The organism is Saccharothrix sp. S26 (genome assembly GCF_021390395.1).
Lineage (GTDB): Bacteria > Actinomycetota > Actinomycetes > Mycobacteriales > Pseudonocardiaceae > Actinosynnema.
On sequence record NZ_JAJUWT010000022.1, the window covers coordinates 55,327 to 112,997 of the forward strand.

Annotated in this window: 40 protein-coding genes (2 of these 40 only partly in view); 31 read left to right on the forward strand and 9 right to left on the reverse strand. The window is 70.6% G+C overall.

Annotation, left to right across the window (positions count from 1 at the left end):
- The 3 genes in view from LZG04_RS30845 to LZG04_RS30855 are tightly spaced (at most 33 nt apart) and all read left to right on the forward strand, a layout consistent with a single transcriptional unit that may run on beyond the window.
- Positions 1-536, forward strand: the 3' portion of a protein-coding gene (locus tag LZG04_RS30845) for a LacI family DNA-binding transcriptional regulator (protein ID WP_233823545.1). 454 nt of this gene lie to the left of the window's left edge; only the last 536 of its 990 coding nucleotides appear in the window; its start codon lies off the left edge, out of view; the stop codon is at positions 534-536.
- Complete coding sequence (locus tag LZG04_RS30850; protein WP_233823547.1) at positions 530-2,863, forward strand: glycoside hydrolase family 3 N-terminal domain-containing protein; 2,334 nt, start codon at positions 530-532, stop codon at positions 2,861-2,863. The genes LZG04_RS30845 and LZG04_RS30850 overlap by 7 nt, the downstream gene beginning before the upstream one ends.
- Before the next feature lie 33 nt (positions 2,864-2,896).
- Positions 2,897-5,917 carry a glycosyl hydrolase 115 family protein gene (locus LZG04_RS30855; protein ID WP_233823549.1) on the forward strand — a complete coding sequence of 1,007 codons (3,021 nt, stop codon included), beginning with the start codon at positions 2,897-2,899 and terminating at the stop codon, positions 5,915-5,917.
- Positions 5,918-5,981: 64 nt separating this feature from the next.
- On the opposite strand, the gene LZG04_RS30860 is transcribed toward LZG04_RS30855, so the two are convergent.
- Positions 5,982-6,950, reverse strand: coding sequence for an alpha/beta fold hydrolase (locus LZG04_RS30860; RefSeq protein WP_233823551.1), 969 nt, complete (start codon positions 6,948-6,950; stop codon positions 5,982-5,984).
- Positions 6,951-7,054: 104 nt separating this feature from the next.
- Here LZG04_RS30860 and LZG04_RS30865 point away from each other — a divergent pair, with 104 nt between their 5' ends.
- The 6 genes from LZG04_RS30865 (at position 7,055) to LZG04_RS30890 (ending at position 13,365) form a co-directional block, all read left to right on the forward strand.
- A complete protein-coding gene (locus tag LZG04_RS30865; RefSeq protein ID WP_233823553.1) occupies positions 7,055-8,077 on the forward strand; it encodes a LacI family DNA-binding transcriptional regulator in 1,023 nt (340 codons plus the stop codon).
- Positions 8,078-8,455: 378 nt separating this feature from the next.
- On the forward strand, positions 8,456-10,069 hold the full coding sequence (locus LZG04_RS30870; RefSeq protein ID WP_233823555.1) for a cellulase family glycosylhydrolase: 1,614 nt from the start codon (positions 8,456-8,458) through the stop codon (positions 10,067-10,069).
- A gap of 9 nt (positions 10,070-10,078) precedes the next feature.
- Positions 10,079-11,182, forward strand: a complete 1,104-nt coding sequence (locus tag LZG04_RS30875; RefSeq protein WP_233823557.1) for a cellulose binding domain-containing protein — start codon at positions 10,079-10,081, stop codon at positions 11,180-11,182.
- Between the two features lie 154 nt (positions 11,183-11,336).
- Positions 11,337-11,741, forward strand: a complete 405-nt coding sequence (locus LZG04_RS30880; RefSeq protein WP_233823560.1) for a YciI family protein — start codon at positions 11,337-11,339, stop codon at positions 11,739-11,741.
- Positions 11,738-12,964, forward strand: coding sequence for an RNA polymerase sigma factor (locus tag LZG04_RS30885; protein ID WP_233823562.1), 1,227 nt, complete (start codon positions 11,738-11,740; stop codon positions 12,962-12,964). Before LZG04_RS30880 ends, LZG04_RS30885 begins: the two co-directional genes overlap by 4 nt.
- A complete protein-coding gene (locus LZG04_RS30890; protein WP_233823564.1) occupies positions 12,961-13,365 on the forward strand; it encodes a DUF1992 domain-containing protein in 405 nt (134 codons plus the stop codon). The genes LZG04_RS30885 and LZG04_RS30890 overlap by 4 nt, the downstream gene beginning before the upstream one ends.
- A 21-nt stretch (positions 13,366-13,386) precedes the next feature.
- Here the strand turns inward: LZG04_RS30890 and LZG04_RS30895 are convergent, their stop codons facing one another.
- Positions 13,387-13,935 carry a TetR/AcrR family transcriptional regulator gene (locus LZG04_RS30895; protein WP_233823566.1) on the reverse strand — a complete coding sequence of 183 codons (549 nt, stop codon included), beginning with the start codon at positions 13,933-13,935 and terminating at the stop codon, positions 13,387-13,389.
- A 91-nt stretch (positions 13,936-14,026) separates the two neighbouring features.
- Between LZG04_RS30895 and LZG04_RS30900 the strand changes: the two genes are divergently transcribed.
- The 8 genes from LZG04_RS30900 to LZG04_RS30935 all read left to right on the forward strand — a co-directional run bounded on the left by LZG04_RS30900 (position 14,027) and on the right by LZG04_RS30935 (position 23,557).
- Positions 14,027-14,737 (forward strand): SDR family oxidoreductase, encoded by a 711-nt coding sequence (locus LZG04_RS30900; RefSeq protein WP_233823568.1) that lies wholly within the window; start codon positions 14,027-14,029, stop codon positions 14,735-14,737.
- A 195-nt stretch (positions 14,738-14,932) separates the two neighbouring features.
- Positions 14,933-15,877: a hypothetical protein gene (locus LZG04_RS30905; RefSeq protein WP_233823570.1), complete on the forward strand. Its 945-nt coding sequence runs from the start codon at positions 14,933-14,935 to the stop codon at positions 15,875-15,877.
- 459 nt (positions 15,878-16,336) lie between these two features.
- Positions 16,337-18,328: a pectinesterase family protein gene (locus LZG04_RS30910; protein ID WP_233823573.1), complete on the forward strand. Its 1,992-nt coding sequence runs from the start codon at positions 16,337-16,339 to the stop codon at positions 18,326-18,328.
- Complete coding sequence (locus LZG04_RS30915) at positions 18,325-19,200, forward strand: carbohydrate ABC transporter permease (RefSeq protein WP_233823575.1); 876 nt, start codon at positions 18,325-18,327, stop codon at positions 19,198-19,200. Before LZG04_RS30910 ends, LZG04_RS30915 begins: the two co-directional genes overlap by 4 nt.
- Positions 19,197-20,090: a carbohydrate ABC transporter permease gene (locus LZG04_RS30920; protein ID WP_233823577.1), complete on the forward strand. Its 894-nt coding sequence runs from the start codon at positions 19,197-19,199 to the stop codon at positions 20,088-20,090. Before LZG04_RS30915 ends, LZG04_RS30920 begins: the two co-directional genes overlap by 4 nt.
- Positions 20,091-20,098: 8 nt before the next feature.
- Positions 20,099-21,385 carry a sugar ABC transporter substrate-binding protein gene (locus LZG04_RS30925; protein ID WP_233823579.1) on the forward strand — a complete coding sequence of 429 codons (1,287 nt, stop codon included), beginning with the start codon at positions 20,099-20,101 and terminating at the stop codon, positions 21,383-21,385.
- Positions 21,382-22,533, forward strand: coding sequence for an enolase C-terminal domain-like protein (locus LZG04_RS30930; protein ID WP_233823581.1), 1,152 nt, complete (start codon positions 21,382-21,384; stop codon positions 22,531-22,533). The genes LZG04_RS30925 and LZG04_RS30930 overlap by 4 nt, the downstream gene beginning before the upstream one ends.
- Positions 22,534-22,618: 85 nt before the next feature.
- Positions 22,619-23,557, forward strand: a complete 939-nt coding sequence (locus LZG04_RS30935; RefSeq protein WP_233823583.1) for a polysaccharide lyase family 1 protein — start codon at positions 22,619-22,621, stop codon at positions 23,555-23,557.
- 976 nt (positions 23,558-24,533) lie between these two features.
- Here LZG04_RS30935 and LZG04_RS30940 read toward each other — a convergent pair.
- Positions 24,534-28,364, reverse strand: coding sequence for a discoidin domain-containing protein (locus LZG04_RS30940; RefSeq protein WP_233823585.1), 3,831 nt, complete (start codon positions 28,362-28,364; stop codon positions 24,534-24,536).
- 223 nt (positions 28,365-28,587) lie between these two features.
- On the opposite strand from LZG04_RS30940, the gene LZG04_RS30945 reads away from it, so the two are divergent.
- The gene (locus LZG04_RS30945; protein WP_233823587.1) at positions 28,588-31,098 is read left to right on the forward strand and encodes a tetratricopeptide repeat protein; all 2,511 of its coding nucleotides are present in this window, start codon (positions 28,588-28,590) and stop codon (positions 31,096-31,098) included.
- A 303-nt stretch (positions 31,099-31,401) separates the two neighbouring features.
- Here LZG04_RS30945 and yjfF read toward each other — a convergent pair whose 3' ends face one another.
- The 4 genes from yjfF to LZG04_RS30965 all read right to left on the reverse strand — a co-directional run bounded on the left by yjfF (position 31,402) and on the right by LZG04_RS30965 (position 36,026).
- Entirely contained in the window at positions 31,402-32,355 is a 954-nt protein-coding gene (gene yjfF / locus LZG04_RS30950) for a galactofuranose ABC transporter, permease protein YjfF (protein WP_267938422.1), read from the reverse strand.
- A 68-nt stretch (positions 32,356-32,423) separates the two neighbouring features.
- Complete coding sequence (locus LZG04_RS30955) at positions 32,424-33,350, reverse strand: ABC transporter permease (RefSeq protein ID WP_233823750.1); 927 nt, start codon at positions 33,348-33,350, stop codon at positions 32,424-32,426.
- Positions 33,351-33,394: 44 nt separating this feature from the next.
- Positions 33,395-34,906 (reverse strand): sugar ABC transporter ATP-binding protein, encoded by a 1,512-nt coding sequence (locus tag LZG04_RS30960; RefSeq protein WP_233823752.1) that lies wholly within the window; start codon positions 34,904-34,906, stop codon positions 33,395-33,397.
- A gap of 136 nt (positions 34,907-35,042) precedes the next feature.
- A complete protein-coding gene (locus tag LZG04_RS30965; RefSeq protein WP_233823589.1) occupies positions 35,043-36,026 on the reverse strand; it encodes an ABC transporter substrate-binding protein in 984 nt (327 codons plus the stop codon).
- 482 nt (positions 36,027-36,508) lie between these two features.
- On the opposite strand from LZG04_RS30965, the gene LZG04_RS30970 reads away from it, so the two are divergent.
- From LZG04_RS30970 to LZG04_RS31030, 13 genes are all read left to right on the forward strand, one after another.
- Positions 36,509-38,482, forward strand: a complete 1,974-nt coding sequence (locus LZG04_RS30970; RefSeq protein ID WP_374202927.1) for an immunoglobulin-like domain-containing protein — start codon at positions 36,509-36,511, stop codon at positions 38,480-38,482.
- A gap of 324 nt (positions 38,483-38,806) precedes the next feature.
- Positions 38,807-39,793 (forward strand): LacI family DNA-binding transcriptional regulator, encoded by a 987-nt coding sequence (locus tag LZG04_RS30975; protein ID WP_233823594.1) that lies wholly within the window; start codon positions 38,807-38,809, stop codon positions 39,791-39,793.
- Between the two features lie 390 nt (positions 39,794-40,183).
- Complete coding sequence (araB, locus tag LZG04_RS30980; protein ID WP_233823596.1) at positions 40,184-41,839, forward strand: ribulokinase; 1,656 nt, start codon at positions 40,184-40,186, stop codon at positions 41,837-41,839.
- A 3-nt stretch (positions 41,840-41,842) separates the two neighbouring features.
- The gene (locus LZG04_RS30985; RefSeq protein WP_233823598.1) at positions 41,843-42,496 is read left to right on the forward strand and encodes an L-ribulose-5-phosphate 4-epimerase; all 654 of its coding nucleotides are present in this window, start codon (positions 41,843-41,845) and stop codon (positions 42,494-42,496) included.
- Positions 42,497-42,516: 20 nt separating this feature from the next.
- Positions 42,517-44,025: an L-arabinose isomerase gene (araA, locus tag LZG04_RS30990; RefSeq protein ID WP_233823600.1), complete on the forward strand. Its 1,509-nt coding sequence runs from the start codon at positions 42,517-42,519 to the stop codon at positions 44,023-44,025.
- A 46-nt stretch (positions 44,026-44,071) separates the two neighbouring features.
- On the forward strand, positions 44,072-45,181 hold the full coding sequence (chvE, locus tag LZG04_RS30995) for a multiple monosaccharide ABC transporter substrate-binding protein (RefSeq protein WP_233823602.1): 1,110 nt from the start codon (positions 44,072-44,074) through the stop codon (positions 45,179-45,181).
- Between the two features lie 11 nt (positions 45,182-45,192).
- Positions 45,193-46,719 carry a multiple monosaccharide ABC transporter ATP-binding protein gene (gene mmsA, locus LZG04_RS31000; protein WP_233823604.1) on the forward strand — a complete coding sequence of 509 codons (1,527 nt, stop codon included), beginning with the start codon at positions 45,193-45,195 and terminating at the stop codon, positions 46,717-46,719.
- Entirely contained in the window at positions 46,716-47,939 is a 1,224-nt protein-coding gene (gene mmsB / locus LZG04_RS31005; protein ID WP_233823606.1) for a multiple monosaccharide ABC transporter permease, read from the forward strand. The genes mmsA and mmsB overlap by 4 nt, the downstream gene beginning before the upstream one ends.
- A 51-nt stretch (positions 47,940-47,990) precedes the next feature.
- Positions 47,991-49,193: a C39 family peptidase gene (locus LZG04_RS31010; protein ID WP_233823607.1), complete on the forward strand. Its 1,203-nt coding sequence runs from the start codon at positions 47,991-47,993 to the stop codon at positions 49,191-49,193.
- 184 nt (positions 49,194-49,377) lie between these two features.
- Entirely contained in the window at positions 49,378-50,499 is a 1,122-nt protein-coding gene (locus LZG04_RS31015; protein WP_233823610.1) for a hypothetical protein, read from the forward strand.
- 769 nt (positions 50,500-51,268) lie between these two features.
- Positions 51,269-52,510, forward strand: coding sequence for an ABC transporter substrate-binding protein (locus LZG04_RS31020; protein WP_233823612.1), 1,242 nt, complete (start codon positions 51,269-51,271; stop codon positions 52,508-52,510).
- Positions 52,507-53,439 carry a carbohydrate ABC transporter permease gene (locus tag LZG04_RS31025; RefSeq protein ID WP_233823614.1) on the forward strand — a complete coding sequence of 311 codons (933 nt, stop codon included), beginning with the start codon at positions 52,507-52,509 and terminating at the stop codon, positions 53,437-53,439. The genes LZG04_RS31020 and LZG04_RS31025 overlap by 4 nt, the downstream gene beginning before the upstream one ends.
- Positions 53,436-54,281, forward strand: coding sequence for a carbohydrate ABC transporter permease (locus LZG04_RS31030; RefSeq protein WP_233823616.1), 846 nt, complete (start codon positions 53,436-53,438; stop codon positions 54,279-54,281). Before LZG04_RS31025 ends, LZG04_RS31030 begins: the two co-directional genes overlap by 4 nt.
- A gap of 86 nt (positions 54,282-54,367) precedes the next feature.
- Here the strand turns inward: LZG04_RS31030 and LZG04_RS31035 are convergent, their stop codons facing one another.
- On the reverse strand, positions 54,368-57,058 hold the full coding sequence (locus tag LZG04_RS31035) for a lectin (RefSeq protein WP_233823618.1): 2,691 nt from the start codon (positions 57,056-57,058) through the stop codon (positions 54,368-54,370).
- A 150-nt stretch (positions 57,059-57,208) separates the two neighbouring features.
- A protein-coding gene (locus LZG04_RS31040) for a pentapeptide repeat-containing protein (protein WP_233823620.1) crosses the window boundary here: on the reverse strand, positions 57,209-57,671 show its 3' end. 668 nt of this gene lie beyond the right edge of the window; 463 of the gene's 1,131 nt are visible here — the last part of the coding sequence; its start codon lies off the right edge, out of view; its stop codon occupies positions 57,209-57,211.

Genomic DNA, 57,671 nt, shown 5'->3' on the forward strand with positions numbered 1-57,671 from the left:
GCGCGACCAACTGGGCCGGCGGCCTGGCCGCCACCGAACACCTCCTGCGCCTCGGCCACCGCCGGGTCGGCGTCATCGGCGGACCGGCCGGGATGCTGTGCAGCCGCGCGCGGGTCGACGGCTACCGCGCCGCGCTGGACCGCGCGGGCATCGCGTTCAACCCCGAACTGGTCAAGCACGGCGACTTCAAGCACGAGGGCGGGTTCCGCCGCGCGGCCGAGCTGCTGGCGCTGCCGGACCGGCCGACGGCGATCTTCGCCGGCAACGACGAGCAGGCATTAGGCGTGATCGAGGCGGCCCGCGTCGTGGGCCTGTCCGTGCCGCAGGACCTGAGCGTGGTCGGGTTCGACGACCTGCCGGTCGCGGTGTGGTCCTCGCCCGCCCTCACCACCGTGCGCCAGCCACTGACCGAGATGGGCCGCCACGCGGGCCGCATGCTCGCCGACCTGATCGCGGGTCGCCCCGTGGAGACCGAACGGGTGGAACTGGCCACCGAACTCGTCGTCCGATCGTCAACGAAGGAGCCGCCGTGCTGAACCCCTGGGCCGATCCCGGAAAGCCGACCGGTGAGCGGGTCGCCGCCTTGCTGGCCGAGCTGACCCTGGAGGAGAAGCTGGCCCAGCTGGTGGGCGTGTGGGTCGGTATCTCCGAGGGTGAGGAGGTCGCGCCCGCGCAGCACGAGTTCGCCGAGCCCCTGCCGCCGTGGGACGAGCTGACCAAGCCCGGCCTCGGCCAGCTGACCCGGGTGTTCGGCACGGGACCGGTCGACCCGCTGGTCGGCGCGAAGGTGCTGGCCGAGACGCAGCGCAAGCTGGTCGCCAACACCCGGTTCGGCATCCCGGCCATGGCGCACGAGGAGTGCCTGTCCGGCTTCACCGCCTGGCAGGCCACCGTCTTCCCGACCCCGCTCGCGTGGGGCGCCTCGTTCGACCCGGAGACGGTCGAGCGGATGGCACGCGAGGTGGGTCTGGCGATGCGCGACGTCGGCGTCCACCAGGGATTGGCGCCGGTGCTCGACGTGTCGCGCGACCCGCGGTGGGGACGCACCGAGGAGACCATCGGCGAGGATCCGTACCTCGTCGGTCTCCTCGGTGCCGCCTACACCAAGGGCCTGGAGTCCAGCGGGATCGTGGCCACCCTCAAGCACTTCGCGGGCTACTCGGCCTCGCGCGGCGGGCGCAACCACGCGCCCGTGCACATGGGGCCGCGCGAGTTCGCCGACGTGGTGCTGCCGCCGTTCGAGATGGCGTTGCGCCTGGGTGGCGCGCGGTCGGTGATGAACTCCTACGCCGAGGTCGACGGCGTGCCGCCGGCCTCCGACCCGGCCCTGCTGACCGACCTGCTGCGCGAGCAGTGGGGCTTCACCGGCGTGGTGGTCGCGGACTACTTCGCGGTGTCGTTCCTGGAGACCGCGCACGGCGTCGCCGGCTCGCCGGGTGAGGCCGCCGCGCTGGCGCTGGCCGCCGGCATCGACGTCGAGCTGCCCAGCGTGCGCTGCTACGGCGAGCCGCTGGCCGAGCTGGTGCGCTCCGGCGAGGTCGACGAGGCGCTGGTGGACCGCGCGGTGACCCGCGTGCTGACCCAGAAGTGCGAGCTGGGCCTGCTGGACGAGGGCTGGCAGCCGGAGTCGCCCGCGGTGCTGCGCGGCGAGCCGGTCGACCTCGACCCGCCCGCGCTGCGCGACCTGGCCCGCACGATGGCCGAGCGCTCCGTGGTGCTGCTGGACAACGCCGCCGACGTGCTGCCGCTGCGCGACGCGGGCAAGCTCGCCGTCGTCGGCCCGTGCGCGGACGACCTGCTGGCGCTGATGGGCTGCTACGCGTTCCCGAACCACGTGGGCGTGCAGCACCCCGAAGTGGCGCTCGGCGTCGAGATGGACACGATGCTCGAAGCGGTGCGCAAGGAGTTCCCGGCCGCCGCGGTCACCACCGCCAAGGGCTGCGAGGTCGACGGCGACGACCGGTCGGGCATCGAGGACGCCGTGGCGGTCGCGCGTGAGGCCGACGTGGTCCTGGCCGTGCTGGGCGACCGGGCCGGGCTGTTCGGCCGCGGCACCTCCGGCGAGGGCTGCGACGCCGAGGACCTGACCCTGCCCGGCGTGCAGGGCGAGCTGCTGGAGCGGCTGCTGGCGCTGGGGGTTCCCGTGGTGCTGGTCCTGCTCACCGGACGGCCGTACGCGCTCGGGAAGTACCTGGAGCCCGCCACTGGAGTGAACTCGCGGCCCGCCGCGGTCGTCCAGGCGTTCTTCCCGGGCGAAGAGGGCGCGGGCGCGGTGGCCGGCGTGCTCAGCGGGCGGGTCAACCCGTCCGGCAAGCTGCCCGTGCAGGTGCCGCGCGGCTCCGGCGGCCAGCCGACCACCTACCTGCACCCGCCGCTGGGCGGTCCGGGCGGGGTCAGCTCGGTCGACCCGTCGCCCGCCTACCCGTTCGGGCACGGCCTGTCGTACACGACGTTCGAGCTGTCCGACTTCGCCGCCGGCGCGCAGTTCCCGGCCGACGGCGAGATCGAGGTGTCGTGCCTGGTGCGCAACACCGGCGACCGGTCCGGCGCCGAGGTCGTGCAGCTCTACCTGCACGACCCGGTGGCCAGCGTGACCCGCCCGGTGCGCCAGCTCGTCGGCTTCGCCCGGGTCGAGCTGGAGGCGGGCGCGGCCACCGAGGTCACGTTCCGCCTGCACGCCGACCGCACCTCGTTCACCGGCCGCGACGGCAAGCGGATCGTCGAGACCGGCGACGTCGTGCTCCAGGTGGGCTGCTCGAGCCAGGACATCCGTTGGGAGCACTCGGTGCCGCTCACCGGCGAGCCGCGCGTGGTCGGCCACGACCGCGTGCTGGTGACCCCGGTGACCACCACCGCACGGTGACCCGCTGACCACTCCGTCACGATGAGGTGACCCATGAGGTTGGTGCCCTTGCTGGTGCCGCTGGCACTGCTCGTGCCGGCGGCGCCGGTGGCGGCGACGCCCGCCCCGCACGGCCCGTCCCGGGTCGAGGGGTACGTCGTCGACGACCCGGGACCGGGACGCTTCCCGTTGGCGTCGCGGGGCAAGGCCGCGTCCCTCGTGGTCAGCGATGCCGACCACCCCGGCGTGGTGCGCGTCGTCGGCGACCTGCGCGACGACGTCGAACGCGTCACGGGCGTGCGGCCGGAGATCACCTCCGAGCCGCGCGGCGACGTGGTCATCGTCGGCACGGTGGGCCGCAGCCCGCTGATCGACGGCCTGGTCGAGCGGGGCAGGCTCGACGTGTCGTCCATCGAGGGCAAGTGGGAGACCTCGCTCCAGCAGGTCGTGCACGACCCGATGCCGGGCGTGCGGCGCGCGTTCGTCATCGCGGGCAGCGACCAGCGCGGCACGATCTTCGGCGCGTACGACGTGTCCCGCGAGATCGGCGTGTCGCCCTGGTACTGGTGGGACGACGTCACCCCGGCCCGGCGCACCGAGCTGCACGTGCTGCCGGGCCGGCACGGCCAGGGCACGCCCAAGGTGAAGTACCGCGGGTTCTTCATCAACGACGAGAACCCGGCGCTGGGCACCTGGGCCCCGGCGCACTTCGGCGCGGGGCACGCCCCCGGCCACCCGGCGGGCTTCAACCACCACTTCTACGCCAAGGTCTTCGAGACCTTGTTGCGGCTCAAGGCCAACTACCTGTGGCCCGCGGTGTGGGGCCGGGCGTTCGCCGAGGACGACCCGCTCAACCACGCCACGGCCAAGGCGTACGGCGTCGTCATGGGCACCTCGCACGAAGCGCCGATGATGCGCGGCATCGAGGAGTGGAACCGGCACGCGAAAGCCGGCACGGGCGACCCGTACGGCGGCAACGGCGAGTGGAGCTTCCGGCGCAACCGCGACGCCATCGAGCGGTACTGGTCCGACGGCGTGCGGCGGATGAAGGACGAGGGCTTCGAGGGCGTGGTGACCCTCGGCATGCGCGGCAACGGCGACGTGAGCCTGCCCGACGGCGACGGCATCGAGCTGATGCGGGAGATACTCGCCGCCCAGCGCGAGATCCTGGCCCGGGAGGGCATGGCGGACGTGCCGCAGGTGCAGACCCTCTACAAGGAGGTCCAGCGCTACTGGGACAAAGGGCTGCGCCCACCGGACGACGTCACCGTCGTGTTCGCCGACGACAACTGGGGCAACATGCGCAAGCTGCCCGCCCCGGGGCTGGAGCCGCGCTCGGGCGGGTACGGCCTGTACTACCACTTCGACTACGTCGGCGGCGGGCGCAACTACAAGTGGGTCGACACCAACCTGCTGCCCAACGTGTGGGACCAGCTGCACCAGTCCTACGAGTACGGCGTCGACCGGCTGTGGGTCGTCAACGCGGGCGACATGAAGGGCAACGAGCTGCCGTTGCAGTTCTTCCTCGACTACGCCTGGGACCCGCAGCGCTGGCCGGTGGAGAAGCTGGGGCAGTGGGAGAGGCGTTACGCGGCGCAGAACTTCGGCGCGCGACCGGCCGCCGAGATCGCCTCGGTGCTGCGCGAGTACGGCAGGCTCCAGTCCGACCGCAAGCCGGAGCTGCTCAACCGCAAGGCCACCGGTGAGGGCAAGGCGATCGTCTACGACGACCAGGCGTCGCCGTTCAGCCTCACCGACTACCGCGAGATCGAGCGCGTCACGGAGCAGTGGCAGCGGCTGGCGGAGAGGTCCGAGCGCGTCCGCGCCACACTGCCGCCGTCGTCGCAGGACGCCTACCACCAGCTCGTGCACTACCAGGTGAAGGCGACGGCGAACCTGTACGCGTTGCGGCTGGCGGAGTTCACCAACCTGCTCTACGTGCGGCAGGGGCGTGCGTCGGCCAACGCGCTGGCCGACGTCACCGACGCGCGGTTCGCCGACGACCAGGCGATGTCGGACTACTACAACACCGTGCTGGCGGGCGGGAAGTGGCGCGGCTTCCAGACCCAGCCGAAGATCGGCTACGGCGACGTGGCGCGGTACGGGCCCAACGCGCCGTGGCAGCAGCCCGAGCGCGACAACCAGGCGTTGCCGGACGAGGTGTTCCCGGCCGTCAAGCGCATCGCGCTGCCGCAGGTGGCCGAGCTGGGCGTGGCCGTCGACGGCTCCGACCAGTGGTGGCCCGCCGCCGGGGGATCGCCGGTGCTGCCCGCGTTCAGCCCGCACCAGTCCCAGCCGGCGCAGTACGTCGACGTGTTCAACCGCGGCTCCATCCCGTTCGACTACTGGGCCACGTCGGGCGCGGCGTGGCTGGAGGTCGACCGGCCGCACGGCACCGTGCACGACCAGGTCCGGCTGACCGCGCACGTCGACTGGGCGCGTGCGCCCAGGGGCCGGACCACCGTGCCGATCACGATCACCGGCGCGGGCGTGCTGGTGACCGTGCAGGCCGTGGTGGAGAACGACCTGGTGGACCCGCGCGGTTTCGTGGAGGCCAACGGTTACGTCTCGATCGAGGCCGCCAACGCGACCCGGGTCGTGGACGGCGACGGCGTGCGGTGGCAGCGGGTGCCCGACCTCGGCCGCACCGGCGACGGCGTGGAGCCGTTCCCGGTCACCGCGCCGAGCCGTGAGCCGACCGGGCCGCGGCTGGAGTACGACCTGACCGTGCGGTCCACCGGGCCGGTGACCGTGTGGGCGTACCTGTCACCGCGCAACCCGGTGCTGTCCGGGCCGGGCCTGCGCTACGCCGTGTCGTTCGACGACCAGCCGCCGCAGGTCGTCGACATCACCGCGGCCACCGGCGCGAACGACACCACCATGAACCGCCAGTGGGAGCGCAACACCTCGGACAACGTCAACAAGACCGCCACCGGGCACCACCTCGACGCGGGCGTGCACACGCTCAAGTTCTGGATGGTCGACCCCACCGTGGTGGTCCAGAAGCTGGTCGTGGACACGGGAGGGCTCAGGCCGAGCTACCTGGGGCCTCCGGAGAGCCGCCGAGTCCACTGACCGGGCTGGGGCGTGAGGGGGACTATGGCGGTGGCCCCCCTCACGCCCCGCTTTCCCACCCGCCTCAGAGGTGGGCGCGCAGGTGGCGCAGCTTGCGCTCGTCGTGCACCCGAGGCGTGGTGTGGCCGCTGAACGGGAACACCGCCATCTCCTTCGGCGCGGTGATCTCGTTGTATGCCGCGTAGACCGTGGACGGCGGGCACACCTCGTCCATCAGACCCACGCTGAGCAACGAGGTCGCGGTGATCCGCTTGGCCAGCAACGCGCCGTCCACGTACCGCAGCGTGTCGAGCGCGGCCGGGATCAGGTCGACGTGCTGCGCCAGGAACTTCGCGATCTCCCCGTACGGCTCGGCGTCGGTGATGGTGACGGCGCGCTGGAAGTCGCACAGGAACGGCACGTCGGCGTGGCAGACCTTCACCGCCTCGCCGTTGAGCGCGGCGGCGGCCAGCGCCAGCCCGCCGCCCTGGCTGCCGCCGGACACCGCGAGCCGCGCCTCGTCCACCCCGTCCAGCGAGGCGGCCACCTCGACCGCGCGTGCCGCGTCCACCATGAGCCGCGTGACGTAGTAGGTCTCGGGGCTGGCGATGCCGCGCGTCATCACGCCGGGGTGCTCGGGGCCCGCGAACCCGGAGTCCGGCGTCGCGCCGAGCGTCCACCGCCCGCCTTGGCCGCGGGTGTCCATCACGAACACCGCGTAGCCCACCGACGGCAGCAACGCGTGCTCCGAGGGCAAGCCGCGCCCGCCGCCGTACCCGATGTAGCACACCACGGTCGGCAGGGCCTCGACACCGGAACCGGCCGGGCGGATGTACCAGCCGCGCACCCGGTCGCCGTTGTAGCCGGAGAACTCGACGTCCCAGACGGACAGCGGCCCGTAGGCGTCGGCCGCGTAGGGCGTGAGCACGGGCGGCAACGCGGCGGCCCGTGCCTCCTCCAGCCGGGTCTTCCACCACAGGTCGAGGTTGTCCGGCTCGGCGGTGTCGGTCCGGTACAGCGCCAACTCCCGCTCGGAGAGGTCGAACCAGGGCACGGCGGTCCCCTTTCCCGTTATCCGTTAAGCGCTTAATTACCCTACCGGGCCGGAGCGCCGGTGCGGCGGTCTAAACTCGATGATCACCGACCGAGGAGGCGCGGGTGGTAGGTAAGCGTCCGACCATCTCGGACATCGCCAAGGCCGCCGGCGTGTCCACCGGCGCGGTGTCGTACGCGCTCAACAACCGGCCGGGCGTCTCCGAGCCGACGCGTCGCCGGATCATGGACATCGCCGACCGCCTCGGGTGGGTGCCCAGCAGCGCGGCGCGGTCGTTGAGCGACGGCCGGGCGAACGCGATCGGGCTCGTGGTGGACCGGCCGGCCCGCGTGATCGGCGTCGAGCCGTACTTCATGCAGTTGATCTCCGGCATCCAGGGCGCGTTGGCGGGCGGGCCCACGTCGTTGCTGTTCCAGGTCACGGACAACTCGGCGGCCGAGCTGGCGGCGTACCGGCGGTGGTGGGGCGAGCGGCGGGTGGACGGCGTGCTGCTGGTCGACCTCGTGCAGAACGACCCGCGGGTGGAGCTGGTGCGGGAGCTGCGGCTGCCGGCGGTCGTGCTGGGTGAGCCGGTCGTGCCGGACCTGCCGTGCGTGTGGACCGACGACGAGCTGGCCGTGGCCGAGGTGCTGGAGTACCTGGTGGCGCTCGGGCACCGGCGGATCGTGCGGGTCGCCGGACCGACGAGGTTCGTGCACACCCAGAGCCGGTCCCGCGCGTTCACCGCCGCCGCGGCGCGGCTGGGCCTGCCCGACGCGCGGGTCGTGCACGCCGACTACTCCGACGAGGCCGCCGCCCGCGTGACGCGGAGGGTGCTGACCAGCGGCGTCGCGCCGACCGCCCTGGTGTTCGACAACGACGTCATGGCCGTCTCGGCCCTGGGCGTGGCGCACGAGCTGGGCCTGTCCGTGCCCGACCAGCTGTCGCTGGTCGCGTGGGACGACTCGGCCCTGTGCCGCCTGGTCCGCCCGGCCCTGTCCGCGGTCCGCCGCCCGATCGCCGAACGCGGCGCCGCCGCCGTCCGCCTGCTGCTGGACGTGATCAACGGCGGCCCACCCGACCAGGTCAAGACCTCGGACCCGGAACTGGTCCCCCGCTCCACCACCACCCACCCCCCAACCACCTAACCCCGCGAGAGTCCTACGTCCAGAACGCGTGAGTCCTACGTTCAGGACCCGCGAATTCAACACTCACGCCCCTGCCTTGACCGCCGGCGGCGGAGCTGGCCGTGCGCGAGCGTTGAATTCGGGGGTCGCGAACGTAGGACTCTCGCGGCGTGAACGTTGGACTCTCGGGGTTGGGTGGGGGAGACTGGCGCCAGTCGGCTGGGAGCGGTCCCAGGGGCGGTGGTCCGGTGTGCCGTGGCGGGGTGGCGCGTGGAGTTCGGCGGCAAGTCGGCCGTTGACACTTAAGCGGTTAATTGCTTTGGTGTTGGGGCCTGCCGCGGGCAGGTGCGCTGCCCTGCGCTCGCTACGTCAATGTCGACAACAACGCGAGGTACATCCATGCGCAAGCGATTCGCCTCGGTCGGCGCAGCCGTCGCCGCCTTGGTCCTGTCACTGCTGACGGTGGTGCCGGCGCACGCCGCGGCCGGGTTCACCGTCAGCAACGGGCGTCTGCTCGACGCCAACGGCAACGACTTCGTGATGCGTGGCGTGAACCACGCGCACACCTGGTACGCCGACCGCACCACCCAGGCGCTCAAGGACATCAAGGCCACCGGCGCCAACACGGTCCGCGTGGTGCTCAGCTCCGGTGACCGGTGGACCCTCAACACCGCCGCCGACGTCACCAACGTGATCGACCAGTGCAAGGCCAACAAGCTGATCTGCGTGTTGGAGGTGCACGACACCACCGGCTACCAGGAGCAGAGCGGCGCGATCAGCCTGGCCCGCGCGGTGGAGTACTGGAAGAGCGTCCAGAGCGCCCTGGCGGGCCAGGAGAAGTACGTCATCCTCAACATCGGCAACGAGCCGTGGGGCAACACCGGCTACACCGGCTGGACCCAGGCCACCAAGGACGCCATCACCTCGCTGCGCGCGGCCGGCTTCCAGCACACGATCATGGTGGACGCGCCGAACTGGGGCCAGGACTGGGCCTTCACCATGCGTGACAACGCCGCCTCGGTGTTCGCCGCCGACCCGCAGCGCAACACGGTGTTCTCCATCCACATGTACGGCGTGTTCGACACTGCCGCGGAGATCAACGACTACCTGAACCGGTTCGTCACGGCGAAGCTGCCGATCGTGGTCGGCGAGTTCGGCCACGACCACTCCGACGGCAACCCCGACGAGGACACGATCTTCGCCACCACGCAGTCGCTCAAGCTCGGCTACCTGGCGTGGTCGTGGTCGGGCAACGGTGGCGGTGTGGAGTACCTCGACATGGTCACCGGCTTCAACGCCGCCCAGCTCACGAGCTGGGGTCAGCGCGCGGTCAACGGCGCGAACGGCATCAAGGCGACCTCCCGCGAGGCCAGCGTGTACGGCGGCGGCCCGGTCGACCCGACCCCGCCGTCCGCGCCCGGCACCCCGACCGCGTCCGGTGTCACGTCCGGCAGCGTCACGCTGTCCTGGGCCGCGTCCACCGACAACGTGGGCGTGACCGGCTACGACGTGGTGCGGGTCAGCGGCACCACCGAGACCCCGGCGGCGAGCTCGGCCACGACGTCGGCGACCGTCACCGGCCTGTCGGCCAACACCGCCTACACCTTCGCGGTCTACGCGCGGGACGCGGCGGGCAACCGCTCGACCCGGTCGGGCACGGTCACCGCCACCACCCTGCCCGGTGGCGGCGGCGGTTCCTGCGCGGTCACCTACAAGGTCGCGGGCCAGTGGCAGGGCGGCTTCCAGGGCGACGTGAAGATCGCCAACACCGGCACCGCGCCGGTCAACGGCTGGACGCTGCGCTGGACCTGGGCCAACGGCCAGACGGTGAGCCAGTCCTGGGGTGCCACCACGACCCAGTCGGGTGCCGTGCTGAGCGCGACCAACGTGTCCTACACCGCGTCCATCCCGGTGAACGGCTCGGTCAGCTTCGGCTTCATCGGGTCGTGGAACGGCACGAACTCCGTGCCCACCGCGTTCACCCTCAACGGCGCCACCTGCACGACGGCCTAGGAGACCGCGATGACGAGGAAGACGGCGGTCACGGCGCTGTTGGGCGCGCTGGCCACGCTGGTCGGGCTCCTGGTGGCCGCGCCGGGTCAGGCGGTCGAGGCCGCCGCGCCGACGCGCATCATGGCCCTGGGCGACTCGATCACCGGGTCGCCGGGCTGCTGGCGGGCCCTGCTGGACCGCGACCTGCGCGCGGCCGGGCACACGAACATCGACTTCGTGGGCACCCGCGCCGGTGACGGCTGCGGTTTCGCCTACGACGGCGAGAACGAGGGCCACGGCGGCGCGCTGGTCACGGCGGTGGCCGACCAGAACCAGCTCGTCGGGTGGTTGAGCGCCACCAACCCGAACGTGGTGCTCATGCACTTCGGCACCAACGACGTGTGGAGCAACCGGTCGACGGCGACGATCCTGGCGGCTTACAGCAAGCTGGTCGACCAGATGCGCGCCAACAACGCGAGCATGAAGGTGCTCGTCGCCAAGATCATCCCGATGGCGGCGAGCGCGTGCGCGGAGTGCCCGCAGCGGGTGGTCGACCTGAACGCGGCGATCCCGGGCTGGGCGGCGGCCAAGTCGACCGCCCAGTCGCCCATCACCGTGGTCGACCAGTGGACCGGGTTCAACACCACCACCGACACCTACGACGGTGTGCACCCGAACGCGTCCGGCGATCGCAAGATCGCGGACCGGTGGATCCCGGCCGTGGTGTCCGCGCTCAACGGCACCACGCCCACCTCGACCACGACGTCCACCACGACCACCACGACCACTACTACTACGACGACGACCACCACCACGACCTCCGTTCCCAGTGGGTCGTGCGACGTCGAGATCAAGGTCGTCAACCAGTGGCAGGGCGGCTTCCAGGTCGACATCACGGTCCGCAACGGTGGCGGCACGGCGAGCCGCGGCTGGCGGGTCGGGTTCGCCTTCCGGGCGGGCATGGCGCTGGCCCAGGGCTGGAACGGTGTGTTCACCCAGAGCGGCACGTCGGTGACCGTGACGAACGCGTCCTGGAACGGCGCCCTGCCGCCGGCCGGGACGACCAAGGTCGGGTTCACCGGCACGGGTGACGCGACGGGCTGGACGCCCACGCCCATCTGCACGCTGTCCTGACCGGACCTCGCGGTCGTGCCCTGCGTCCCAGGGCACGACCGCGAGGCCGTCAGGCGTGACTCAGGTCACACAATATGACGTAGAGAACGCCGTGCCGGCCCCGTCCACAGGGTGCGAGCGCCAAGATGGGCGCACGAACATCTAGGAGTCCGACATGGCGAAGTTCCTGCTCCTCATGAACTACGGCCCGGCTGCCAACTGCGACGTCCCGATGGATCAATGGGCGCACGAAGACGTCGCCGCGCACATCCGGTTCCAGCAGGACCTGGGCAAGGAGCTGGCCGAGAACGGCGAGCTGGTCGACGCGCAGGGCCTGGCGAGCCCGGAGCTGGCCAAGACGGTGACGTACACCGGCTCCGGCGCGCCCGTCATCACCGACGGCCCGTTCCCCGAGTCCAAGGAGCTGCTGGCCGGCTACTGGATGGTCGACACCACGCTGGAGCGCGCGCTCGAGATCGCGGCGAAGGCGTCCGCCGCGCCCGGCCCGAACGGCGTGCCGATCGGCCAGCCGATCGAGGTGCGGGAGCTGATGTCCGCGCCCGCGTCGACCGACCTGTGAGCGCGACCGTCGAGGACCTGCTGCGGCAGTGCGCGCCGCAGGTCCTCGGCGTGGTCGCGCGCCGGTTCGGCGACTTTGCGCTCGCCGAGGACGCCGTGCAGGAGGCGTTGCTGGCCGCCGCGCGCCACTGGCCCGTGGACGGCTTGCCGGACAACCCGCGCGGCTGGCTGGTGCAGGCGGCCGTGCGCAGGATGACCGACCTGATCCGCAGCGAGGCCGCGCGCCGCCGCCGCGAGGACGAGGTGTTCCGCGAGCCGTCGCCGGGCGAGGCGGAGGACCGCGACGACACGCTGGTGGTGCTGTTCCTGTGCTGCCACCCGGAGCTGACGCCCGCGTCGGCGATCGCGCTGACGTTGCGCGCGGTGGGCGGCCTGACCACGGCGGAGATCGCGAACGCGTTCCTGGTGCCCGAGGCGACCATGGCGCAGCGGATCAGCCGGGCCAAGCAGAAGCTGCGCGGGGCGAGCTTCGCCGTGCCCCACCCGGACGAGTTCGCCGCCCGGCTGCGGAACGTGCTGCACGTGCTGTACCTGATCTTCAACGAGGGCTACACCAGCAGCGTCGGCGGCGCGTTGCACCGCACCGAGCTGTCCGGCGAGGCGATCCGCCTGACCAGGGCGGTGCACGCCCGGCTGCCGTCCGACCCGGAGGTGGCGGGCCTGCTGGCGCTGATGCTGCTCACGGACGCCCGCAGGCCCGCGCGCACCGCCCCGGACGGCGCGCTCGTCCCGTTGGCCGAGCAGGACCGGTCGCGGTGGGACAAGGCCCTCATCGCCGAGGGCGTACAGCTGATCATGGGGGCGCTGGAGCGCGGCGCGATCGGCGAGTACCAGTTGCAGGCGTCGATCGCGGCCGTCCACGACGACGCGGCGCGCGCCGAGGACACCGACTGGCCGCAGATCCTCAGCCTCTACGGGCTGCTGGAACGGATGACCGGCAACCCGGTCGTCTCGCTCAACCGGGCGATCGCGGTGGCCATGGTGCACGGCCCGGCGGAAGGGCTGTCGCTGATCGACACCCTGGACGAGCGCCTGCCCGGCCACTACCGCCTCGACGCCGTCCGCGGCCACCTGCACGAGATGGCGGGCGACGTGCCGCGGGCCGTGGCGCACTACCGCGCGGCCGCCGCGCGCACGACCAGCGTGCCCGAGCGGCGGTACCTGGTCGACCGGGCGGCCCGGCTCGACCCGCCGGTAGGCTCGACGGGGGGTGGTGCGTCGTGACCGAGCGCAAACCGGCCGGTGTCGGCTTCGAGACCTGGATCGAACGGCAGATCCGCGAGGCGCAGGACCGGGGCGACTTCGACGACCTGCCGGGTGCGGGCAAGCCGTTGAAGGGGCTGCACGAGCCGCACGACGAGCTGTGGTGGGTGAAGGAGAAGCTGCGCCGGGAAGAGGGCACCGCGCTCCCGCCGACGCTGCTGCTGCGCAAGGAGGCGGCCGACGCGCGCGAGGCCGCCGGGCGGGCGCGCACCGAGGCCGAGGTGAGGTCGATCCTGGCCGACGTCAACGCCAAGATCGAGGCGGCGATCCGCAAGCCGCTGTCCGGCCCGCCGCTGAACCTGATGCCGTTCGACGTCGAGCACGTCGTCGCCCGGTGGCGGGCCGACCACGCCGCCGACTGAGGTCCGGGCCGCCCGCCGGGTTCAGGTGAGGCCGGCCGCGTCGAGCAGCGCCGTCGCGGTGGCGACGCCCAGGCCGTCCAGCGGCTCGGCCCGCAGCACGGCCCGTGCGCCCGCGCCGTCGAACACCATGGTGAGCTGGGCGGCCAGCGTGTCGGGGTCCGCGACGCCCGCCGCCCGCGCCTCGGCGGCGAAGAAGTCGGTCAGGGCCTGCTTGTGGCGGCGGGCCACCGCGTTGGCCGGGTGGGTGGCGTCCTTGAGCTCGGTCGCCGTGGCGACCATGGGGCAGCCGCGGTAGGTCGGTTGGCGGGTCAGGTCGTCCTGCGCGCGGAACACGTGCAGGACCCGTTCGCGCGGCGTGCCGCCGTCCGGGGGGAGCAGCACGGCGTCGTGGCCCGGGGCCCGCCGGTCGAGGCTGGCCGCGATCAGCTCGTCCTTGCTCTCGAACAGCAGGTACATCGAGCGCTTGGAGACGCCGGCCGCCTTGCACAGCGCGTCGACGCCCACGCCGACGCCCTCCCGGTAGAACAGCTCGCCCGCCGCGTCCAGCAGGCGGTCCCTCGGCGTGGTCACCCGTGCAGGTTACCTCCGGGCTTGCGCCGAGGAAACCGATCGGTCTACGGTCGGTGAAAACCGATCGGTTTCCACTACGCGGAGGTTCGGCATGACGACGATCAACGGTGCGGTCGCACTGGTCACCGGAGGGAGCCGGGGCATCGGCAAGGCCCTGGTCGAGGCCCTGTACGCGCGGGGAGCGGCGAAGGTCTACGCGACCGCCCGCGACCCGCGCGCCGTGACGCACCCCGACGCCGTCCCGCTCGCGCTGGAGGTCACCGACCCCGCCTCGGTCGCCGCCGCCGCGGCCCGCGCCGACGACGTGACCATCGTGGTCAACAACGCGGGCGCGCTGGTGCGGGCGTCCTTCCTGGACTCGCCGGTGGAGGACGTGCGCCGCGAGTTCGAGACCAACTTCTACGGCCCGCTCCACGTGGCCCGCGCGTTCGTGCCGGTCATCGAGCGCAACGGCGGCGGCCACCTGCTCAACGTCGCCTCGGTCCTGTCCTGGGTGGCGCTCAGCGGCTCCTACAGCGCGTCGAAGGCCGCCCTGTGGTCGCAGACCAACTCCCTGCGACTGGACCTGCTCCCGCGCGGCATCCGGGTGACCGGGCTGCACGTCGGCTACGTCGACACCGACATGGCCGCCGACGTCACCGCGCCCAAGAGCGATCCCCGCCACGTCGCCGAGCTGGCGCTGGACGGCATCGAGTCCGACGCTTTCGAGGTGCTCGCCGACGACCTCACGCGGCACGTGAAAGCGGCGCTGGCGCAGGACGTCACGGCGCAGTACCCGGCTCTGGCCGGCGTGCCGCGGTAGCACGCCCACCACGGTGGAACAGTCCACTGTGGACCGGCCGGGCCGGGTCCGTTCCCGTTGCCGTGGAATGCCATCCCGATCCGCACGCCCCTGACGGCGGATCCCACCGGGGTCGCGCCGATGCCACGCTGGGTATCCCGCAGCCACATGCCTGTTGATCCCTCCACCGCTCTAGTGGAATTGCGAGGTGCGGCGATGGCAGAACCCCAGCACGTCCCGGCACGCATCGGCGTCGACGACGTGGAGCGCCTGGAAGCCGAGACCGAACGCCTGCGCGGGGTGGACTACCGCGAAGGCGGCGGCGCGTGCCGTGACGCGGTCGTCGCCTGCGCGGCGCGGCACACCGCGCTCCTGGACGCACAGGCCACGACCCCGGTGCGCAAACGGTTGCTCGTCGCCCTGGCCGACCTGCACAACCTGGCCGGGTGGACGTGCTTCGACACCGGACGGGAGGCGGCCGCGTCGTGGCACTGGGGCCGCGCGCTGGACCTGGCGTGCGCGGTCGGTCACCACGACCTGGAGGCCAACATCCACTACCGCGTCGGACGGATGCGGCTGCACGGCGGCGATCGGCGCGCGGCCTTGGAGGCGTTCGGGCTCGGCTTGGTCGCGGCGCGCCGGGCGGGTTCGCGGCGGGCCACCGCGATCCTGCACGCCAACCAGGCGTGGGCGTGCGCGGGGTTGGGCGACGGGCGCGAGTCGACCCGGCTGCTGAACCTGGCGCACGACGAGTTCGCCCGCGCGTGGGGCCCGGTCCCGGGGTGGGCGCGGTTCTTCGACGAGCCGGACCTGCGCGGGTTGACCGGCGTGGTGCTGACCGAGGTGGCGCGGACCGTCGACCCGACCCGCACGGCGAGCGCCATCGACTCGCTCAACGCGGCCGTGGCCGGGTACTCGCCGGGCATGACCCGCAGCCGGGCGTTCAGCCTCGTGGCGCTGGCCGCGAACCACCTGCTGGACGGTGACTTCGACCAGGCGGAGGAGGTGGGCGACCGGGCGTTGGCGGTGGCGGGCGCGGTGCGCTCGGCGCGCGTCGGCGACCGGCTCCGCTCGCTGGGCCGACTGGCCGACCGCTACCCCGACAACGCGCACGCGCGCACGCTGTCCGGCCGGATCGCCGCCTTCGCGCCGCCGGTCTGATCCCCGCCCGGTGCCGGCGAAGGCGTTGCTCGGCACCGGTTCCGCCCTCCACAGCGCCCCCGACCCGCCCTGGGTCCGGGGGCGCTGTCGCGTCCCGCGCCGCCCATCCGGGCTGGGCCGCGCGATCGAATTCGACTCGAATTCGATGATTCGTCGAACCAGGTGGTCGAACATCGATCGAACGAAGTTACGTCGTTGACGTGTGGCGGACACTTTCGCAATACTCTGTTCGCACTTCTGGAACGTGTTCACATTTATGAACAAATTCGCCGGGGAAGGCCCCTCGTCATGCGGATACTCAGTACTGCGCTCGTGCTCTCCTGCGCCCTCGGCGTGATCGCGGCGGCACCCGCGCACGCAAGCGATGACCTGGGGAGACAGGTTCTCCAACCCGGTGATGGCTGGGCTTCGAGCGGCAGCGGGACGACCGGTGGGTCGGCCGCGACCACCGAACACGTCGTGCGCACGGCGGCGGAGCTGCGGGCCGCCCTGGCGGCGCCCGCACCGCGCCTGATCAAGGTGCGGGGCGTGATCGACGTCAGGGCTGATTGCGCAACCTATGCCACGGACGGCTACACGCTCGCGGGCTATCTGGCCGCATACGACCCCGCCGTTTGGGGGCGTGACACCGAGCCGAGCGGGCCGCTGGAGGACGCCCGCGCGGCCTCCGCCCGCCGCCAGGCCGAAGCCATCGCGTTCAACGTCGGCTCCGACACCACGATCGTCGGCGACGGCCGGGGCGCGGGCATCACCGGCGGCAACGTCCGCATCCACGGCGCGAGCAACGTGATCATCCGCAACCTCACGTTCCGCGACACCCGCGACTGCTTCCCGCAGTGGGACCCGACCGACGGCGCCACCGGCAACTGGAACTCCGCCTACGACGCGGTGTCCCTCCAGCGCGCCACGAACGTGTGGGTCGACCACAACACGTTCACCGACCAGCCGTTCCCGGACAGCGCCGCGCCGAGCTACTTCGGCCGCCCCTTCCAGCAGCACGACGGCTCGCTCGACATGACCAGCGGCACCGACCTGGTCACCGCCTCGTACAACCTGTTCCAAGACCACGGCAAGACGATGCTCATCGGCTCGTCGAACACCTCGACCACCGACCCCGGCAAGCTGCGGGTCTCGGTGCACCACAACGTGTTCCGCAACGTCGAGGAGCGCCTGCCGCGCGTCCGGTTCGGCCAGGTGCACGTCTACAACAACCTCTACGAGCCCGGACCGACGTTCGTCTACGCCTGGGGCGTCGGCGTGCAGTCGAAGCTGTACGTGGAGAACAACTACGTCAAGCTCGGCAACGGCGGCGCGGTCGAGAACCTCATCTACAACTGGGGCGGCACGGCCATCACCGAGGTCGGCACGCTGGTCGACGGCAAGCCGGTGGACGCGCTCGACGCGTTCAACGCGGCCCACCCGACCGCGCAGCTCGCCGGCGATGCGGGCTGGACGCCCCAGTTCACCCGCGGCCTGGAGCCGACCACCCGGGTGAAGAACCTCAAGGCGGGCGCTCAGCAGCGCGAGCGCTACCACGTGGCCAAGGGCACGGACTTCGACACCGTGCAGGCGGCCATCGACGCCGCACCGCCCGGCACCACCATCACCATCGGCAAGGGCGTGTACCGCGAGGTGATCCGGGTGCCCGCGACCAAGCCCGACCTGACGCTCAAGGGCTCCACCGGCACCGCGCGCGACGTCGTCATCGACTACGACAACGCCAGCGGCACCAAGAAGCCCGACGGCACCACCTACGGCACCACCGGCTCGGCCACCGCGACGATCGAGGCCGACGGCTTCACCGCCCGCGACCTGACGTTCAGCAACTCGTTCGACCGGGCCGCGCACCCGGAGATCACCGCCACGCAGGCCGTCGCGGTGAAGGCCACCGGCGACCGGCAGTACTACGACCGCGTCCGCTTCCTCGGCCACCAGGACACGCTCTACGCCGACACGCGTGCGGTCGGCACGCGGGCCCGCCAGTACTACCGGGGCGGCGAGATCGTCGGCGACGTGGACTTCATCTTCGGCCGCGCGACCGCCGTGTTCGACCAGGTCACCATCCGCGCGCTCAACCGGGGCGGCGACCCCAGCGGCTACATCACGGCCGCCAGCACGCGCCGCGACAACCCCCACGGCTTCCTGATCATGAACTCCACCGTCGTCAGCGACGCACCTGCCGGCACCTACTACCTCGGCCGGCCGTGGCACCCGGGCGGCGACCCCGACGCCATCGCCTCGGTCGTCATCCGCGACACCAAGCTGCCCGCCGCGGTCAAGACCGCGCCGTGGACCGACATGTCCGGCTTCTCCTGGCGCGACGCCCGCTTCGCCGAGTTCCGCAACTCCGGCCCCGGCGCCACCGCGGGCCCGGACCGGCCGCAGCTCACCCAGGACCAGGCCGCCCAGCACACCCGCCGCGCGTACCTCGGCGACTGGAACCCCGCATGAGGACGCGCACGTGGGCGCCCTACGCCCTGATCGCACCGACGCTGGTGCTGATGGCCGTCTTCCTGGTCTACCCGATCGGGAGCGTCGTCTACTACAGCCTCCAGCGGTACAACGTCACCCAGCCGTGGAAGAACGGCTGGGCGGGGTTGGACAACTTCAAGCAGATGCTGTTCGACGACCCGCTGTTCTGGCAGAGCCTCGCGTTCAGCGCCAAGTGGGTGTTCATCGAGGTCGGCCTGCAACTGCTGCTCGGCCTGGTCCTCGCCCTGATCGTCAACGAGACGTTCATCGGCCGCGGCATGGCGCGAGCGCTGGTGTTCTCGCCGTGGGCGGTGTCCGGCGTGCTCACCACCGGCATCTGGATCCTGCTGCTCAACCCGTCCACCGGCATCTTCCAGCAGCTCTCCCAGTGGGGCATCGGCTCACCGGGCACCTCGGTGCTCGGCAACCCCGACACGGTGTTCGACGCCCTCGTCGTGACCGAGCTGTGGCGCGGCGTGCCGTTCTTCGCCATCCTCCTGCTCGCCGACCTCCAGAGCATCCCCAAGGACCTCTACGAGGCGGCGTCCGTGGACGGAGCGAGCCGGTGGCGGCGCTTCACCAGCGTCACCCTGCCCCACCTCAAGGACGCGATCATCCTGTCGACGTTGCTGCGCGCGGTGTGGGAGTTCAACAACGTCGACCTGATCTACACCCTGACCGGCGGCGGCCCCGCGAACCAGACGACGACCCTGCCGCTGTACGTCGCCAGGCAGGCCGTCGACTCGCACAACTTCGGGTACGGCTCGGCGCTCACCGTGGCCGGGTTCCTGATCCTGCTGTTCTTCTCGATCGCCTACCTGAGGCTGTCGAAGTTCGGGAGTCGAGCATGACCGAGACGTTGACCCGGCCCCCGGTGGACACCCCGCCGCCGCCCCGGCAGCCGACGAAGCGGCGCCGCCGCGCCGTGGCCGAGGAACCGGGCAAGCCGTGGATGATCCACATCCCGCTGGTGCTCTACTTGCTGTTCACGCTCATCCCGTTCTACTGGATGCTGGTGTTCGCGGTGCGGCCGAGCGGGTCGACGCAGCTCGTGCCGTGGCCCATCTCGTTCGAGCACTTCGACACGGTGTGGAACGACATCGGGTTCGGCGTCTTCTTCTACAACAGCGTGGTCATGGGCCTGGGTGTGCTCGTGTTCGTGACCATCCTGTCGGTGATGGGCGGGTACGCCCTGGCGCGGTTCAAGTTCCGCGGCCAGCGGGTGTTCCTGCTGGCGATGCTGTGCAGCCAGTTCATCCCCGGCGCGATGATGCTGATCCCGCTGTTCGTGATCTTCAAGGGCCTCGGGCTGCTCAACAGCCTCACCGGCCTGATCATCGCCGAGGTGGCGTTCCAGCTGCCGCTGTCGCTGATCCTGATGAGCGGGTTCATCCGCAACATCTCCGTGGAGCTCGAAGAAGCCGCCATGGTCGACGGGTGCTCGCGCTTGCGGGCGTTCTTCGCGGTCGTGCTGCCGCAGCTCAAGCCCGCGCTGGTGGCGGTCGGGTCGTTCGCGTTCATCGGCGCCTGGAACCAGTTCCTGTTCGCGCTGATGTTCGCCACGCGGCAGGACAAGTTCACGCTGCCGGTCGGCCTGAGCTACACGTTGGGTGAGTTCAACACCGACTTCGGAGCACTCGCCGCCGGCGGCGTGGTCGCGGCCGTGCCGGTGGTCCTGGTTTTCGCCGTCGTGCAGCGGTTCCTGGTGCAGGGGCTCAGCGCCGGGGCTGTCAAGGGATAGGGAGCATCATGAGAAAACTGCTGGTCGCCGTGGCCGCCGCCGCCCTGGCGCTGTCCGCCTGCTCGTCGGAGGGAGGCGGCGGGAGCGACGGGAACGTCACCATCACGTTCTGGGACAACAACGGCGGCCCCGCGCGTGAGCCGATCTACAAGGAGCTGATCTCGCGCTTCGAGGCGGCGAACCCGACCATCAAGGTCGAGTACGTCGGCATCCCGAGCGCGTCCGTGCAGCAGAAGTACGACACCGCGATCGCGGGCGGCGAGACCCCCGACGTCGGCGGCGTGACCACCTCCTACCTCGCGCACCTGGTCGGCCAGGAGGCGCTCGCGCCCCTCGACGACCGCATCAACAGCGGTCCGCTGAAGGACAAGCTCCTGCCCTCGCTGGTGGAGACCGTCCGCCAGACCGCGCCGGACGGCAAGCTCTACATCGTCCCGTCGTCGGCCAACATGGACATCATCTGGTACCGGACCGACTGGTTCAAGGATGCGGGCCTGGAGGTCCCGAAGACCTGGGACGAGTTCATCACCACGGCCACGAAGCTGACCGACACCGCCGCGAACAAGTACGGCTACACCATCCGCGGCGGCGCCGGCTCGGTGTTCCAGCTGATCACCGAGGCGTACGCGTACTCCGGCGTGGACAACTTCTTCAAGGACGGCAAGAGCACCCTCAACGACCCGGCCAACGCCGAGCTGGTCGACAAGGTGGCCGACCTCTACAAGAAGGCCACCCCCGAGGCCGACGTCAACAACAGCTTCACCCAGATGATCGCCCAGTTCACCGGCGGCTCGGTCGCGATGATGCACCACAACCTCGGCTCCTACAGCGACGTCACCAAGGCGCTGGGCGACAAGGTCGCCGCGATGCCGCTGCCCGTCGGCCCCAGCGGCAAGCGGACCGTCGTGCCCAACCCGACCGACGGCTTCGCGGTGTTCAAGAACAGCGAGCACCAGGACGCCGCCTGGAAGTTCGCCGAGTTCCTGACCTCCGCCGAGTCCAACAGCTACTGGAACGAGAAGGTCGGCCAGATCCCCGCCAACACCGACGTGCGCAGCGCGGCGTGGATCGACAAGGCCGCCCACGTCAAGATGGCGCTCGGCGTGCTGGAGGACCCGGCCACCGTGCTCGTGCCCGCGCCGGTCTACCTGCCGCAGTACTCGTCGATCACCAAGACCGACAGCGAGCCCCAGTACCAGAAGGTGCTCCTCGGCGAGCTGTCCGCCCAGCAGTTCCTGGACGACATGGCGACCAAGCTCACCGAGGCCCAGAAGGAATGGGAGGACCGCAAGTGATCGAGCGCGTCGAGGTGTCGGTGTTCACGACCACCGCGTGGACCGCGGTGGACCCGCACGGGCACCGGCACCCGAGCGCCGAGCACGAGGTCCGCGAGGCGCTGCTGGAGATCACCGACTCCGACGGCGTCGTCGGACGCGTCCAGGTGCACCCCGACCAGCTGCGCCCCGCCGTGCTCGACTCGATCGTGAAGCCCGTGCTGATCGGCGCGGACCCGTGGGACCGCGAAGGGCTGTGGCGCAAGATGGCCCGCAAGCAGCGCGGCTCCCACGGCCGCTTCACCGACCGCGCGCTGGGTTACGTCGACACGGCGTTGTGGGACCTGGTGGGCAAGAAGGTCGGGCAGCCGGTGTGGAAGCTGCTCGGGGGCGCGCGGGAACGCGTCCCCGCCTACGCCAGCACCATGTGCGGCGACGAGATCCCCGGCGGGCTGAGCACGCCCGGCGACTACGCGGCGTTCGCGAAGCAGCTGGTCGAGCGCGGTTACCGGGCGATCAAGCTGCACACGTGGATGCCGCCGGTGCCCGGCGCGCCCAGCGTGCGGGCCGACATCGCGGCGTGCGAGGCGGTGCGCGAGGCCGTCGGCCCCGACGTCGAGCTGATGCTCGACGCCAACCACTGGTACTCGCGCACCGAGGCGCTGGAGCTGGGCCGGGCGTTGGAGGCGCTGGACTTCTACTGGTTCGAAGAGCCGATGGAGGAGGCGTCGATCAGCTCCTACCGGTGGCTGGCCGAGCAGTTGTCCATCCCGGTGATCGGGCCGGAGGTGGCCTGGGGCAAGCACCTGACCCGCGCCGAGTGGATCACCTCCGGTGCGTGCGACATCCTGCGCGCGGGCCCCACCGACGTCGGCGGCATCTCGCCGACGGTCAAGGCCCTGCACCTGGCCGAGGCGTTCAACATGGACTGCGAGATCCACGGCGACGGCTCGGCGAGCCTCGCCGTGCTCGGCGGCACCGACAACGGCCGCTGGTACGAGCGCGGCCTGCTGCACCCGCTGCACGACTTCGACCGCGTGCCGCCGCACCGGCTCGCGATCGCCGACCCCCTCGACGCCGACGGTCACGTCACCCTGACCTCCTCTCCCGGCCTGGGTGACGAGTTCGACGTCGAGCACATCCGCCAGCACACCGTCGAGAGGTGGTGAGTCCGGTGTAGCCCTTCGGTCGCCGCCACGTGGAATACCTCGCCGCCGGTTCCCTTTTCATCCACAGTCGTATGGAGGAAACCGCATGTCCCGCAAGATCTCCCGCGCACTGCTCGCGGCCACGGCGTTGGCCGCGACCGCGGTCATGGCGCCCTCGGCGCACGCCGCGTCGTACAACCTCCAGGGTTGGGCCACGCAGTGCGGCGGCACGACGGGCGGTGGCAGCGCCACGCCGGTCACCGTCAGCACGACCTCGGCGTTCGTCTCCGCGGTCGGTTCGTCCAGCACGTCCGTGATCCGCGTGTCCGGCACCATCTCCCTGTCGAGCATGACGAAGGTGGCGTCGAACAAGACGATCATCGGCGTCGGCTCCGGCGCCACCATCACCGGGCACGGCCTGAACGTCTCGAACGCGTCGAACGTCATCATCCGGAACCTGAACTTCACCAACTGGGCGGACGACGCGATCAACGTCCAGTACTCCACCAGGGTCTGGATCGACCACAACAGCCTGCGCAACGGCTACGACGGCGCGATCGACATCAAGCGCGCGTCCGACTGCGTGACCGTGTCGTGGAACAAGATCAGCAGCCATGACAAGACCATGCTGCTCGGGCACAGCGACAGCAACGGCAGCGAGGACCGCGGCAAGCTGCGGGTGACCTACCACAACAACTGGTTCGACGGCACCAACCAGCGCCACCCGCGGGTCCGGTTCGGCAACCCCGTGCACGTCTTCAACAACTACTACGGCGGCGTGACGTCGTACGGTGTCGCTTCCACGCAGGAGGCGGGCGTGCTCGTGGAGGGCAACTACTTCGAGAACACCCGCGACCCGTTCCACCGCGGTGAGGGCGACTCCGACCCGGCCAACCTGGTGGCGCGCAACAACCACTTCGTCAACTCGGGTTCGGGCGACCAGGGCGGCAGCGTCAAGTCGATCCCGTACGGCTACACGCTCGACAGCGCGAGCAGCGTGAAGTCGATCGTGCAGAACGGCGCGGGCGTGGGCAAGGTCGGCTGACCTGACCTGACCTGACCTTCCTGCCCGACCGGCGGCCCCTGGCAACTCTCCCGGCCAGGGGCCGTCCCCATGCCCCCTCCAAGCCCGTTGATCACTCCAACGGGCGAATCATCCGTGAATGGAAACCCCGCCGGAAACTTCCGGCGCACCATTGACGTTGCCGGGAAAGAAGGAGGCGGCACCCCCGGGCGGCGTCACCCCCGACCCCGACCACCCACGACCACCCCACACCCCACCTCGCCCCAACCACCACCGCCCACCGATCCCGCACCGGGCACCCCGCACACGCAGGCCCCGCGCGGCCCAGCTCGCACGCCCGCCCGCCCGCACGCTGGCACCAGCCCGTACGCCCGCTGGCGCTGGCGCTGGCGCGCACGCTCGCTGGCATGCGCGTACCCGCTGGCACCCGCCCGCCCGCAGGCTGGCACCGGACCGCCCGCAGGCCGGGCACGCGTGCCCGCTGGCGCGCGCGTGCAGGCGCAGGCGCGTGCACGCAGCGCGGGCTCACCGGCGCACACCCCCTGCCCGCATCCTGCGCGCCGGACCTGCCCCCAGTGGCTCGCGGGCGTGGCCAGAACGTGCCTGCGGGTGCCTGCGCGCCTGCGCGTGCCTGGACGTGCGCCTGGACGTGTGCCTGGCCAGCGCGGATCAGCCCCACTTGCGCCCAGATTTCCGGACCGCGGACCACCCGAGGCGCTGCGCCGACCCGAACCGACCCGACGTGTCGCACCAGTCGCACGTGGCGTGGCGTGGCGAGGTGCGGCAGGCCGACGGGGCGCGGCTCCGATCGGGCACGAGCGTCCGGCCAGCCCTGGGCGGCCTGAGCGGACCTGCGAGGCCCGAACTGCCCTACCGCGAGCCCTTGCCGGCGGCGACGGGTACGTGACGGGGACGCGCGAGATGTGGAAGCGCCGCCTCGGGGGACGAGGCGGCGCTTCGCGTCAGCGGCGGGTTTTGGAATCGGCCAGAGGCTGGGTCAGGGGTTGATGGTGATGGTGAACGTCGAGGTTCGGTTGCGGATGTTTTCGTTGTTGTTGCTCAGTTTGAGGTTGTTGAAGGTCGCCGAGCCGACCGCGGGGCCCTGGCCCGCCTCCGGCAGCTCGTTGGCCCACACGCCGATCCCCGACTTGTGCTCGAACTGGTCGCCGCTCAGCCGTGCCCCGGAGATCGAGACGTTCGTCAGCACGGTGTCCTGGATCGGGTTCTCCGGTGTCGTCCCGTTGTACTTCGTCTGGAACATGATCCCGGCATACGTCGGGTCGATGATGTCCACGTCGTTCACCCGAATTCCGCGGAACGGTTTGGAGGCCGAGAACATCCAGATCCCCGGGAACGTCTGCCCGTTCCAGAAGTGGCCACCGGTGCGCACCAGGGTTATCCCGCTGAACGTCGTCGGCTCGGGGCCGAAGCCGTTCATCGGATAACCGAAGTCCAACGAGCTGATCGTCACACCGGAATAGGTCAACGTGTCCGCGATGTAGATGTTGCGGAACGTGTTGAGGAAACCCCCGTACACCGCCAGGCCCGCCGCGCGCCAGGTGGTGAGCGACGACAGGTTCTCGTACACGTTGTTCTTCTCGTCCGCGCCACCGGCGTCGATCGCGGAGAACAGCGCGAAGCTGTCGTCACCGGTCGACCGCGCCTCGATGTTGGCCACCCGGTTGTCCGTGCTGCCGTTGGTCATGTTGATGCCGTCGGCGAACATGTTCCGGATGCGTGAGTCCTTGATGGTCATGAAGTCGGTGTTCGCGCCCCAGTAGAGGCACACCATGTGCTCGGCCCAGATGTTGTCGATGGTGATGTTGGCGACGTTGGCGAAGTCGAACACCTTGCCGGGCCCGTCGATGCGGGACGTGTAGTTGCCGAAGAACGCGAACCCGCTGAACGTCGAACCGTTCACCGACTGCTCGGCCCGGAAACCGGCGTCGGTGTTCTCCTGCGTGGTCGGCACGACGAACTTCGTGAACCACGGCCCCGCGCCGATCACCCGCACCGGCTTGCCGTAGACCTGGAACTTCTGCGCCGTCGTGTAAGTGCCCGCCGGCAGGTAGACGCCGAGCAGGGTGCCGCTGGTGTCCATGCGGAACCGGTCGAGCGCGTTCTGCACGTCCTGGTGGCCGAACCCGGTCGGCGTGACGTACCGCGCCGGGTCGGGGTTGGCCTGCGCCACGGCGTGCTCGAAGTCGACGAAGTCGATGGCGTAGTTGGTGGTGTTGGCCGCGTCCTTCTGCAGCTTGATCTTCGTGCCGGGCGGGAACGTGCCGTTGAGCATCACGCTCGCCTCGTCGTAGATGTGCCGCGGCCCGCCCGCGCCGGGGGAGTTGCCCGGCGCGGCCTCGTTGCCGTAGAGCCAGATGTGCCGCGAGGTCAGGTCGAGAGCCTTGTGGAACGTCCCGTTGACGTACACGTTGAGCGTGGCGTTGATGCCGCCGCCGCCCGCGGAGTCCGGGATGGAGAAGCGGGTGACGAGGGTGTTGGTGGTGCTGTTGGTGGTGAACTCGACGGACGCGCCGGTGCTGTTCAGCGTCACCGCGCGCCGACCGGACGCCTCACCGGCCAGGTCGCCGATGGTGCGGTTCGGGCCGATCTTCTGCGCGCCGCCCGCGGTGACGGCGTCCTCCGCCTCGACGTGCTCCCACGGCACGTTCGCGCCGCGGCCCACGAACAGCGACTGGGTCGTGACGTTGTTCGCCCGGCGGGCCGCGATCTCGTTGGCGTCCACCGCGACGTCGGTCTTGAGCGTGTACTTGCCGTTCGCGGCGGCCCACGTGCCCAGGGTGATCGGCGAGGCCGACTGGCCGGGCTGGATCACGCCGGTGTGGCTGCCGGTGAACGTGCGCACGGTCGCGCCCGTGGTGGCGTTGACGAGGGTGAGCGTGACGCCGTGCGCGCCGGCGGCCGTGGCGATCGAGCCCTCGTTGCGCAGCACGACGGTGAAGGTGGTGTTCTGCCCGTTGGCCGGGTTGTTCGGCGACCAGCTCAGCGCGCCGACCAGGTCCGAGCTGGGCACGGGCGTGACGACGAGGGCGCCGGGGTGCAGGAGGGCGTTGTTGGCCTCGTTCTGCTCCACCACCTTCTTCGTCTCGTCGACCTTCGCGGTGTAGGCGTAGGAGCCGGAGCCGCGCGGGCCGATGTCCGCGGTGACGGTCGCCGACGCGCCGGCCGCCAGCGCGCCGACCTGGGCCGTGCCCACGGCGTCGTCACCGAGGAAGAACGTCACGTCGGTCGCCCCGGACGCGGCCGTGCCCGCGTTGCGGACGGTGGCCGACAGCGTGATCGGGCTGGTCTCCACCGGGCTGGTCGGGCTGAACGACGTGGCGGTCACGGTCAGGTCCGGGTTGGGCGCGGCCACGCCGAACACCTGGAACTCGGCGACCTGGCCGCCGGGTGCGCCGCTGTTGGCGGTGATGCTCAGCTGCACGTCCGCGACGCGGCCCGACAACGGGATGGTGACGGTGTTGCCGGTGGCCGGGTTGAACACGTAGTCGCGTGCCGCCACCAGGGACGTGAAGCCCGTGGCGCTCTGCTCGCGGCCCAGCACCTGGATGTTCTGCGTGCGGGTGGCCCACGCCGACGCCGGGTTGAGCTTGAGCACGACGGAGCTGAGGTCGGCGTTCGAGCCGAGCTGCGTGGTCAGCGTGTTCGGGTAGGCCGCGCCTTCCCAGTACGTCGTGACGTCGTCGTCGTTGGCGTTGGTGGCGACGAACGTGAACACGTGCGAGGAGGACGTGATCGGCCTGCCCTTGGCGAGGTTCGTGCCCGAGCCCGGCGAGCCGGGACGGGTGACGGAGGCGCTGGGCGGCGACTGGTTGCCGGCCGCGTCCCGGGCGATCACGTGGTAGGTGACCGCGACGCCGTCGGGCTGGGAGTCGGTGTAGGTCAGCACGGTGCCCGCGACGCTCGTGCGCAGCGCGCCGTTGGCGTAGACGTCATAGCCGGTGACACCGGTGTTGTCGGTGGAGGCCGACCAGGTCAGCCGGATCTGCCCGGACTGCGGTGAGGTGTAGGCCAGGTTCGTCGGCGCGGACGGCGGCACCGTGTCGCCGGTGGTGGGGCCGTGCACCTCGAACTCCGAGATCTGGCCGGCGGGCCAGGCGGTGTTGCCGGTGATCAGCAGCCGCACGTACCGCGTGGTCGCCGCGGTGAACTGGATCGTCACCGTGTTGTTCGCGGTGGGGGAGAAGGTGTGCTGCGCCGACGGGACGAGGTCGGCGAAGTTCTGGCCGTCGGTGCTGTGCTGCACGGCCAACGTCTGCGTGCGCGCGCCCCAGTTCGCGGTAGGCAGCTTGAGCACGACCCGGTCGACCTTGACCGCCGCGCCGAGGTCGGCCCGCAGCCACTGCGGGAACGCGTTGTTGGCGCTCTCCCAGTAGGTGGCCTGGTTGCCGTCACCCGCGTTGGCGGGCTGGTAGACGTCGTTGTGGCTGCTCGCGGTGTAGGTGGCGGCGAGCGCGGCGGTGACGTCGGCGGCCTGGCGCACGTCGATGTCGTTCACCCGTGCGCCGTCCACGCGCACGTAGCGCACCAGCGTGGGGTCGAAGTCGAACGTCTGGCGGTCGCCCTCGCGCGGCGCGGCGGGCACCAGGGTGGCGTACCCCTTGCCGTCGAGGCTGGTCTGGACGGCGAACGTGGTGTCGTCGTCCGGCAACGCCAGCCGGACCTGGTCGATGCGGGTGGGCTTGCCGAGGTCGAGCACCCCGGCGGTCGGCGCGGCCTGGGCGGCAGGGGGGCTCAGGGTGAACGCCGTGAGGGACAGTGCGAGCAGTGAGGCGGCAAGGCGCGAACGGGCGCGTGTCGTCGTTGACATCGTCGTGCAGGCCCTTCTCTTAGGGCAGTTCCGTGGTCTTGTCAGAAAGTTCCGCGTACTTGTCAATTTCTTGCGTAAGCGGTTCGCAGCGTTGCAGAGCCCTGTCGGGAAAGTCAACGGTCAGCCGTCCGACTGGGCCATCCGCACCAACCGGGCCGCTGCCCGGGTTCCAGGGTTCCGGGTCGGTGCGGAGATCTAGACTGGTGATCATCTGGAGGTGGCGGTGAGCGACCCGAAAGCGGCGTTCGCGCAGGCGTTGGCGCGGTTGCGGGCCCGGGCGGCCGACCTGTCCGACGAGGCGGTGGCCCGGCGCGCGAGCGCGGTCGTGCTGCCGTCGGGCCGGCGCGTGGCGGTGAACGCCCGGCGGCTGGGGGAGTGGGTCGGCGGGCAGTCCGTGCCCCGGGACTTCGACGGCGTGCTGGCCGTGGCGCTGGCGACCGGCGGCGTGCCGAAGCTGACCGAGCTGCGCGAGCTGTGGCGTGCCGCCCACCAGGACCGCCGGGCCACGCCGAAGTCCGGTCGCGTCGTCGTGGGACGTCCGCCGAGCGACGCGGCGGCGTTGCGCGACCGCGCCGAACTGGCCGAGGCGATCGACGCCGCGACGCGCGCGCCCGACGTGCGCCAGGTCGTGCTCAGCGGTCCCGGCGGCGTGGGCAAGTCGCAACTGGCCACCGCCGCCTTCCACCGCGCCCGCGCCGAGGTGCTGGTGTGGGTGGGTGCGCGCACCCGGCAGTCCGTGCTGACCGGCTACGCCCGCGCGTGGCGCGTGCTGGCCAAGACCGAGGGCTCCGACGACGAGACGCACGCCGACCTGTTCCTGGCGTGGCTGCGGTCGACCACCACCTCGTGGCTGGTCGTGCTGGACGACGTGGACGACCCGGCGGAGCTGGCCGGTCTGTGGCCCGCCGGTGACGCGGGCCGCAGCCTGGTCACCACCCAGCGCCGTGACGCCTCGCTGCTGCGGCCGGACGCGCGGCTGATCCCCGTCGGCATGTTCGACCCGGACGAGGCCACCGCCTACCTGTCCGCCCGCCTGGCCGTCGACCCCCGGCACGACCCGGCCCACCTGCCCGCCCTCGCCGACGCGCTCGGCCGCTTCCCGCTCGCCCTCTCGCAGGCCGCCGCGTTCCTCATCGACAGCGGCACCGACGTGCCCTCCTACCTGGACCTGCTGGCCGACCGCGGGCACCCCGTAGCCGACCTGTTCCCCCCGACCTCGCCCGCCGACGAGCACCACGACACCGTCGCCGGGACCGTGCGGCTGGCGGTGGAGCGGGCGGCGTCACTGGCCGCCAACGCCGTGGACGTGCTCGCGCTCGTCTCCGTCCTGGCCCCGGACGGCATCCCCGAATCCGTGCTGCTCGACGGCGGCCGCAACCTGACCGCGCTGCGCGCGTTGCACCGGCTGAACCTCGTCACCCACCACGGTGGCCGGGTCGAGGCCCACGCGCTGGTCCAACGCGCCGCCCGCGACCTCGTCGCGGACCCGGCACCGGTCGCCGTCACCGCCGCCGACGCGATCGAGCGCGAGTGGTCCACCGCCGACCCCGACACCGCCGCCGCGCTGTACCGCAACGCCGAGGTCCTGCGTTCCGTCGCGGGCGACCACCTGTGGCACGACGGCGTGCACCCCGTGCTGCGCAGGCTGGGCCAGCACCTGGCGGAAACCGGCCGCCCCGCCGCCGCCCGCGACGTGGCCACCGACCTGCTGGCCCACGCGACCGACCCCCGTGACGTGGTCGTGCTGCGCACCCAGGTCGCCAAGGCGATCGGCGACCTGGGCGACCCGGCCACCGCCCTGGCCCACTTCGGCGAGATCCGCGCCACCGCCGAACGAACCCTCGGCCCGACCGACCTCGACACCCTCTGGGCCCGCTTCCACCAAGCCACCTACCGCCTGGAAACGGGCCTGATCGAAACCGCCCTGGCCGAGCTGACGTCCCTGGTCGAGTCCTGCGACCTCCCCGCCGCCCACCCGCTCATGGTCGCGGCCCTCGACGACCGGGCCCTGTGCCTGGGCCTGTCCGGCGACCTCCCCGCCGCCCGCACCGCCGCCGCCGACCTCGTCGCCGTCCTGCGCGAGGAACTGGGCCCCCACCACAAGCACACGCTGCGCGCGTTGCTGGGCCTGGGCCGCTGGATCGGCGAAACGGGCGACGCCACCCTCGCCGTGGCGACCTACCAGGAAGCCGTCGACGGCCTGGAAGCCGTCGCCGGCCGCGCCCACCACGACACGTTCATCGCCCGCCACAACCTCGCCTACTGGCGTGCCGTCGCCGGCGACCTACCCCAAGCCCTGACCGAATTCCACACCGCCGCCACCGACGCCGAACGAGCCCTGGGCGAAACCCACCCGACCACCCTGACCTACCGCTCCAACCTGGCGTTCTGGCAGGGGATGGCCGGCGACCCGACCGCCGTCGACCAACTGACCACCCTGCGCGAAGCGGTGGAACGAACCTTCGGCCCCACCCACCCCCGTGCCCTGCGCATCCGCCAACAACGGTCCCAACTCCTCCACCTCACCGGCCACCACACCGACGCGATCGACGAACTGCGCACCGTCCTGGCCGAAATGTCCACCGTCCAAGGCGAGAACCACCCACGAACCAAGGAAGCCGCCAACCTCCTCTCCACCTGGCAAACGACCACCCCCACCACACCCCACCCACCCACACCTCACCCGGACCAACCCACAACGGACCCGGAACCAGCCGACCGAGGCCCGATTTGACATGGGTTCGGGTGCTTTAGGCTGGTCGAAGCCGGCAGGCCTGGCGGGACGCTTTTCCCCGCCGGGCCTGCCGGCTTTGGCCTGCCTGGAGTGCCCGTACGGGCCCCATGTCAAATCGGGCCGGACTCTTCCCCGGACTTACCCCCCCGGACCCGCACCCCACCGCACCTGAACGTTGAACTCGGGGGTCCTGAACGTAGGACTCTCGCGACCTGAACGTAGGACTCACGCGTTCTGAACGTAGGACTCACGCGTTCTGGACGTAGGACACGCGGGGGCGCAGGGGCGGCGGGGGCGACGCGGTCAGGTGCGGCGCACGATGATCCGCTGCAACGCGATGAACGCCAGCAGCAGCGCCCCGATCACGATCTTCGTCCACCACGACGACAACGTGCCCTCGAACGAGATCAGCGTCTGGATCGTGCCGAGCACCAGCACCCCGACCACCGACCCGATCACGAACCCGACCCCGCCCGACAGCAGGCTCCCGCCGACGACGACCGCCGCGATGGCGTCCAGCTCCATGCCCACCGCGTGCAGGCTGTACCCGGACAGCATGTACAGGCTGAACAGCAGCCCGCCCAACGCCGAGCAGAACCCGCTGATCACGTACACGCCGACCTTCACCCGCGTGGTCGCCAGGCCCATCAGCCGCGCCGACGACTCGCTGCCGCCCACCGCGTACACCGTGCGCCCGAACCGCGTCAGGTGCAGCACGTACACCGCCGCCAGCACCGTCACCAGCGCGATCACCACCCCGTAGGTGATGGTCACCCCGCCGGGCAGCTCGATCGACCCCGTGGCCAGCTCCCGGAACGCCGGGTCCTTGATCGACACCGACTCGACGCTGATCACGAAGCACAGCCCGCGGGCCAGGAACATGCCCGCCAGCGTCACGATGAACGGCTGCACGCCGAACCGGTGGATCACCCACCCCATCGCCAGGCCCAGCGCGGAACCGGTCGCGAGCACCGTCACGACCACCAGCCACGCGGGCCACCCGGCCTGCAACGCCGACGCCGCGATCATCGTCGACAACGCCACCACCGACCCGACCGACAGGTCGATGCCGCCGGTCAGGATCACGAACGTCATCCCGACCGCGAGCACGATGAGGAACGCGTTGTCGATGAACAGGTTCGCCATCACCTGCCCGGACGCGAACCCCTCGTACCGCACCGAGCCGACGCCGAACGTCGCCACGAACACCACGAACGTCGCGATCACCGGCAGGAACCGCTTGGGCACGTTCACCAGGCCGCCACGCGGCCGACCGGGCGCGGTGGCGGTGGCGGTCACCTCCGGCGTGATCACTGCTGTCTCCTTCACGCGGGCACCCCTTGCTTCCCACGAACCCGAACCCGAATCCCGACCGGCGCCTGCATCAGGCACACCGCGATCACCACGATCGCCTTGAACACCAGCGTGATCTCCGGCGCGATGCCGATCGTGTACACCGTGGTGGTCAACGTCTGGATGATCAACGCGCCGAGCAGCGTGCCGGTCAACGAGTACCGGCCGCCCGCCAGCGACGTGCCGCCGATCACGACGGCCAGGATCGCGTCCATCTCGATCCACAACCCGGCGTTGTTGGCGTCCGCCGCGCTCACGTTGGAGCTGATCATCAACCCGGCCACGGCCGCGCACAGCGCCGCGAACACGTACACCGTCCAGATGATCGTCCGCGCCCGCACGCCGGCCAGCCGCGACGCCGACGGGTTCACCCCGACCGACTCGATCAGCAGCCCCAGCGCGGTCCGCCGGGTCACCAGCGCGACCAGGCCCAGCACCGCGAGGCTGATCAGGATCGCGATCGGCAGCACCAGGAAGCCCGCGCCCACCTGCCGGTAGGAGTCGTCGTTCACGGTGATGATCTGGCCCTCGGTGATCAGCATCGCGATCCCGCGCCCGGCCGTCATCAGCACCAGCGTGGCGATGATCGGCTGGATGCCCAGCACCGACACCAGGAACCCGTTCCACAGCCCCAGCACCGCGCACAGCGCCAGTGCCAGGCCCATCGCGACCCACGCGTTGCCGCCGGACGCGATGTGCGTGCACGTCACCGCGCCCGCGATCGCGGCCACCGCGCCGACCGACAGGTCGATGCCGCGGGTCGCGATCACCAGCGTCATGCCCAACGCGATGAGCAGCGTCGGCGCGCCGTTGCGCAGGATGTCGATCAAGCTGCCGTACAGGTGGCCGTCCTGCAACCGCACCGAGAAGAACGACGGTGTCACCACCACGTTCAGCATGAGCAGCGCGACGAGCGCCACCACCGGCCAGAGCAGTCGGTTCTTCACGACGCCACCGCCTTCTCGACACCCTGGTCGACCCCGTGGTCGCCGCCGCCGGCGATGAGCGCCATGACGTCGTCCACGCCCACCTCGCCGTCCAACTCGGCCACCTTCTGCCGGTCGCGCATCACCACCACCCGGTCGGACACGCGCACCACCTCCTCCAGTTCGGCGGAGATGAACAGCACGGCCATGCCCTCCGCGGCCAGGTCGGCGACGACCTTCTGGATCTGCGCCTTCGCGCCGACGTCGATGCCGCGCGTCGGCTCGTCCAGGATCAACAGCTTGGGCTGGGTCACCAGCCACCGCGCCAGCAGCACCTTCTGCTGGTTGCCGCCCGACAGGTTGCCGACCGCCCGGTCCGGGTCGGCGGGCCGGATGTCGAGCAGCTCGATGTACTTGGCGACCAGCTCGTCGGCCAGCTTGCGCGGCACGGGCCGGGCCCAGCCGCGCGCGGCCTGCATCGCCAGGATCAGGTTGTCGCGCACGCTCAGGTCGGCCACGATGCCCTCGGCCTTGCGGTCCTCGGAGGAGAACGCGACACCGGCCTCGATCGCGGCCCGCGGCCCGGTCAGCCGCACCTGCTTGCCGTCGACCAGCAGCCGGCCGGAGTCGGCCTTGTCCGCGCCGAACAGCAGCCGCGCGACCTCCGTGCGGCCAGAGCCGAGCAGCCCGGCCAGGCCGACCACCTCGCCCTTGCGGATCTCCAGGTCGAACGGCGCGACCGAACCCTTGCGGCCCAGGCCCTCGGCCACCAGCAGCGGCTCGCCCGGCGTGCCCGACCGGCGTTCGATCTCCTCCAGCACGCCCATCTCGCGGCCGAGCATCGCCGACACCAGGTCGATCCGGCTCAACGCGGCGGTCATGTGCTCGCCGACCAGGCGGCCGTTGCGCAGCACCGTCATCCGGTCGGAGATCTCGTAGACCTGCTCCAGGAAGTGCGTCACGAACAGCACCGCGACGCCTTCGTCGCGCAGCACCCGGATGATCCGGAACAGCTCCGCGACCTCGTCGGCGTCCAGGCTCGACGTCGGCTCGTCCAGCACCAGCACCCGCGCGTCCACCGCCACGGCCCGCGCGATCGCGACGAGCTGCTGCACGGCGATCGGGTGGCTCTCCAGCACCGAACCCGGGTCGATGTGCAGGCCGATGCGCGCCAGCAGCTCGGCGGCACGCGCCCGCATCGCCTTGCCGTCGATGCGGCCGAGCTTGCGCGGTTCGCGCCCGAGCAGGATGTTCTCCGCCACGGTCAGGTTCCCGCACAGGTTGACCTCTTGGTACACCGTGCTGATCCCGGCGGCCTGCGCCTCCGCGGGTGCGCTGAACGACACCCGCTCGCCCGCGTAGCGGACCTCGCCCGCCGCGATCCGGTGCACCCCGGTCAACGCCTTGATGAGCGTGGACTTGCCCGCTCCGTTCTCACCCATCAACGCGTGGACCTCGCCGGGGAACAGCCGGAAATCCACCTCCTGCAGGGCTTTCACTCCGGGGAACTCCACCGAGATGCCCCGCATGTCGACGACCGGCTCGGTCACCGGACAACTCCCCTCACGCGACCCTCACGACCCTCACAACAAGACCCTCACAGGACAACGACGGGTGCGGCCCCCGCCACCACACCCGGAGGGTGGCGGGGGCCGCGGCTTGCGATCAGTACTTGCGGTTGGGCAGCTCGGTCTTGGCCTGCTCGGAGGTGAACGTGGTCTCCTCGGTCACCACGCGCGGCGGCACTTCCTCGCCCGCCACGACCTTCTTCGCCAGGTCCATCAGCTGGTCGCCCAGCAGCGGGTTGCACTCGACGATGAAGTTGATCTCACCGGCGGCCAGCGCGGTCATGCCGTCCTTCACCGCGTCCACGGTGATGATCTTGATGTCCTTGCCCGGCACCTTGCCCGCGGCCTTGATGGCCTCGATCGCGCCCAGGCCCATGTCGTCGTTGTGCGCGTAGACCACGTCGATCTGCGGCACCGACTTCAGGAACGCCTCCATGACCTGCTTGCCGCCCGACCGCGTGAAGTCACCGGTCTGCGTGGCCACGATCTTCAGGTCGGTGCCCTGGATGGCGTCCTCGAAGCCCTTCTTGCGGTCGATCGCCGGCGCGGCACCCGTCGTGCCCTGGAGCTCGACGACGTTCTTCGCGCCACCCGCGTTGGCCTTGAGCCACTCGCCGGCCTTCTTGCCCTCTTCCACGAAGTCCGAGCCGAGGAACGTCTTGTACAGCGACGTGTCGTCGGAGTCGACCGCGCGGTCGGTGAGGATCACCGGGATGTTGGCGCGCTTGGCCTCGAGCAGCACGGCGTCCCAACCGGTCTCCACCACCGGGCTGAAGGCGATGACGTCCACCTTCTGCTGGATGTAGGAGCGGATGGCCTTGATCTGGTTCTCCTGCTTCTGCTGCGCGTCGGAGAACTTCAGCTCGATGCCGGCCTTCTCGGCCGACTCCTGGATCGACTTGGTGTTGGCGGTGCGCCAGCCGCTCTCGGCACCCACCTGGGCGAAGCCCATCGTGATCTTGCCGTCGTCGTTGGCCTTGGGCGCACCCGACGACCCCGCGTCCCCGGATCCACCGGACCCGCACGCGGTCAACGCGGCCAACAGGACCGCGGCGGCGGCGGTCGTGATCTTCTTCAACACTGGTCTTCCTCCGTGTGAACCCGAGACACTGACGGGAACGGCGAACCGCGTGACGGTGGTCACCTGGGGCACAAGAGTGAACGCTCACAATCGGCTCGTCAACCCCTCGGAAACGTCAACTTTGCATCCTTGACACGTTTGTTAGGCCGGTCGTATGTTAGCGCTCACTTTTGTGATGCAGCCCACCCATACCTCCGGATGCCCCGTTCATCCGCGGCTTCGCGCCGCGCGCAAGACGAGAGCGACGCCCCATGGTCACCGTTCGTCATCGCCCACGCACCCTCGTCGCGACGCTCGTCGCGGCGGTGGCCGCGGCGGCCTTGAGCGCTCCGACGGCCTCCGCCGCCGACGGACTCGTGCTCCACTACCCCCTCACCGAAACCCAAGGCGCCGTCGCAACCGACACCTCAGGGGGAGGTCGCAACGGAACCGTTATCGGTGACGCCACCCCGGGCGGTGCTGAAGGGCTCCAGTTGGGCGGCGTGAACGGTCACGTGAAGCTGCCCGACAACGTCCTGCGCGGATTGACCGAAGTCAGCGTCTCGCTCCAAGTGCGCATCGCGCCGGACCAGGCCACGCCGTACTTCATCTACGGCCTCGGTAATTCCTCGGGCACCGCCGGTAACGGTTACCTGTTCACCACGGGCAACGCCTACCGCACGTCCATCGCCACCGGGAACTGGTCCACCGAGCAGACCGTCACCGCGGGCCGCAACCTCGCCCGGGGCGTCTGGAAGACGCTGACCTACACCCTCGGCGGCGGCACGGCCGTGCTGTACGAGGACGGCGTGGAGGTCGCCCGCAAGACCGGCGTCACGATCACCCCGGCCATGATCGGCGGCGGCACGACCACCGCCAACTACATCGGCCGCTCCGTCTACAGCGGCGACCGCTACCTCAAGGGCGCGGTCCGCGACTTCCGCCTCTACGACCGGGCGCTCACCGCGGCCGAGGCGCACGCCCTCGGCTTCGTCGCCGACGAGGAGAAGGGCAGGCGCGACCTGGCCGCGATCGACCTCGGCGACACCTCCGCCGTCACCGAGGACCTCACCCTGCCGACCACCGGCCCGTACGGCTCGACGATCACCTGGGCGTCCAGCGACCCGGCGGTCGTGTCCACCACCGGTGTCGTCACGCGGCCCGCGCCCGGCAGCGCGCCCGCGACCGTGACGCTCACCGCGACCGCGTTCGGCCAGGCCCGCGACTTCCAGGTCACCGTGCGGCCGCAGCTCACCGACGACGAGAAGGTCGCCGAGGCCGACGCGGCGCTGGTCGTGTGGGACGCCGACGACATCCGCGGCAACATCACCCTGCCCACCACGGGCCTGCACGGCACCACCATCACGTGGAAGAGCAACAAGCCGGGCGTCATCACGACCACCGGCGAGGTCACCCGGCCCGCGTTCGGCGACAAGCCGGTCAAGGTGCAGCTCACCGCCGAGATCCGCGCGGGCGAGGAGACCACCCGCAAGAAGTTCAAGGTCACCGTCACGCCGCGGCCCGAGCAGCAGGCCTACGAGGGCTACCTGTTCGGCTACTTCACCGGTGAGGGCTCGGCCACCGGCGAGCAGGTCTACTTCGCCGCCAGCCGCGGCAACGACGCGCTGAAGTGGGACGAGCTGAACAAGGGCAACCCCGTGCTGACGTCGTCGTTGGGCGACAAGGGCGTGCGCGACCCGTTCATCATCCGGTCCCCTGAGGGCGACAAGTTCTACCTCATCGCCACCGACCTGAAGATCCACGGCAACGGCAACTGGGACCTCGTGCAGCGCAAGGGCAGCCGCTACGTCGAGGTCTGGGAGTCCACCGACCTGGTGAACTGGGGTCAGCAGCGCCACGTCCTGGTGTCACCGGAGACCGCCGGCAACACGTGGGCGCCCGAGGCGTACTACGACGAGTCGATCGGCGCGTACGTGGTGTTCTGGGCCTCGAAGCTCTACGCCGAGGACGACCCCGACCACGCCGGCAACACCTACAACAAGATGCTGTACGCCACCACGCGCGACTTCCGCACGTTCAGCGAGCCGCGGGTGTGGGTCGACCCGGGTTACTCGGTCATCGACTCGACCGTGATCAAGCACGGCGACGAGTACTACCGGTTCACCAAGGACGAGCGGAACAACACGTCCAGCACGCCGTGCAGCAAGTTCATCCTGGCCGAGAAGTCCACGGAGCTGCGCGACACGTCGTACGACTTCGTCGCCGACTGCATCGGCAAGGGCTCGATCAACCAGGGCGAGGGGCCGACGGTGTTCAAGTCCAACACCGAGGACCGCTGGTACCTGTTCATCGACGAGTTCGGCGGCCGCGGCTACGTGCCGTTCGAGACGACCGACCTCGCCTCCGGCAAGTGGACCCTCGCCACCGGCTACGAGCTGCCCAGCCGACCCCGCCACGGCACCGTGCTGCCGGTGACGAAGGCCGAGCTGGACCGCGTCCGGGCCGCCTTCCCCTGAGCACGCGGGGGAGCGCGTCCCGCGTCGTGACGGCCGCCGAGGCCGCTGCGGGGGCCGTCACGACGCGGTGCCGCCGGCGACCGACACGTCCGAACGGGCGACGGTCGCCCGGCGCGGCGGCAGCGCCGCGCCCGGCGGGACACGACTTTTCGGCGGTGATGACGCGTCCCTGCGCTGGTGGGAGGGGTCTCTGGTGGACAATGGACCATGAGCACCTTCACGATGAACCAGGCGTGTTATCGCTAACATCGAGTTCGAAGGTGCAGCAGTGTCGACAGGGGAGATGGGGCGGTAGTGGAGCACAAGACCTCGCGCGATCCCGCGATGACGGACGTCGCCCGGCTCGCCGGGGTCTCGCACCAGACGGTGTCGCGGGTCCTCAACGGGCACCCGAACGTCCGGGAGCAGACCCGGCTGCGGGTGCGCGCGGCCATCGCCGAGCTGGGCTACCGGCCCAACAAGGCGGCCCGCGCGCTGGTCACCGGCCGATCGCAGCTGATCGGGGTGGTGGCGCAGAACTCGACGCTCTACGGCCCGGCGTCGTTGCTGGCCGCCTTCGAGGCGGCGGCGGCCGAGGCCGGGTTCGCGGTGAGCGTGGGCCGGGTGAACGTGCTGGACCGCAACTCGATCTCCGACGCCGTCGAGCGCCACCGCGACCAGCGGGTCGCCGGGATAGTGGTCATCGCGCCGACCGCGTCGGCCAACGACGCGGTCGGTGACGTGTCCGCGGGCATCCCGCTGGTGACGGTGGACGGCGACCCGGAGCGCTCGACCCCGCTGGTGACGGTCGACCAGGCGGCGGGCGCGTTCGCCGCGACCACCCACCTGCTGGAGGCGGGGCACCGGACCGTGTGGCACGTGTCCGGGCCGTCGGACTGGTTCGACAGCCTCGGCCGCATAAGGGGTTGGCGCTCGGCGCTGGAGACGGCGGGGCTGGAGGTGCCGCCGGTCGTGCCGGCGGACTGGAGCGCCGCCTCGGGCTACCGGGCGGGCCAGATGCTGGCCCGGATGCCGGAGGTCACCGCGATCTTCGCGGCGAACGACCACCTGGCGCTGGGCATCCTGCGCGCGATGAGCGAGCGCGGCCGCCGGGTGCCGCACGACGTGAGCATCGTGGGCTTCGACGACGTGCCGGAGGCGGCCTACTTCATCCCGCCGCTGACCACGATCCGGCCGGACTTCCACGCCGTGGCCAAGGAGACGCTGGAGCTGCTGCTGGCCCAGGTCGGCGACGGGGACGTGGGCGCGCCGCAACGCACGGTCGCCCCGGCCCTGGTGAAGCGGGACAGCGTCGCACCCCCCGCCCAGTGACGCGGTGGGCGGCACGACCTCGTGCCGCCCACACCGCGACCCCTCCGGGCCGCGCGACCCGGCACACCCTCCGACCGCCGGCCCCCGACCGAAGCACCCGAACCGGGCACCGGCACACCGGTCGCGGGCCCGTGCGGGCGACCCGTTACCGTCACGCCACCCGCCGGTGGCGGCGCGCCCGCGTCGTCCAGACCACCCGCGCAACAGTTTCGTCCGATCTCCGCGGATCCGCAGTGCCGCGCGGGGCCCGATCGCCCCTAGGCTGGGGTGGGTCACGACGAAGTCCCGCACCCCGCTGAACACCGCGTTTTGTGCACGCTCACTAACTCTTTAAGACCACGTTGCGGGCAGGTCTTGACGTCGTGAATGTTAGCGATAACACTCGTCACCATGGCGAGCGATCCATTGGTGGTGGGTGTCGACTTCGGCACGTTGTCCGGCCGCGCGGTGGTCGTGCGGGTGCGCGACGGCCTCGAACTCGGCACCGCGGTGCACGACTACCGGCACGGGGTGCTGGACCGGGCCCTGCCCGACGGGCGCCCGTTGCCCCCGGACTGGGCGTTGCAGGTGCCGCAGGACTACGTGGACGTGCTCAAGCACGCCGTGCCCGCGGCCATCGCCGACGCCGGGGTCGACCCGGCCGACGTGATCGGCATCGGCACCGACTTCACGGCGTGCACGATGGTCCCGGTGAAGGCCGACGGCACGCCGCTCAACGAGCTGCCCGAGTTCGCCGACAACCCGCACGCGTACGTGAAGCTGTGGAAGCACCACGCGGCCCAGCCGCAGGCCGACCGGATCAACCACCTGGCCGCGCAGCGCGGTGAGAGCTGGCTGCCCCGCTACGGCGGCCTGATCTCCTCGGAGTGGGAGTTCGCCAAGGGCCTGCAACTGCTGGAGGAGGCCCCCGAGGTCTACGCGGCGATGGACCACTGGGTCGAGGCCGCCGACTGGATCGTCTGGCAGCTGGCCGGCACCTACGTGCGCAACGCCTGCACCGCCGGCTACAAGGGCATCTACCAGGACGGCTACCCGTCCGAGGACTTCCTGTCCGCGCTCAACCCCGACTTCGGGACCTTCGTCTCGGCGAAGCTGGACCACCAGCTCGGCCAGCTCGGCGACCGGGCGGGCGGGCTCACCGAGCGGGCCGCCGAGTGGACCGGACTCAAGCCCGGCATCGCGGTCGCGGTCGGCAACGTCGACGCGCACGTCACCGCGCCCGCCGCCCGCGCCGTGGAGCCCGGCCAGATGGTCGCCATCATGGGCACGTCCACGTGCCACGTGATGAACGCCGACGTGCTGGCCGACGTGCCGGGCATGTGCGGCGTGGTGGACGGCGGCATCGTGCCGGGCCTGTGGGGCTACGAGTCCGGCCAGAGCGGCGTCGGCGACATCTTCGCGTGGTTCGTCGAGCACAACGTGCCGGCCGAGTACCACGAGCAGGCCAAGGCCCGCGGCATCTCGGTGCACGAGCTGCTCACGGAGCTGGCCTCGCAGCAGCGCATCGGCGAGCACGGCCTGATCGCGCTGGACTGGCACAGCGGCAACCGCTCCGTGCTGGTCGACCACGAGCTGTCGGGCGTCGTCGTCGGCCAGACGCTGGCCACCCGCGCCGAGGACACCTACCGGGCGCTGCTGGAGGCCACGGCCTACGGCACACGGGTGATCGTGGACTCCTACACCGACGCGGGCATCCCGGTGACCGAGCTGGTCATCGCGGGCGGCCTGCTGCGCAACCCGCTGCTGATGCAGATCTACGCCGACGTGACCAACCTGCCGCTGTCGGTGATCGGCTCGGAGCAGGGCCCGGCGCTCGGCTCGGCGATGCACGCCGCCGTGGCGGCCGGCGCCTACGACGACATCCACGCCGCCGCCAAGGCGATGGGCTCGGTCAAGCGGGGCGTGTACCTGCCGATCCCGGACAACGTCGAGGCCTACGAGCGGATGTTCGTGGAGTACCAGGAGCTGCACGACTACTTCGGCCGCGGCGTCAACGACGTCATGCACCGCTTGAAGGCGCGCCGTCGCGCCGCGAAGGGGGAGTGACCGGTGTCCGTCATCCAAGACCTCCGCCGCACGGTCGCCGACCTGCACCGCGAGCTGACCCGCTACGAGCTGGTGATCTGGACCGCGGGCAACGTCTCGGCCCGCGTGCCCGGCCAGGATCTGATGGTCATCAAGCCGTCCGGCGTGTCCTACGACGAGCTGACCCCGGACGCGATGGTCGTCACCGACCTGCACGGCAACCTGGTGGAGGGCGACTACTCGCCCTCCTCCGACACCGCCGCGCACGCCTACGTGTACCGGCACATGCCCGAGGTGAACGGGGTGGTGCACACGCACTCCCCGTACGCCACGGCGTGGGCGGCGCGCGGCGAGCCGATCCCGTGCGTGCTCACGATGATCGCCGACGAGTTCGGCGGTGACATCCCGGTGGGCCCGTTCGCGCTCATCGGCGACGACTCGATCGGCCAGGGCATCGTGGAGACGTTGCGCGAGAGCCGGTCGCCGGCCGTGCTGATGCGCAACCACGGCCCGTTCACGATCGGCAAGGACGCCCGGGCGGCGGTGAAGGCCGCGGTGATGCTGGAGGACGTGGCCCGCACCGTCCACTTCGCACACCAGCTCGGCACGCCCAAGCCGATCGAGCAGCACCACGTCGACAGCCTGTACGCCCGTTACCAGAACGTCTACGGGCAATGAGCCCACGAGGGGAGACCCGCATGTCGCCTGCTGGGAAGCCGCAGGTCTGGTTCCTGACCGGGAGCCAGCACCTCTACGGCCCGGAAACGCTCGAACAGGTCGCCCAGCAGTCGCAGCAGATCCAGCGGATGCTCACCGAGTCGGGCCGGATCGCCGCGGAGCTGGTGTGGCAGCCGGTGCTGACCGACACCGCCGCCATCCGCGACGTGATGCTCGCGGCCAACGCCGACCCGTCGTGCATCGGCGTGATCGCGTGGATGCACACGTTCTCACCCGCCAAGATGTGGATCACCGGGCTGGACGCGCTGCGCAAGCCGCTGCTGCACCTGCACACGCAGCTCAACGAGGCGCTGCCGTGGTCGACCATCGACATGGACTTCATGAACCTCAACCAGGCCGCCCACGGCGACCGCGAGTTCGGGTTCATCCAGACCAGGCTCGGCGTGCCGCGCAAGACCGTGGCCGGCCACGCGAGCGACCCGCTGCTGGCCGAGCGGATCGACGGCTGGGTGCGTGCCGCCACCGGCTACAGCCACCTCAACGGGTTGAAGCTCGCCCGGTTCGGCGACAACATGCGGGGCGTCGCGGTCACCGAGGGTGACAAGGTGGAGGCCGAGCTGCGCTTCGGCGTCTCGGTGAACACCTACGGCGTGAACGACCTGGTCGCGCTGGTGGACGCGGTCGAGGACGAGGAGATCGACGTCCTGGTCACCGAGTACGCCGACACCTACCGGCTCGCGGACGCGCTGCACAAGGGCGCGGAGCGGCACGAGTCGCTGCGGTACGCGGCGCGCATCGAGGCCGGCCTGCGCCGGTTCCTCACCGACGGCGGCTTCGGCGCGTTCACCACGAACTTCGAGGACCTCGGCGGGCTGCGGCAGCTGCCCGGCCTGGCCGTGCAGCGGCTGATGGCCGACGGCTACGGCTTCGGCGGCGAGGGCGACTGGAAGACCTCCGCCCTGCTGGCCGCGGTGAAGGCGATGGGCGCGGGCACGGGCCGCGGCACGTCGTTCATGGAGGACTACACCTACCACTTCGGGCCGGGCGAGCCGAAGATCCTGGGTGCGCACATGCTGGAGGTGTGCCCGACCATCGCGGCCGACCAGCCCTCGTGCGAGATCCACCCGCTGGGCATCGGCGGCCGGGAGGACCCGGTGCGGCTGGTGTTCGACGCGGCGGCGGGCCCCGCCGTGGTCGTCGGCCTGGCCGACCTGGGCGAGCGGTTCCGGCTGGTCGCCAACGAGGTCGAGGTCGTGCCGCCGGACGAGCCGCTGCCGAACCTGCCGGTCGCGCGCGCCGTGTGGAAGCCCGCGCCGTCGCTGTCGACGTCGGCCGAGTCGTGGCTGACCGCGGGAGGCCCGCACCACACCGTGATGACGCAAGCCGTGAGCTCGGATACGCTGCGCGACTTCGCGACCATGGTGAACACCGAACTGGTGGTCATCGACCAGGACACGACGACCGCGTCGTTCAGCGACCGCCTGCGCTGGAACCAGGCGTACTTCCGACTCGCACAGGGCCTGCGCTAGCCGCCGGACCTGGGCTTGGCACCACCATCTAGGGAGAGAAGAAACAATGAGGTTTCCGCGGATCGCCGCCATCACCGCGGCCGGCCTGATGCTCGCCGCCTGCGGGTCGGCGGAGAAGACCGTCGACCAGCAGACCGGCTCGACGGACGGCGCGCTCGTCGGCGTCACGATGCCGACCCGCTCGTCCGAGCGCTGGATCCACGACGGCGACAACATCAAGAAGGCGTTGGAGGAGAAGGGCTACAAGGTCGACCTCCAGTACGCCGAGAACGACATCCCGACGCAGGCCAACCAGATCGAGAACCAGATCACCAAGGGCGCGAAGCTGCTCATCGTGGCCTCGATCGACGGCACCGCGATCACGTCGCAGCTCCAGCAGGCGCAGGACGCCAACATCCCGGTCATCGCCTACGACCGGCTGCTGCGCAACACCGACAGCGTCGACTACTACGCCACGTTCGACAACTTCAAGGTCGGCGTGCAGCAGGCGACCTCGTTGCTGACCGGGCTGAACGTGCTCAAGGCCGACGGCACCCCCGGTGACGCCAAGGGCCCGTTGAACATCGAGCTGTTCGCCGGCTCCCCGGACGACAACAACGCCACGTTCTTCTTCAACGGCGCGATGTCGGTGCTCCAGCCGCACATCGACAAGGGCACGCTGGTGGTCAAGAGCGGCCAGACCGACTTCAAGACCGTCGCCATCCTGCGCTGGGACCCGGCCACGGCCCAGAAGCGCATGGAGGACCTGCTGACCTCCACCTACGGCTCCGACAAGGTGCACGGCGTGCTGTCGCCGTACGACGGCCTGTCCATCGGCATCCTGTCCGCGCTCAAGAGCAGCGGCTACGGCACGGGCGGCAACCCGTACCCGATCGTGACCGGTCAGGACGCCGAGGTCGCGTCGGTGAAGTCGATCATCGCGGGCGAGCAGTACTCGACCATCTACAAGGACACCCGCGAGCTCGCGGCGACCACCGTCAAGATGGCCGACTCGGTGCTCAAGGGCGACAAGCCCGAGGTCAACAACGAGAAGGACTACGACAACGGCAAGAAGGTCGTGCCGTCGTACCTGCTCGAATCGGTGATCGTGGACAAGGGCAACTACCAGAAGGTCCTCGTGGACAGCGGCTACTACACCGCGGATCAGCTGAAGTAGGTTTGCACACCATGTCCGACGAAATCCTGGTGATGCGCGGCATCACCAAGCGGTTCGCCGGGGTCACCGCGCTGCACGACGTCACGTTGTCCGTGCGGCGCGGTGAGATCCACGCGATCTGCGGTGAGAACGGCGCGGGCAAGTCCACGCTGATGAAGGTCCTCTCGGGCGTGCACCCCCACGGGTCCTACGAGGGCGACATCGTCTTCGAGGGCGAGCCCTGCGCGTTCGGCGGCGTCCGCGACAGCGAGCGGCGCGGCATCGTGATCATCCACCAGGAGCTGGCGCTGTGCGGCCAGCTGTCCATCGCGGAGAACCTGTTCCTCGGCAACGAGCGGGCCAAGCGCGGGTTCATCGACTGGAACCGCACCAACCACGCGGCGGGCGCCCTGCTCGCCCGCGTGGGCCTGCGGGAGAACCCGACCACGCCCGTGCACGACCTGGGCGTGGGCAAGCAGCAGCTGGTGGAGATCGCCAAGGCCCTGGCCAAGGACGTCAAGCTGCTGATCCTGGACGAGCCGACCGCGGCGTTGAACGACGACGACTCCGCGCACCTGCTCGACCTGCTCGACGGCCTGCGCGACGAGGGCATCACCTCGGTGATCATCTCGCACAAGCTCAACGAGGTGACGCGGATCTCCGACAGCATCACGATCCTGCGCGACGGTCGCACGATCGAGACGCTGCCCGCCAAGGACGTGACCGAGGACCGGATCATCTCCGGCATGGTCGGCCGCGACCTTGAGCACCGCTTCCCGCCGCGCACGCCCAAGATCGGCGACGAGGTGCTGCGGATCGAGGACTGGACCGTGCACAGCCCGTCGCAGCCCGACCGGGTCGTGGTCGACAACGCGAACCTCGTGCTGCGGCGCGGTGAGATCGTCGGCCTGGCGGGCCTCATGGGCGCGGGCCGCACCGAGCTCGCGATGAGCGTGTTCGGGCGGTCCTACGGCGTGGGCATCTCCGGCCGGGTGGTCAAGGACGGCCGCGAGATCGACACGCGCACCGTCCGCAAGGCCATCGAGCACGGGCTGGCCTACGTCAGCGAGGACCGCAAGCGCTACGGGCTGAACCTCATCCAGGACGTCAAGCTCAACGTGTCCGCGGCGGGCCTGGAGAAGCTGGCCACGCGCGGCTGGGTGAACGAGAACGAGGAGCACTCGGTCGCCGAGCGGTACCGGCGCTCGATGAACATCAAGACGCCCAGCGTCGCCACCCCGACGGCGTCGCTGTCGGGCGGCAACCAGCAGAAGGTCGTGCTGGCGAAGTGGATGTTCACCGACCCGGACGTGCTGATCCTCGACGAGCCGACCCGCGGCATCGACGTCGGCGCGAAGTACGAGATCTACTCGATCATCAACGACCTGGCCGACCAGGGCCGCGCGGTCTTGGTCATCTCCTCCGAGCTGCCGGAGCTGCTCGGCCTGTGCGACCGGGTCTACACCCTGTCCGAGGGCCGGATCACCGGTGAGCTGGACCGCGCGGAAGCCACCCAGGAACGCCTGATGCACCACATGACCCAGGGACAGACCTCATGACCACCAAGACCGCGGCCACGCCGGCGGCGCAACAGGCCGGGCCGCCGCAGCGCAGGTTCACGATCAACCTGCGCCAGTCCGGCATCTACATCGCCTTCGCGCTGATCGTGCTGCTGTTCACGGTGTTGACGGACGGTGCTCTGCTCACCCCGCAGAACATCTCCAACATCATCGTGCAGAACTCGTACGTGCTGATCCTGGCCATCGGCATGATCCTGGTGATCATCGGCGGGCACATCGACCTGTCCGTCGGGTCGGTGGTCGCGCTGACCGGCGCGATCTGCGCGGTGCTCACCGTGCAGATGGGGCTGCCGTGGCCGCTGGCGGTGCTGATCACGCTGCTCGCGGGCGCGGTGATCGGCGCGGCGCAGGGCTACTGGGTGGCCTTCTTCGGCATCCCGGCGTTCATCGTGACGCTGGCGGGCATGCTCGTGTTCCGCGCGCTCACCCTGACCGTACTGGGCAACCAGGGCATCGGCCCGTTCCCGGACCAGATCCGCACCCTGGCCAACGGGTTCACCGAGGGCTACCTGGGCAACGTCGGCCTCGGCCCGCTGGGCGGCGCGGACCTGCTCAGCCTGCTGGTCGGCGTCGCGGTGGTGGCCGGGTTCGCGTTCAACCAGTGGCGCAACCGCAAGGCGCGGCTGGCCTACGGGCAGGTCGTCGACCCGTTCCCGATCTTCGTGGCGAAGATCGCGCTGGCGGCGGCCGTGGTGCTGGCCGTGGTCGTGCAGTTGGCCCGGTTCCGCAACCTGCCGTGGGTGCTCGTGCTGCTCGCGGTGCTGGCGCTGGGCTACTCGGTGATGGCGAACAAGTCGGTGTTCGGCCGGCACATCTACGCCATCGGCGGCAACCTCCAGGCCGCGACGCTGTCCGGCGTGAAGGTCAAGCAGGTCACGTTCTGGGTGTTCGTGAACATGGGCCTGCTCTCGGCCCTGGCCGGCGTGATCTTCGCCGGTCGCCTCAACCAGGCCGGTCCGACCGCGGGCAACGCGTTCGAGCTGGACGCGATCGCGGCGGCGTTCATCGGCGGCGCGGCGGTCCAGGGCGGTGTGGGCCGGGTGGTCGGCGCGATCACCGGCGGCCTGATCATGGGTGTGATCAACAACGGCATGTCGTTGATCGGCGCGCCCAGCGAACGGGTCATGCTGGTCAAGGGCCTGGTCCTGCTGGCCGCGGTCGCCTACGACGTGTGGACCAAGCGCCGCGGCCGCGCGTGACCACTCTGTCGGTTGATTACAAAGTAGTGCTCTAGCGCGACAATTTCCGACATGACGTTCCGGGTCGTGTCGGTCCTGTCCGCCGTGCTCGCCCTCGGCTTCACCGCGGCCCCGCCCGCGGTGGCCGAGGGCGCACGCGTCGACTACCGCGAGTGGCGTTCCGCCCAGCTCGTCCAGGGCGAGCACGAGGGCACCGCGCCCGTGCCCGGCGGCCTCGCGATCCGCCGCCCGATCGGCGTCCTCGACCACGCCGGTCGCACCTACGACTACGCCCGGTGGACCTCGCCCCGCCGGGTCACCGGCTTCGCCGCCACCCAGGCCGTGGCCTCGTGGAACGCCGACACCCCGCCCGGCACCTGGCTCCAGGTCGACCTGCGCGGCGACGGCACCGGCTGGTACGTGATGGGCCGGTGGGCGTTCGGCGACCAGGACGTCCAGCGGACCACGGTCCCCGACCAGTCGGACGAGCACGGCTCGGTCGACGTGGACACCTTCCTGGCCGCCCGGCCGCTGCGCGCCTACCAACTGCGCGTCACCCTCTACCGGCTCACCGGCACCCGCACGTCACCGCTGCTGCGCATGGCCGGCGCGATGGCCTCCGCCATCCCGGACCGCTTCACCGTGCCGACGAGCGCGCCGGGCGTGGCCCGCGGCCTCGAACTGCCCGTGCCGCGCTACTCGCAGAACGTCCACGAGGGCCACTACCCCGAGTACGACGGCGGTGGCGAAGCGTGGTGCAGCCCCACGTCCACCGAGATGGTGGTCGAGTACCACGGCCGCGGCCCGACCGCCGACGACCTGTCCTGGGTGGACCCGGGCCACGTCGACCCGACCGTCGACCACGCCGCCCGCCACACCTACGACCACGCCTACCGCGGCGCGGGTAACTGGCCGTTCAACACCGCGTACGCGGCGGCCTTCGGGCTGCGCGCCCACGTCACCCGCCTGCGGTCGCTGTCCGAACTTGAGGGCTACATCGCCCGCGGCGTGCCCGTCATCACCTCCCAGTCGTTCCGCGAGGACGAGCTCGACGGCGCCGGCTACGGCACCGCGGGCCACATCATGGTCGTCATCGGCTTCACCGCGGACGGCGACGTGATCGCCAACGACCCGGCGTCCCCCTCGAACGACGCCGTGCGCCGCGTCTACGACCGCGCCCAGTTCGAGAACGTCTGGCTGCGCACCAAGCGCCACCGCGCCGACGGCTCGATCGCCTCGGGCTCGGGCGGCATCGCCTACATCATCAGCCGCTGAGTCTTGACGCCCCATCCGTTATCCGATTCACTACCCGTTATCCCTGGGAACGCTCCCAGGTCCACAGCACGGTGGCGGCCCGTCACGTCCCTCGGCGGGCCGCCGCTGCTCCAACCACCACCGAAACAGCACACAAGATCTCCGCCGCCACCAGGAAAGCGCTTACCAACCAGGAGATCACCACATGAAAGCACTCCTCGCCGTGTCAGCGTTGACAGCGGCGCTGCTCCAGGTCACCGCGCCGGAAGCCCAAGCCGCCTGCGGCGACGGCTCGTACCAGGCCGAGGTGACCGGCTCCGGCAGCAGCTTCACCGCCCGCAGGGGCGGCAGCACGGTCTACAGCGGCAGCAGCCTGCGCGCCGCCATGCAGGCGGCCAACGACAGCCTCACCGCCAACCGCACCTACAAGGAGCGGATCGTCGTCCGGGCATCCGGCTCCATCCCCGCGGGCGAGCGCTACTCGATGCGCAGCTACACCACCATCGACGTGTGCGGCACCATCAACGTCACCGGCACCGGCTCCGGCGACTACGCGCCGATCTACGCGCGCGGCGTGCGCGACATCGAGGTCCAGAACCTCACCCTCACCGGCACCCCGCTGTACGGCATCTTCATGCGCAACGTCACCAACGTGGTGATCGGCAACGTGAACATGCGCCTGTCCGGCGGCCTGGGCGTGCGCATCGACAACCGCGGCGACACCAGCCAGTGGACCCGCAACGTCCGCATCGACTACGCCTACGTGCAGGGCGCGAGCAGCCACGCCGTGGAGACCTACGGCGTCGACGGCCTGACCATCGGCACGGTCGTGGCCCGAAGCGTCGGCGAGTCCGGCCTGCTGCTCAACCAGACCATCAACGCCACCGTGGGCACCGTCGACGCGGAGAACGCGGGCACCGGCACGGGCTACGCCGCCTTCCGCACCGCCAACCGCAACGGCCGCATCGGCAGCAGCTACCCGACCAACATCCGCGTGGGCCAGGTCATCGCCCGCGGCGGCGGCCGCGGCATCTTCTGCGTCTCGGAGAGCGGCGGCCTGCAGATCGACCGCATCACCATCTCCAACACGGGCAACAACTCGATCCTGATCGAGAACTGCTACAACGTGAACATCGCGGCCCAGGGCGGCAGCGTCACCGGTGGCGGCGAGATCCGCCTGGCCGCCCGCTCGGAGTTCCCGATCACCCGTGACGTCACCATCCAGAACCTGACCGTCACCAACTCGGCCATCACCGAGAACCCCTGCGGCACCAACACCACCTTCCGCAACAACACCTTGGTCAACAGCCGCCAAACCATCTGCTGACCCGACGGACCCGGAACCTGACCTCCGAGGCCCGATTTGACATGGGTACGGGTGCTTTAGGCTGGTCGAAGCCGGCAGGCCTGGCGGGACGCTCTTCCCCGCCGGGCCTGCCGGCTTTGGCCTGCCTGGAGTGCCCGTACGGGCCCCATGTCAAATCGCGCCGGGCTTGCCCCGGACTCTCCCCGGACTTGTGCACCGCACTTGCGCACCGCACTTGCGCACCGCACTTGCACCCGGGCTTGCGCCCGGCCCAGACCACCTTCCTGTGAACAACCCCCCAGATATCGCCCCGAGACGCGAAAGAGTTGCGGTCCGATCACGCCCGCGTCCCACTCCTTGACACAACGCTGTGGCCCGCGACACAGTACCGCGCGTTTTGAACGGTCAAACGCCCGTCGAAGCGTCCTGGGGAAGGGGGAGCGGACCATGGCACGTCCCGGCTACCCGGCGACCACGTGCCACCCTGCCCTCACCCTCCTCCCCACCGCCTTCGCCACCCCGCCGGCTCCGGCCACCGCGCCGCCTCCACCCACCCCTTCGGCGACGCCAACCCTGCTGGACCCCGAAGTGACATCGAACGCGGTGATCGCGTGAAAGATCAACTTGCTGTAGGTGTGCACCGGGAAGTTCACCACCACTGCTTTCACCAGCGGGGACCGACAGCCGCGGCGGCCGGCCTCATCCGCTTGACAGGGCAAGACCAGAACGAAGGAGAGTCTCGGTAATGGGCGTTCGGACAACGGCGGCGCGGGCAACCGCGGCGCTGGGTGTGGCAGTCCTCCTCGCGTCGTGCGGCAGCGGAGGGGACCAAGGCGGCGAGCAGCCCGGCGGTGCGCTCGAAGGTCGGGGCGAGGTCACGTTCGCCACCGGCAAGGACACGTCCGGCAACATGCAGAAGCTCGTCGACGAGTGGAACGCCTCGCACGCCAACGAGCAGGTCCGGATCATCGAACTGCCCGAGTCCGCCGACGCCCAGCGCCAGCAGATGGTGCAGAACGCGCAGGTCAAGTCCGACGCGTACACGATCCTCAACCTCGATGTCGTCTGGACCGCGGAGTTCGCGGCCAACCGCTGGGTCGTCGAACTGCCCGCCTCCCAGTTCGACCTGGACAAGTTCCTCCAGCCGGCGGTCAAGACCGCGCAGTACCGCGACAAGCTCTACGCCGTGCCGGTCTACTCCGACGGCGGCCTGCTGTACTACCGCAAGGACCTGCTCGACGCGGCCGGCCTGAAGCCGCCGAAGACGTGGGCCGAGCTGACCACCGCCTGCCAGGCGGTCAAGGCCACCCAGCCGGCGATCGGCTGCTACGCCGGGCAGTTCGAGAAGTACGAGGGCCTGACGGTCAACTTCGACGAGGCCGTGCACTCCGCGGGCGGCGACGTGGTCGACTCCTCCGGCAAGCCGGTGGTCGACTCGCCCGAGGCGAAGGCCGGGCTGGACGCCCTGGTCACCGGCTTCCAGCAGGGCATCATCCCGCAGAAGGCCATCACCTACAAGGAAGAGGAGGGTCGCCGCGCGTTCCAGGCGGGCGAGCTGCTGTTCCACCGCCAGTGGCCCTACCAGTGGAACCTGGCCGGCAAGACGGACGGCTCCTCGCAGGTCGCGGGCAAGTTCGACGTCGCGCCCCTGCCCGGCCTGAACGGCCCCGGCAGCTCCACCCTCGGCGGGCACAACTTCGCCATCTCCGCGTTCGGCAAGAACAAGGCCACCGCGCTGGACTTCATCAAGTTCTTCACCAGCGAGTCCGCGCAGCGCTCCAACCTGCTGGCCACCTCGCAGGCGCCGACCCTGGCGAGCCTGTACGACGACGCCGAGCTGATCAAGCAGTTCCCGTACCTGCCCACGCTCAAGGAGTCCATCCTCTCCGCCAAGCCGCGCCCGCAGGCCGTCCGCTACGGCGACGTCACGCAGGCCATCCAGGAAGCCGCCTACGCCGCGTTGACCGGTGAGAAGCCCAGCGACGTGGCGCTCAAGGACCTCCAGTCGAAGTTGCAGGAGCTGCTGAAGTGACCACGGTCGCCCGCCGCGCCCGGGGTGCGACCTCGGGCGCGGGGCGACTCGCCGCGGCGCTGCTGTCACCGACGTTCATCGTGCTCGGCCTCGTGGTCGGGTACCCGCTGGTGGCGGCGCTGCGCGAGTCGGTGTTCCGGGAGGGCACCGACCTCGACGAGAGCGGTTTCGTCGTGGAGGGCTCGCGTTTCGTCGGCCTCGACAACTACACCGCGATCTTCGCCGGCGAGTCCGCCGCCCGGTTCTGGAACGCGTTCGGCAACACCACGCTGTTCACCGTCATCACGGTCGCGCTCGAAGTCGTGATCGGCGTCGCGATGGCGCTGGTGATGCACCACGCGATCCGTTGGCGCGGCGTCGTGCGCGCCGGCATCCTCGTGCCGTGGGCCGTGCCCACCGCCGTCTCCGCGTTGCTGTGGCGGTGGATCTTCCAGGCCGACGGCGTGGCGAACGCCGTCATCGGGCAGCAGGTCCTGTGGACGACCGAGGGCTGGCAGGCGAAGTTCGCCGTCATCCTCGCCGACGTGTGGAAGACCGCGCCGTTCGTCGGCCTGCTCGTGCTGGCCGGGTTGCAGATCATCCCGAACGACGTCTACGAAGCCGCGCGCGTCGACGGCGCGTCACCGTGGCGGCAGTTCTGGCGCATCACGCTCCCGCTCGTCAAACCCGCCTTGCTGGTGGCGGTGCTGTTCCGGGTGCTCGACGCGCTGCGCATGTTCGACCTGCCGTTCGTGCTCATCGGCAGCCGCAAGGAATCGGTGGAGACGCTGTCCATGGTGGCCTTCGACGAGGCGTCGAGCCTGAGGTTCGGACCGGCTGCCGCGTACGCGACGATCCTGTTCGTCTACGTGGCCGTCACCGCGCTGGTGTTCGTGCGGCTGCTGGGCGCGGACGTCATCGGCGCGGCTCGGGAAAGGGCGCGCAAATGACCGCCACCCGACCCAGGGCCACGCTGCCCCGGAAGGTGCTGACGTTCGCCGGGCTGGGCCTGATCCTGGTCTACTGCCTGGCCCCGTTCTACTGGATGGCGGTGTCGGCGTTCCGCCGCCCGTCCGACCAGTTCGAGCTGACCGCGCTGCCCTCGCCGTTCTCGCTGGACAACCTGACCGCGGTGTTCTCGCCCGGCGTCGGGTTCGGCCGGTCGCTGCTCAACAGCCTGGTCGTCGCGGGCACCACCACGGTGCTCACGCTGGTCATCGGCGTGTCGGCGGCGTACGCCCTGGCGCGGCTGCGCTTCCGGTTCAAGAACGCGGTCGCGGCGCTGATCATCGCCACCTCGATGTTCCCCGGCATCTCCCTGCTGGTGCCGCTGCTCGCGCTGTTCACCGACATCGGCTGGATCAACACCTACCAGTCGATGATCGTGCCGAGCCTGTCGTTCGCGCTGCCGCTGGCGGTGTGGAACCTGACCGCGTTCTTCCGGCAGATGCCGGAGGAACTGGAGCAGGCGGCGATGATCGACGGCTGCACGCGCGGCCAGGCGTTCCGCAAGGTGATCCTGCCGCTGGCCGCGCCGGGCATCTTCACCACCGCGATCATCACGTTCATCGCGGCCTGGAACGAGTTCATCATCGCCCTGTCGATGGTCAACGACAGCACGATGCAGACCGCCACCGTCGCGATCTCCCGGTTCACCGGGGCGTACGGTTTCGACCAGCCGTTCGGCACCCAGATGGCCGCCGGCGTGATCGTGACCGTCCCGCTGGTCGTAGTGGTGCTGCTGTTCCAACGCCGGATCATCGCGGGCTTGACCGCAGGAGGCGTCAAGTAGCCACCTCGCGGTGTCAACGGCCGGTCGCCACGTGTTGGGAGAGCCGTGGCGACCGGCCAATTCAACCCATGCTCACCTCGCCCAGGTCACGGCAGCCGCCACTGCTGGGCACCGGTCCCGTTGCAGTCGTGGATCTGCAACTGGACCCCGTTCACCGCGTTGCTGTTCGGCACGTCCAGGCACTTGCCGGACGGGGAGTTCACCAGCGTCGAACCCTTCGGCCACCACTGCTGCGCGCCCGTCCCGTTGCACGTCCACAGCTGCACCTTCGTCCCGTTGGCCCGGCCGCTGCCGCTGACGTCCAGGCACCGCCCCAACGCCCGCAGCGTGCCGTCCGGGGCGAGGGTCCACTGCTGGGCGGCCGAGCTGTTGCAGTCCCACAGGCGCACGGGAGCACCGTCGGTCAGGCCCGCGGGCTCGCCGTCCACGCACTTGCCGGCCAGGCCGATCACCGCGCCGGACCGCGCCGGGTTCGGTCCCACGTCGAACGACGGTGGCGCGTCCGCCGCGCCGCTGCCCCAGGTCGACGGCGTCGAGCCCAGGCCGAACTCCAGCGACCCGCCGCGCGCGACGAACGACGAGGGCAGCCAGGGCTTGCCCGACGCCACCCCGTCGACCCGCAACGACTGCACGTACTTCACGGTGTCCGACGCGTTCGGGGCGGTGATGGCGATCGCGACCCCGTTGCCCCGCGTGATCGTGACGCCCGGGAACTGAGGGCTGGCCAGCACCAGCTCGGCCCGCCCCGGCGCCTGCGGGTAGAGCCCCAAGGCCGCCCACACGGCCCACGACGACATCTCGCCCAGGTCGTCGTTGCCCACCAACCCCTCGGGCGTGGGCTGGAAGATCGTCGTCAATGCCCGCCGCACCACGTCCTGCGTCTTGTGCGGCGCACCCGCGTACGCGTAAGCCCAGGGCGTGTTGAGCGTCGGCTCGTTCCCCAGGTACGCGTACGGCTTCTTGGACCCGGCGTTCAGCTCGGTGAAGAAAGTGTCCAATCGGGACACGACGGCCGCGTTGCCGCCCATCGCGTCGAACAGGCCGCGGTGGTTGTACGGCACCATCCACGTGTACTGGGCCGCGTTGCCCTCGACGTACTCGTTCTCCTGCGTGGGGCTGAAACCCGGCCACGACAGGTCGGTGTTGCGCGGCTGCACGTACTTGCTGCCCGAGTTGAACAGGCTGCGCCAGTTCTGCGCCCGCCGCAGGAACCTCTCCGCCGCGGCCGTGTCGCCCACCCTCGCCGCGAACTGGGAGATGGCGAAGTCCGCGCTGGTGTACTCCAACGTGGTCGCGGCCGAGCCCCACACGTCACCCAGGCCCGTCGGCACGTACCCGTAGTCGTTGAACTGCAACCACCCCGGGCGCTGGCGGATGTCGTTCACCCCCGCGACCACGCGTCGCAACGCCTCCGCCGTGTCGAAGTCCGTGCCGCCGAACGCGTGCGCGGTGGACACGATGATCGGCAACGGGTCGCCGTTCATCACGCCGGTGCCACCGTTGGCGACCGTCCAGCGGTCGAAGTACCCGCCCTGCGCCGCCTGGTTCACCGCGGACCGCGCGATGTCGGACGCCTCCGCCGGGCCCAACAACGCGATCAGCGCGATCTGGGAGCGGTAGACGTCCCAGCCGGAGAAGTTCGCGTACTGGGTGCGCGTGGTCGTGTGGGTCTGCCGGTCGAAACCCGCGTACTGGCCGTTGACGTCGCTGAACACGTTGGGGTGCAGCAGCGAGTGGTACAGCGCGGTGTAGAGGGTGCGGAGCTGGGTGGACGTGCCGCCGGTGACGTCGACGCGGCCCAGCCAGGAGTTCCACGCCGCGCGTGCGGCCGCGCGGACCTCGTCGAACGGGCGCGTCCCGGTCTCGGCGGCGAGGTTGGCCTTGGCGTTGTCGACGCTGACGAACGAGATGCCGACCCGTGCGGTGACCGTGGTGGCGTTGAACGACACGAACGCCGACGCGGCGAACGGCCGCACGTCCTCGACGGCGGACGTCGTCGGCACGTGCTGCGTCCCGGCGGTCTTCGGCGCGGGCGGGGCCACGCCCCGGCTCGCGCCTTCCACCACCCGACCGCCCGGCGTGACGTGGCCGTCGGCGATCGTCGCGGCGGTGGCGAACGGCTGGTCGAACGTGACGTGGAAGTGCACCCGGTACCGGTTGCCCGTGCCGCAGAACCCGCCGCTGTCGGTGTAGCCGGACAGGCTGTCGGTGCCGACCGTGATCGAGCCGGACGCCGCGTTGAACGCGCGGGCCGCGTCCACGGTGAGCGACGCCCGCTGCCCGGCGGGGTAGGTGAAGCGCGCGACCCCGGAGCGCTGGTTGGCGGTCAGCTCGGTGCGGATGCCGTTGTCGAAGCGGACCGAGTAGTAGCCGGGGGACGCCTGCTCGTCGGCGTGGGAGAACGTCGAGTAGGCCGCGGGGGTAGTGCCGAGCGAGGGCATGAACGGCACGGTGCCGAAGTCGCTGCACCCCGGCCCCGACAGGTGCGTGAGGCTGAAGCCGCGGATGCGGTTGTCGTCGTAGTCGTAGCCGCCGTGCTGGTGCGTCACCGTGTCGGGGCTCCACTGGAGCATCCCGAACGGCGCGACCGCGCCGGGGAAGGTGTTGCCCGCGCCACCGCCGTGCCCGAAGTCCGGGCCGCCGGGTTTGGTGCCGACGAACGGGTTGACGTGCTGGGCGGGGTCGGTGATCGCGACCGGCTGGGCCGCGCCGACCCGGGTGGGGACGGCGAGCGCGACGAGGGTGAGGGCGGCGACGGCCGCGGAGCGGAGACGCATGCTGAACCTCCGGCAGGGGTAGGAGGTCTGACAACGTTGTCAACCGTCGATTCTCCCATCGCCCCAGTGCCTCAGGAACCCGCTACGCGGCCGAACACCACTGGTCCGCCGCTGTCCACCGGACAACCAGATCTAGCTAGCTCTATAACTTCAGTGTCGACCAAAAATCACCATCCCCGCTCGGACTGCTTGCCCGAGGGCAACAACAAACCCCGAGGCACCTCGACGCCGACCGGCCACAGCTCGACCGCCGACCCGGGGTCGATCCGGGAGAGGTCGACGACACCACCGCCGAACCGCGCACGGTCGAACGACACCGAGCCCCCGGCGAACCGGGCGCGGTCGAAGGAGACGCGTCCCGCCGGCGAAGGTGGCCTCGTCGAACGACAGCCGGCCGGTGATCGTGGCGTCGGCGAAGGTGACCCGGCCGGGGGCGGTGAAGGTCGCGCCGGAGAAGTCGCCGCCGTCGAACACCGCGCCGGTGAAGTCGAAGTCGTGGCCGCGCCAGGTGCGCGAGTCGCCGTCGACGAGGTGGAGGTTGTCCCTGATGAGTCGGATGACGGTGAGCCGGACGCGGCGCTCCTGACCGGGATCCCGCCGCGTGGCCTCGGCC

What these genes read in the sequence shown, in the direction of transcription:
- LZG04_RS30855 (WP_233823549.1), top strand. Translation starts at nt 2,897, where the DNA reads ATGAGGTTGGTGCCCTTGCTGGTGCCGCTGGCACTGCTCGTGCCGGCG.
- LZG04_RS30870 (WP_233823555.1), top strand. Translation starts at nt 8,456, where the DNA reads ATGCGCAAGCGATTCGCCTCGGTCGGCGCAGCCGTCGCCGCCTTGGTC.
- LZG04_RS30875 (WP_233823557.1), top strand. Translation starts at nt 10,079, where the DNA reads ATGACGAGGAAGACGGCGGTCACGGCGCTGTTGGGCGCGCTGGCCACG.
- LZG04_RS30880 (WP_233823560.1), top strand. Translation starts at nt 11,337, where the DNA reads ATGGCGAAGTTCCTGCTCCTCATGAACTACGGCCCGGCTGCCAACTGC.
- LZG04_RS30900 (WP_233823568.1), top strand. Translation starts at nt 14,027, where the DNA reads ATGACGACGATCAACGGTGCGGTCGCACTGGTCACCGGAGGGAGCCGG.
- LZG04_RS30905 (WP_233823570.1), top strand. Translation starts at nt 14,933, where the DNA reads ATGGCAGAACCCCAGCACGTCCCGGCACGCATCGGCGTCGACGACGTG.
- LZG04_RS30915 (WP_233823575.1), top strand. Translation starts at nt 18,325, where the DNA reads ATGAGGACGCGCACGTGGGCGCCCTACGCCCTGATCGCACCGACGCTG.
- LZG04_RS30920 (WP_233823577.1), top strand. Translation starts at nt 19,197, where the DNA reads ATGACCGAGACGTTGACCCGGCCCCCGGTGGACACCCCGCCGCCGCCC.
- LZG04_RS30925 (WP_233823579.1), top strand. Translation starts at nt 20,099, where the DNA reads ATGAGAAAACTGCTGGTCGCCGTGGCCGCCGCCGCCCTGGCGCTGTCC.
- LZG04_RS30935 (WP_233823583.1), top strand. Translation starts at nt 22,619, where the DNA reads ATGTCCCGCAAGATCTCCCGCGCACTGCTCGCGGCCACGGCGTTGGCC.
- LZG04_RS30940 (WP_233823585.1), bottom strand. Translation starts at nt 28,364, where the DNA reads ATGTCAACGACGACACGCGCCCGTTCGCGCCTTGCCGCCTCACTGCTC.
- LZG04_RS30955 (WP_233823750.1), bottom strand. Translation starts at nt 33,350, where the DNA reads ATGCTGAACGTGGTGGTGACACCGTCGTTCTTCTCGGTGCGGTTGCAG.
- LZG04_RS30960 (WP_233823752.1), bottom strand. Translation starts at nt 34,906, where the DNA reads ATGCGGGGCATCTCGGTGGAGTTCCCCGGAGTGAAAGCCCTGCAGGAG.
- LZG04_RS30975 (WP_233823594.1), top strand. Translation starts at nt 38,807, where the DNA reads ATGACGGACGTCGCCCGGCTCGCCGGGGTCTCGCACCAGACGGTGTCG.
- araB (WP_233823596.1), top strand. Translation starts at nt 40,184, where the DNA reads ATGGCGAGCGATCCATTGGTGGTGGGTGTCGACTTCGGCACGTTGTCC.
- araA (WP_233823600.1), top strand. Translation starts at nt 42,517, where the DNA reads ATGTCGCCTGCTGGGAAGCCGCAGGTCTGGTTCCTGACCGGGAGCCAG.
- chvE (WP_233823602.1), top strand. Translation starts at nt 44,072, where the DNA reads ATGAGGTTTCCGCGGATCGCCGCCATCACCGCGGCCGGCCTGATGCTC.
- mmsA (WP_233823604.1), top strand. Translation starts at nt 45,193, where the DNA reads ATGTCCGACGAAATCCTGGTGATGCGCGGCATCACCAAGCGGTTCGCC.
- mmsB (WP_233823606.1), top strand. Translation starts at nt 46,716, where the DNA reads ATGACCACCAAGACCGCGGCCACGCCGGCGGCGCAACAGGCCGGGCCG.
- LZG04_RS31010 (WP_233823607.1), top strand. Translation starts at nt 47,991, where the DNA reads ATGACGTTCCGGGTCGTGTCGGTCCTGTCCGCCGTGCTCGCCCTCGGC.
- LZG04_RS31015 (WP_233823610.1), top strand. Translation starts at nt 49,378, where the DNA reads ATGAAAGCACTCCTCGCCGTGTCAGCGTTGACAGCGGCGCTGCTCCAG.
- LZG04_RS31030 (WP_233823616.1), top strand. Translation starts at nt 53,436, where the DNA reads ATGACCGCCACCCGACCCAGGGCCACGCTGCCCCGGAAGGTGCTGACG.
- LZG04_RS31035 (WP_233823618.1), bottom strand. Translation starts at nt 57,058, where the DNA reads ATGCGTCTCCGCTCCGCGGCCGTCGCCGCCCTCACCCTCGTCGCGCTC.